Annotated in this window: 47 protein-coding genes (1 of these 47 running past the window's edge); 17 read left to right on the top strand and 30 right to left on the bottom strand. The window is 70.9% G+C overall.

All coding sequences use genetic code 11. The annotated features are described in order from the left end of the window. From RIC11_RS02160 to RIC11_RS02150, 3 genes are all read right to left on the bottom strand, one after another. On the bottom strand, positions 1-575 hold the 5' portion of the coding sequence (locus tag RIC11_RS02160; protein ID WP_350208186.1) for a hypothetical protein. Its footprint begins 2,368 nt before the window's first position; only the first 575 of its 2,943 coding nucleotides appear in the window; the start codon lies at positions 573-575; its stop codon lies off the left edge, out of view. A gap of 134 nt (positions 576-709) precedes the next feature. Beyond that, positions 710-967: a hypothetical protein gene (locus tag RIC11_RS02155; RefSeq protein WP_350208185.1), complete on the bottom strand. Its 258-nt coding sequence runs from the start codon at positions 965-967 to the stop codon at positions 710-712. Between the two features lie 84 nt (positions 968-1,051). Further along, positions 1,052-1,570, bottom strand: coding sequence for an RNA polymerase sigma factor (locus RIC11_RS02150; protein ID WP_350208184.1), 519 nt, complete (start codon positions 1,568-1,570; stop codon positions 1,052-1,054). A gap of 234 nt (positions 1,571-1,804) precedes the next feature. Between RIC11_RS02150 and RIC11_RS02145 the strand changes: the two genes are divergently transcribed. Both RIC11_RS02145 and RIC11_RS02140 read left to right on the top strand, forming a co-directional pair. After that, complete coding sequence (locus tag RIC11_RS02145) at positions 1,805-3,382, top strand: hypothetical protein (protein WP_350208183.1); 1,578 nt, start codon at positions 1,805-1,807, stop codon at positions 3,380-3,382. Between the two features lie 95 nt (positions 3,383-3,477). Further along, a complete protein-coding gene (locus RIC11_RS02140) occupies positions 3,478-4,629 on the top strand; it encodes a sulfotransferase family protein (protein ID WP_350208182.1) in 1,152 nt (383 codons plus the stop codon). 130 nt (positions 4,630-4,759) lie between these two features. Here the strand turns inward: RIC11_RS02140 and RIC11_RS02135 are convergent, their stop codons facing one another. The 4 genes from RIC11_RS02135 to kdsB form a co-directional block, all read right to left on the bottom strand. Continuing rightward, the gene (locus RIC11_RS02135; protein ID WP_350208181.1) at positions 4,760-6,430 is read right to left on the bottom strand and encodes a TolC family protein; all 1,671 of its coding nucleotides are present in this window, start codon (positions 6,428-6,430) and stop codon (positions 4,760-4,762) included. 396 nt (positions 6,431-6,826) lie between these two features. Continuing rightward, complete coding sequence (locus RIC11_RS02130; protein WP_350208180.1) at positions 6,827-8,275, bottom strand: HlyD family secretion protein; 1,449 nt, start codon at positions 8,273-8,275, stop codon at positions 6,827-6,829. After that, positions 8,272-10,419 (bottom strand): peptidase domain-containing ABC transporter, encoded by a 2,148-nt coding sequence (locus tag RIC11_RS02125; RefSeq protein ID WP_350208179.1) that lies wholly within the window; start codon positions 10,417-10,419, stop codon positions 8,272-8,274. Before RIC11_RS02125 ends, RIC11_RS02130 begins: the two co-directional genes overlap by 4 nt. Positions 10,420-10,620: 201 nt before the next feature. Continuing rightward, a complete protein-coding gene (kdsB, locus tag RIC11_RS02120; protein WP_350208178.1) occupies positions 10,621-11,388 on the bottom strand; it encodes a 3-deoxy-manno-octulosonate cytidylyltransferase in 768 nt (255 codons plus the stop codon). Between the two features lie 237 nt (positions 11,389-11,625). On the opposite strand from kdsB, the gene glmS reads away from it, so the two are divergent. The 3 genes from glmS to RIC11_RS02105 all read left to right on the top strand — a co-directional run bounded on the left by glmS (position 11,626) and on the right by RIC11_RS02105 (position 16,636). Continuing rightward, the gene (glmS, locus tag RIC11_RS02115; protein ID WP_350208177.1) at positions 11,626-13,506 is read left to right on the top strand and encodes a glutamine--fructose-6-phosphate transaminase (isomerizing); all 1,881 of its coding nucleotides are present in this window, start codon (positions 11,626-11,628) and stop codon (positions 13,504-13,506) included. Positions 13,507-13,612: 106 nt separating this feature from the next. After that, positions 13,613-14,719, top strand: coding sequence for a metalloprotease (locus RIC11_RS02110; RefSeq protein WP_350208176.1), 1,107 nt, complete (start codon positions 13,613-13,615; stop codon positions 14,717-14,719). A 255-nt stretch (positions 14,720-14,974) separates the two neighbouring features. After that, on the top strand, positions 14,975-16,636 hold the full coding sequence (locus tag RIC11_RS02105; protein ID WP_350208175.1) for an HD-GYP domain-containing protein: 1,662 nt from the start codon (positions 14,975-14,977) through the stop codon (positions 16,634-16,636). A gap of 149 nt (positions 16,637-16,785) precedes the next feature. Here RIC11_RS02105 and ygfZ read toward each other — a convergent pair whose 3' ends face one another. After that, positions 16,786-17,616, bottom strand: a complete 831-nt coding sequence (gene ygfZ, locus RIC11_RS02100; RefSeq protein ID WP_350208174.1) for a CAF17-like 4Fe-4S cluster assembly/insertion protein YgfZ — start codon at positions 17,614-17,616, stop codon at positions 16,786-16,788. Beyond that, entirely contained in the window at positions 17,613-18,863 is a 1,251-nt protein-coding gene (locus RIC11_RS02095; RefSeq protein WP_350208173.1) for a lactate racemase domain-containing protein, read from the bottom strand. Before RIC11_RS02095 ends, ygfZ begins: the two co-directional genes overlap by 4 nt. A 186-nt stretch (positions 18,864-19,049) precedes the next feature. Here RIC11_RS02095 and pgk point away from each other — a divergent pair, with 186 nt between their 5' ends. Together pgk and RIC11_RS02085 are read left to right on the top strand one after the other, a co-directional pair. Further along, positions 19,050-20,435: a phosphoglycerate kinase gene (gene pgk, locus RIC11_RS02090; protein WP_350208172.1), complete on the top strand. Its 1,386-nt coding sequence runs from the start codon at positions 19,050-19,052 to the stop codon at positions 20,433-20,435. Beyond that, the gene (locus RIC11_RS02085) at positions 20,432-21,370 is read left to right on the top strand and encodes a hypothetical protein (protein ID WP_350208171.1); all 939 of its coding nucleotides are present in this window, start codon (positions 20,432-20,434) and stop codon (positions 21,368-21,370) included. Before pgk ends, RIC11_RS02085 begins: the two co-directional genes overlap by 4 nt. Before the next feature lie 106 nt (positions 21,371-21,476). Here RIC11_RS02085 and RIC11_RS02080 read toward each other — a convergent pair whose 3' ends face one another. From RIC11_RS02080 to RIC11_RS02005, 16 genes are all read right to left on the bottom strand, one after another. Further along, a complete protein-coding gene (locus RIC11_RS02080; RefSeq protein ID WP_350208170.1) occupies positions 21,477-22,682 on the bottom strand; it encodes an NPCBM/NEW2 domain-containing protein in 1,206 nt (401 codons plus the stop codon). After that, the gene (locus tag RIC11_RS02075; protein ID WP_350208169.1) at positions 22,679-23,689 is read right to left on the bottom strand and encodes a prenyltransferase/squalene oxidase repeat-containing protein; all 1,011 of its coding nucleotides are present in this window, start codon (positions 23,687-23,689) and stop codon (positions 22,679-22,681) included. The genes RIC11_RS02080 and RIC11_RS02075 overlap by 4 nt, the downstream gene beginning before the upstream one ends. A gap of 26 nt (positions 23,690-23,715) precedes the next feature. After that, positions 23,716-24,360 carry a hypothetical protein gene (locus RIC11_RS02070; protein ID WP_350208168.1) on the bottom strand — a complete coding sequence of 215 codons (645 nt, stop codon included), beginning with the start codon at positions 24,358-24,360 and terminating at the stop codon, positions 23,716-23,718. Positions 24,361-24,577: 217 nt separating this feature from the next. Next, positions 24,578-28,120: a hypothetical protein gene (locus RIC11_RS02065; protein WP_350208167.1), complete on the bottom strand. Its 3,543-nt coding sequence runs from the start codon at positions 28,118-28,120 to the stop codon at positions 24,578-24,580. 58 nt (positions 28,121-28,178) lie between these two features. Further along, positions 28,179-30,524 (bottom strand): hypothetical protein, encoded by a 2,346-nt coding sequence (locus RIC11_RS02060; protein ID WP_350208166.1) that lies wholly within the window; start codon positions 30,522-30,524, stop codon positions 28,179-28,181. Then, positions 30,521-32,776 carry a BatA domain-containing protein gene (locus RIC11_RS02055; protein WP_350208165.1) on the bottom strand — a complete coding sequence of 752 codons (2,256 nt, stop codon included), beginning with the start codon at positions 32,774-32,776 and terminating at the stop codon, positions 30,521-30,523. The genes RIC11_RS02060 and RIC11_RS02055 overlap by 4 nt, the downstream gene beginning before the upstream one ends. Positions 32,777-32,901: 125 nt before the next feature. Further along, on the bottom strand, positions 32,902-33,870 hold the full coding sequence (locus tag RIC11_RS02050; protein WP_350208164.1) for a DUF58 domain-containing protein: 969 nt from the start codon (positions 33,868-33,870) through the stop codon (positions 32,902-32,904). A gap of 477 nt (positions 33,871-34,347) precedes the next feature. Then, complete coding sequence (locus RIC11_RS02045; protein ID WP_350208163.1) at positions 34,348-35,355, bottom strand: AAA family ATPase; 1,008 nt, start codon at positions 35,353-35,355, stop codon at positions 34,348-34,350. Further along, the gene (locus RIC11_RS02040) at positions 35,352-37,874 is read right to left on the bottom strand and encodes an outer membrane protein assembly factor BamB family protein (protein WP_350208162.1); all 2,523 of its coding nucleotides are present in this window, start codon (positions 37,872-37,874) and stop codon (positions 35,352-35,354) included. The genes RIC11_RS02045 and RIC11_RS02040 overlap by 4 nt, the downstream gene beginning before the upstream one ends. A 79-nt stretch (positions 37,875-37,953) precedes the next feature. Then, complete coding sequence (locus RIC11_RS02035; RefSeq protein WP_350208161.1) at positions 37,954-38,451, bottom strand: DUF420 domain-containing protein; 498 nt, start codon at positions 38,449-38,451, stop codon at positions 37,954-37,956. A 152-nt stretch (positions 38,452-38,603) separates the two neighbouring features. After that, on the bottom strand, positions 38,604-39,368 hold the full coding sequence (locus RIC11_RS02030; RefSeq protein WP_350208160.1) for an ABC transporter permease: 765 nt from the start codon (positions 39,366-39,368) through the stop codon (positions 38,604-38,606). A gap of 48 nt (positions 39,369-39,416) precedes the next feature. Continuing rightward, positions 39,417-40,337 (bottom strand): ABC transporter ATP-binding protein, encoded by a 921-nt coding sequence (locus tag RIC11_RS02025; protein ID WP_350208159.1) that lies wholly within the window; start codon positions 40,335-40,337, stop codon positions 39,417-39,419. Between the two features lie 52 nt (positions 40,338-40,389). Next, positions 40,390-41,298 carry a heme o synthase gene (gene cyoE / locus RIC11_RS02020; protein ID WP_350208158.1) on the bottom strand — a complete coding sequence of 303 codons (909 nt, stop codon included), beginning with the start codon at positions 41,296-41,298 and terminating at the stop codon, positions 40,390-40,392. Between the two features lie 30 nt (positions 41,299-41,328). Next, complete coding sequence (locus RIC11_RS02015; protein ID WP_350208157.1) at positions 41,329-42,390, bottom strand: COX15/CtaA family protein; 1,062 nt, start codon at positions 42,388-42,390, stop codon at positions 41,329-41,331. A 2-nt stretch (positions 42,391-42,392) separates the two neighbouring features. Beyond that, positions 42,393-43,595 (bottom strand): c-type cytochrome, encoded by a 1,203-nt coding sequence (locus tag RIC11_RS02010; RefSeq protein WP_350208156.1) that lies wholly within the window; start codon positions 43,593-43,595, stop codon positions 42,393-42,395. A 133-nt stretch (positions 43,596-43,728) separates the two neighbouring features. After that, complete coding sequence (locus RIC11_RS02005) at positions 43,729-44,505, bottom strand: carboxypeptidase regulatory-like domain-containing protein (protein ID WP_350208155.1); 777 nt, start codon at positions 44,503-44,505, stop codon at positions 43,729-43,731. Between the two features lie 87 nt (positions 44,506-44,592). Here RIC11_RS02005 and purD point away from each other — a divergent pair, with 87 nt between their 5' ends. The 5 genes from purD (at position 44,593) to RIC11_RS01980 (ending at position 49,054) form a co-directional block, all read left to right on the top strand. Further along, positions 44,593-45,897, top strand: coding sequence for a phosphoribosylamine--glycine ligase (purD, locus tag RIC11_RS02000; protein ID WP_350208154.1), 1,305 nt, complete (start codon positions 44,593-44,595; stop codon positions 45,895-45,897). Between the two features lie 40 nt (positions 45,898-45,937). Further along, positions 45,938-46,189, top strand: a complete 252-nt coding sequence (locus RIC11_RS01995; RefSeq protein WP_350208153.1) for a hypothetical protein — start codon at positions 45,938-45,940, stop codon at positions 46,187-46,189. 61 nt (positions 46,190-46,250) lie between these two features. Beyond that, positions 46,251-46,448 (top strand): hypothetical protein, encoded by a 198-nt coding sequence (locus RIC11_RS01990; RefSeq protein WP_350208152.1) that lies wholly within the window; start codon positions 46,251-46,253, stop codon positions 46,446-46,448. Between the two features lie 99 nt (positions 46,449-46,547). Continuing rightward, on the top strand, positions 46,548-47,201 hold the full coding sequence (gene pdxH, locus RIC11_RS01985; RefSeq protein WP_350208151.1) for a pyridoxamine 5'-phosphate oxidase: 654 nt from the start codon (positions 46,548-46,550) through the stop codon (positions 47,199-47,201). Positions 47,202-47,251: 50 nt separating this feature from the next. Further along, positions 47,252-49,054 carry an ATP-binding cassette domain-containing protein gene (locus RIC11_RS01980; protein ID WP_350208150.1) on the top strand — a complete coding sequence of 601 codons (1,803 nt, stop codon included), beginning with the start codon at positions 47,252-47,254 and terminating at the stop codon, positions 49,052-49,054. A gap of 51 nt (positions 49,055-49,105) precedes the next feature. Here the strand turns inward: RIC11_RS01980 and RIC11_RS01975 are convergent, their stop codons facing one another. After that, on the bottom strand, positions 49,106-49,981 hold the full coding sequence (locus RIC11_RS01975; protein ID WP_350208149.1) for a CHAD domain-containing protein: 876 nt from the start codon (positions 49,979-49,981) through the stop codon (positions 49,106-49,108). A 131-nt stretch (positions 49,982-50,112) separates the two neighbouring features. Between RIC11_RS01975 and RIC11_RS01970 the strand changes: the two genes are divergently transcribed. Continuing rightward, positions 50,113-51,069, top strand: coding sequence for an aldo/keto reductase (locus RIC11_RS01970; RefSeq protein WP_350208148.1), 957 nt, complete (start codon positions 50,113-50,115; stop codon positions 51,067-51,069). 20 nt (positions 51,070-51,089) lie between these two features. Here the strand turns inward: RIC11_RS01970 and RIC11_RS01965 are convergent, their stop codons facing one another. From RIC11_RS01965 to RIC11_RS01950, 4 genes are all read right to left on the bottom strand, one after another. After that, complete coding sequence (locus RIC11_RS01965) at positions 51,090-51,455, bottom strand: cupin domain-containing protein (RefSeq protein WP_350208147.1); 366 nt, start codon at positions 51,453-51,455, stop codon at positions 51,090-51,092. A 28-nt stretch (positions 51,456-51,483) separates the two neighbouring features. Then, positions 51,484-52,428 (bottom strand): hypothetical protein, encoded by a 945-nt coding sequence (locus tag RIC11_RS01960; RefSeq protein ID WP_350208146.1) that lies wholly within the window; start codon positions 52,426-52,428, stop codon positions 51,484-51,486. 159 nt (positions 52,429-52,587) lie between these two features. Continuing rightward, positions 52,588-53,973 (bottom strand): L-selenocysteinyl-tRNA(Sec) synthase, encoded by a 1,386-nt coding sequence (locus RIC11_RS01955; protein WP_350208145.1) that lies wholly within the window; start codon positions 53,971-53,973, stop codon positions 52,588-52,590. A gap of 104 nt (positions 53,974-54,077) precedes the next feature. After that, the gene (locus tag RIC11_RS01950) at positions 54,078-54,596 is read right to left on the bottom strand and encodes a hypothetical protein (RefSeq protein WP_350208144.1); all 519 of its coding nucleotides are present in this window, start codon (positions 54,594-54,596) and stop codon (positions 54,078-54,080) included. A 262-nt stretch (positions 54,597-54,858) separates the two neighbouring features. On the opposite strand from RIC11_RS01950, the gene proC reads away from it, so the two are divergent. The 4 genes from proC (at position 54,859) to RIC11_RS01930 (ending at position 57,325) form a co-directional block, all read left to right on the top strand. Then, a complete protein-coding gene (gene proC / locus RIC11_RS01945; protein ID WP_350208143.1) occupies positions 54,859-55,701 on the top strand; it encodes a pyrroline-5-carboxylate reductase in 843 nt (280 codons plus the stop codon). A 59-nt stretch (positions 55,702-55,760) separates the two neighbouring features. Then, the gene (locus tag RIC11_RS01940) at positions 55,761-55,997 is read left to right on the top strand and encodes a hypothetical protein (RefSeq protein ID WP_350208142.1); all 237 of its coding nucleotides are present in this window, start codon (positions 55,761-55,763) and stop codon (positions 55,995-55,997) included. A gap of 140 nt (positions 55,998-56,137) precedes the next feature. After that, positions 56,138-56,656 (top strand): hypothetical protein, encoded by a 519-nt coding sequence (locus RIC11_RS01935; protein WP_350208141.1) that lies wholly within the window; start codon positions 56,138-56,140, stop codon positions 56,654-56,656. A gap of 105 nt (positions 56,657-56,761) precedes the next feature. After that, on the top strand, positions 56,762-57,325 hold the full coding sequence (locus tag RIC11_RS01930; protein ID WP_350208140.1) for an elongation factor P: 564 nt from the start codon (positions 56,762-56,764) through the stop codon (positions 57,323-57,325). Positions 57,326-57,476 lie beyond the last annotated feature (151 nt).

Below are 57,476 nucleotides of genomic sequence, written 5' to 3'. Positions count from 1 at the left end.
CGGTGCTCCGGGCTGCCGGGCCGCGCGCCCTTGAGGCGTTCGCGGACGGCGACGATCTGGCTCTCGACGCCTTGCAGCGCGGCGCGGGCCTCTTCCAATCGGCGGCGGGCCGTCGTGCGGCGGTTTCTTTCGGCGGGCGAGCCGCTCTCTTCTCGGTTGGCCTCGATCGCTTCGCGGTGGGCCAGGTCGGCGAGCGTGACCGCCAGTCGTTCCTCGGCGTCGAGCAGAGCGCTAGCGGCGCCCTCGCTGCTTTGTGCGTAGGGCCCTAGCGCTCCGACGATCTGCTCGAGTTCGTCGCGGCGGCGCTGCGGGTCGCGGCGCTGCGACGCGGCGCCGAGGCGCGCGGCGGCCAGCCGCCAAGGAATCGCCGCCTTGAAGTCATCGGAGACCAGCGGGTCATCGGCCGCGCGCTCTAGGTAGGCCGCGACCAAGTCGGGGTGGCCCGCGTCGTCCAGCGCATCGACGAATCGCTCGGGAACGGAGTCTTGAGCCGACGCGCAGCACACGGCCACGCCGACGAGGGCGAGCGGGGCGAAGGTTCGGCGGATAGCGGCTGCGAGCGAGTGGTCCGGCACGCCCCTATTGTGAGCGACCGCGCCCGAGTCGGCCACCGTTCTGTCGGCGCCGCTGCCGGCGCGGGGAGTCCACCAGCGGGGCGCCGGCGGCAAAGCCGTCACAGGCCGCGCACGTGGCCGCCGCGGGTCGCGCGCTAGCGCCCCAAGCCGTCTACCAGGCGGCGGAGCCGCGACAGGTAGCCGGCCGGCAGCGGGACGTCGCCCAGCGACTCTTCGGGCGACGCGGCGTCGACCGCCGACGGCGGCGGCGGGGTGTACAGCTCGCGCGAGGGGAGGCTGTCGCTTCCGGCTCTGGGCTGGCATGGGGAGACGGGCTCCCCCGGGGGCGCCGCGGCGTCGTCGAGCAGGCCGCTGTCGGACGGACCGCGGGCGAAGTACGGGTCGAAAGGCATAGTCGGCGTTCAGCAAGCGGAACAGGACCGGTCGCTTCCTGCGACCGGGGAACAGGTTTGTCGTGCCGGCTGGCGGCCCGTTGATCACGGCGTGGCCGGGTCGTGGCGCTGGCAGGCCAGCAGTTCTTCGCGTAGGCGGCGGCGTCCGCGGCTCACGCGCGAGAGCACCGTCCCGAGCGGGGCGCCCAACGTGTCGGCGGCCTCTTGGTGGGTCAGCTCGCCGACGATCACCAGCAGCATCGCCTCGCGCATCTCGCTCGGGATCCGGGCGAGGGCGGCTTGCATCTGGTCGGTGTAGTCGCGTTCCAGAGGGTCGGCGTCTTCGACGGGGCACTCCAGCACGCTCTCGCCATGCACGGTCGGCGCGGTGCGGCCAAAGCGGCGCCAGCGGTCGGCCGCGCGGCGGCGCAGAATCGAAGCGAGCCACGCGCGGCGGCTGCGGCTGGAGTCGAACCGGTCGCGGCTGCTCCACGCGCTGTGCAGGGTCTCCTGGACGATCTCTTCGGCGTCGTGCGCGTCGCCGAGCAGGCGGTACGCCAGCCGGTACAGGGCCGGGCCGTGCTCGTCGACGATGGATTGGAAGTCTTCTCTGGCCAGAGCCATCCGTTCGTCTCGCCACCGTGTGTGCCCGCTCGCCGCGTCCGCACGCGCGGGACGCGGCCGCCCGGTTCCGCTTGGGTCTTCGCTGGGTGGGCTGAGGCGTATTGCACGCTCGGGCGCGAGATCTCTCTCGGGGTCGGCCCGGCCCCGGCGATGCGACCCAAAGCGTTCCGTGCGTTAGTATTAGCTAGCCTTACGCACCGATCAAAACACCAGCAGCCGGGGCCGCTTCCCGCCGTGGACTTCCGACGCCCCAAGAACGACCGGCGACGCAGCCGGCGGCCGGGTCCGCCGCCTGGCGGCCCGAGCCTGCGGCTGGCCGCTCTGTTGGCCGGATTGTTGCTCGTCCTGGGGGCAATGGCCGAGCTGCGACAGCCCGACACGCAACGAGCGATCGCCCGGGCGATCGCAGTTCCGCCGACCGACGCGGCGCCGGGCGCTAGGCTCGTCGCGGGCGACGAGCTCGACGCCGTGACAGATAACGCGCCGTTCCGAGCGGACGAGCAGGCGGCTTGGTTCGCCACGTTGCGGGCGGTCCGCGACGCGGCGACGCCCAGCGGACCGGCCGTGGGCTACACGCAGCTCAACACGCAGCCGGACGCTTACCGTGGCCGCGCGGTAGCCGTGGCCGGCGAGGTCCTGCGGGTCGAAGAGGTCGAGCCGGCCCAGAACGACGACGGCTTCGACACCCTGTGGCGGACCACGCTCGCGCCCGCCGGCGGCGATGTTTGGCCGATTACGGTCTACACGATCGAGCCGCCGCCGCCAGCGGAGCCGCCCTACAAGGCAGAAGCGACCGGCCTGTTCTTCAAGAAGCTGTCTTACCGGTGGGCCGAGGGGGTGGGGAGCACGCCGGTTATCGTCGCGCGGCGGTTGGCGACCAATCCGGCGCCGGCGGCCGCCCCCGACGGCGGGCCGGCCGCCGTGGAGCCGGCGGCGGAAGTCGAGTTCGACCCGCCGCAACAGGGGTCGCTGGGCCGGGCGTTGCTGGCGGAACTGGGAGTGCCGGTCGACCGGTTCGACACGCTCGCCGCCAAGCGGCCGTTGCTCGCTGCGGAAGCCGAGCTGTTCTATTCGATCCTCGGGGCCGTCGGGGCGACCCCGGCCGCGCAGCTGGCGCGCCTGGCGAACGCCGGCCTGGGCGACTACGCCGACCGTCACGCCTCGGTTCGGCCGGACGAATTGCAAGCCGCGCAGGTCGCTAGGGCGATCCGCTCGGCGGAAGAGGACGGCCGTTACTCGGTCGTGCCGCTGTTCCTCGGGTCCGACGCGCAACGCGGCGAGCTGGTCAGCGTCGACGCCCTCGTGCGGCGGGTGGTGCGTGTCGACGCGTCGGCCAGCGCGGCCGCGGCCGCGGCGGGGGTGAGCCACTATTACGAGCTGGAGGCCTTCACCGACGACTCGCAGAACCTGCCGCTGGTGTTCTGTTTCCGCGAACTGCCGCCTGGCATGCCGCTGGGCGAGCGGGTGGAGCAACCGGCCCGGCTGGCCGGCTTCTTTTTCAAGCGGTGGGCGTACGCCGTCCGCAAACCGGGCGACGGAGGCGGCGCCGACGCCCGGCAATTCGCGCCGCTGCTGATAGGCCGCGCGCCGATCTTGCTCGAGCCGCCCCGTGCCGCCGGCCGGCCGGGCTGGGGCGTGGGGCTCGCCGCGGCGGCGGTTCTGTTGGCCGTTGTGTTTTGGCTGTGGCGACAGAGCCGGTCGGACCGGCGGTACCAGGCGTCGACTCTCGACCGCTTCCGCGACAGCCGCTCGGTCGACCCGGCCCGGTTGGCCGAACTCGCCCGGGGGGCGCCGCCGAACGACGCGCCGTAATCCCGTGCGGCGGAGGCTCGCGCAGGCGCGGCGTCGGGCGGGCGTCTACACTCGTGGCTTCCTCGCCGCCGAAAACCGCCAGCTCCCCGCCCCGAATGCCCGACAGCTCGCAGCCCAACAAGCAAGGCTACGGCTCCGACCCGCTGCACCACTACGGCTGGATCACGCCCCGGTTCTGGCACGGCATGCTGCCGTGGGACTTCTGGCCGATGGCGCTGGACAACGGCGTGCGGGTGTCGCCCCGCGGCGCGTTGACCACGATCACGATCACCGGGATCGGCTGTTTCCACGTGGTCGGCAAAGGGGTGCAGCACCTGCTGTACGGGCGCAAGCTGGCCGGGGCCCGGCCGGACCAACCGCCGCTGTTCGTGCTCGGGCACTGGCGCAGCGGGACCACGCTGCTGCACGAGCTGCTGATCCGCGACCCGCGCCACGTGTACCCGACGACCTACGAGTGCTTCGCGCCGCATCATTTCTTGGTGACCGAGGCGTGGCTCACGCCGCTGATCGGCTGGCTGTTGCCGAAGAAGAGGCCGATGGACAACGTGGCGACCGGCTGGGACCGGCCGCAAGAGGACGAGTTCGCGCTGTGCAGCCTCGGGCTACGCACGCCGTACCGCTCGTGGTGCTTCCCGAAGCACGGCCCGGTCGACGCGGAGTGGCTGACCCTCGATGGCGTGCCCGCCGAGGAGCGCCGCCGCTGGATGGAGGCGCTCCGCCGCTTCGTCGGCGCGCTGAGCTTGAAGCGCCCCGGGCGGGTCGTGCTGAAGTCGCCGCCGCACACCGCGCGGCTACGCACGCTGCTCGAGGCGTTCCCCGACGCGCGTTTCGTGCATATCAGCCGCGACCCGCTGTCGCTGTTCCCCTCGACGGTCCGGCTATGGAAGTCGCTCTGCGATGTGCAATCGCTCCAGAAGGGCCAGCCGCAGTACGACTGGATCGAAGAAGAGGTCTTCTGCAACCTCGAGAGGATGTACACGGCCTACGGGCGCGACCGCCGGCTGATTCCCCCGGGACGGCTGGCGGAGCTGAGGTACGAGGACCTCGTGGCCGACCCGAAGGGCGCGCTGCGGGGCGTTTACGAAGAGCTCTCGCTGGGCGACTTCGCTCCGGCCGAGCCGGGCGTGGACGCTTACCTGGCGGAGGAGCGCGACTACAAGACCAACCGCTACGAGCTGCCGGCCGAGGTGCGCGAGCGTGTGCTCGAGCGTTGGGGGAGCTACGCGGAGCAGTGGGGCTACGCTTAACGCCGCGTCGGCCCGGTGGCTACCGGCTTCGGCGTGGGTCGCGTTTGATTCGGGGGGCGGCCTTCGGCCCTTTGATCGCCCGGCGCTAGGGCGGCTCAAGAGGCCGCCGGCGATCGACCCGGGGTCGGCGTCACTCGGCTTCGGGTTGGGGGGCCGGGACTTCTTCGGCGTCGGCGTCGGCTTCTAGCACGTTGTCGACTTCGGCCAATCGCCCGGCGTCGAGGCCCAGGGCGACCGCGTAGTCGGCTAGGGCGACCTCGTAGTCCAACTGGGCGGCGACACGCTCGGCGGCGGCCTCGGCGAGCTGTTGCTCGCGGATGTTTAAGCTGAAGAGCGTGCTGCCCTCGTCGCCCTTCTCGAACAGCGTGCGCTCGGCCTGGAGCATCCGGCGGGCCAGCTCGAGACCCTGGCTCGTCTGTTGGACGCGTTGCGACGCGGCGATCAGCGCGGCCCGGGCCACGCCGACTTCGGCGGCGACCTTGTCTTGTGTGAAGCGGGCCTTGGCGTTGACCTGCGCCAGCTTGCCGCGGACCTGCCGGATCTTGCCGAGCGCTTTGCGTCGCTCCAGCGGCACCGACATCGTGAGCGTGGCCTCGAGTTCGAACTCGGACTTGTCACGCTTGGAGCTCGTCGGCATGCCGACGTCTTGCGCGACGAACATGCCGGCGTCCATGTCGGGCAGGTAGTCGTTCCGCGCCTCGTCGAGCGCGATGCCGAGCTGCCGCTGCTGCGCCAACAGGTCGGCCAGCTCGGGGCGGTTGGAGACCGCCAGGGCGATGTCGCCCTCGGTGAACGCGGGGTCGAGCGGCTCGATCTCGGGGAAGGTCAACTCGCGCGCGTCGCCGGCGGGCGGCAGCGGGCGCCCGTCGGGCGTGCGGAGGTACAGCGCGAGCTTCGCGGCGGCTTGCTCGACCTTCCTCCGGGCGTCGATCGCCTTGGCGCGGCGAGAGACGATGATCCGCTGGTTGTCGACGAGGTCGATCTCGCGCGCTTGGCCGAGCTCGGCTTGCCGCTCGAAGAAGCGGATGCGGTTGAGGCCGAGTTCGAGCACCTCCTCGGCGATCCGCAGGTTTGCCCCGGCGGCGACCCACTCCCAGTAGGCGACCGCGCCGTCACGCACCGAGAAGATCACCTGCTGGCGGATGATCGCTTCGATGCGTGTCCGCTCGACCTCGGCTTGCCAGAGCGCGCTGCGGTTCTCGTCGATGAAGATGTCGCCGACGATCGGCGCGGTGAAGCCGAGGCTGAACTCGCCGCCGTCATTCGTGGAACGCTCTTGGTACCAGGGCTCGAACGTGCCGCGGCCGACCTTGTAGCCGGCGAAGGTCGATCCGCCCCAGTAGGTGTCGCGCTTCACGCCGAGCTTGCCCCAGTAGTTCTCGTAGAAGTCGAGCGGCTGGGCCTCGCCGATCAGGTCGAGCTTGTGGTCGAACGCGCCGGCCGCTTCGAGCACTTGGCCCGAGGCAATCGTGCGGCCGGCGAGGGCCTCTTGGATGAGCGGGAAGTGCTGGCGGACCGAGCGGGCGACGTCCTGCAGCTCGGGGACCGCCGTTCCGGGCGGGATGGCTTCGGGGGCGCCGGCGGTTTCGCCCTCGCGCGGTGGCAAGGGCTCGGCCGGGTTGACGAGCTCTGTCTGGTCCGGGCTTTGGCCGTCGGCTGGGGCATCGTCCGGCGACGACGGCGATTCGTCGTAGCTGACCCGCTGTAAGACCGGGTCGGTCGCCGGCGGCGCCGCGCGAAACGCGCTGCTCGCGCGGCCTTCGCCCGCCGTCCGGCACCCGGCCGAGGCGCACAGCAGCATCACTCCGACGGCGGCTATCCCTCCCCGCTGCACGATCCCGACTCTCCGAGGTGAATGGTCCCGCTCCGCCAGCGGCGGCGAGAAGCGGACGCATCGCCATCGGTACAATCGGCAGAACCCTTATGACCGATGCAACTTGATCGGCCTAATGATCGCGAAAGCCACGAGCTAGCTAGCGATCTAGAGCGCGGCGCCCACGCGGTCGCCAGCGCCGAGACACAAGCGGCGACCGCGGCGTGTGCCTATCAGACTGCAGATTTATCAGCGGGCAGCGTCGCCCCCCAGGAAGGCGGCGCCGGAACGTGGGCCGAGAGCCGACGTTTTGCGTGCCGCGAGGAGCTTGCTCCGAGCTTGGCGAGATTGAAGAACGCCAGACAGGCGTTCTTCAACAGGCTGCTAGAGCTTGAGCTTGGGGGTTTTAATCTTGTCAGGGTCGTTGCCGATCGACTGCAGCGCCGGCGGGAAGCCGTTCATGCGCCGCCAGATCTCGTAGCCGAGTGGGACGGTTTCGAGGAGCACCCAAGCGTTTGCGCGGACTCCTTGGCGGAGGTAGGGGTGGTCGGGCCAGTCGCTCTGTTCGTCGGGCCGGATCAGCACGCGGAACTTGCCCTGCCCGTTGCTGGTCGGGTTCACCAGCGCGACCTCGCCGCCGAACGTGCCGACCGCCACCGAGGGCCAGCCGCTGAACTGCACCGCGGGCCAGCCCTCGAACTGCAGCCGCGCGTGGCGGCCCGGCGAGATCAATGGCTGGTCGTTTCCATCGACCCAGACCTCCACGGCCCAGTCGTCGGTCGTCGGCACGATCATACAGAGCTGGTCGCCCGGCTTGACCGACACGCCGTCGAACACGTCGAGCTGCTGGATGTAGCCGGCGACCGGCGCTTTGACCTCTTGCGTCTGTTGAGCGGAGAACTTGCGTTCGGTATCGAGTAACTTGCTCTGTTTCTGGTTGATCTCCTGACTGGCCTTGGCGATCTCGGCCTGCGCCTTTGCGATATCACCGCGTTCTTTCTCGAGGTATCCCGTGAGGCTGCGGATCTTTGCGTCCCACTCGCTGCGTTTGGACTCGCGCTCGCGTTTCTTGGCTTCGACACCGGCCACCGCGGTTTCGACCTCGCGGTTCGCGACATCCACGTAAGCGTCCGCTTCCTTGTACTTTTGTTCGGTCTGCTGCAGCTTCAGCTCCGAGGCGAGTCCGTCTTCGAAGAGTTCGGACTGCCGTTTGTAATCGCGTTCCTCCAGCGCCTTCTTCGCCTCGGCGGCCTCGAGTTTGTGCCGCTCGGCAGCCAGCTTTTTCTCTGCCTGCTTCACATACTCGTCCTGTGCGGCCATGGCTTCTTTCTGAGCCGTCATCGACAGGTCGATCTCTTCCTGCCGGACCTCGACGATTTGCTTAGCAAAATCCAGACCCCGACGGGCTTGCTCGAGGTTGCTCTCGGCGAGTTCCAGGTCCTTTCGGGCGTTCTCGACTTGCAGCCGGAGTCGCTCTAGATAATTCGGGTCCTGGTCTTGGATCCGGAACAAGAGCTGCCCCTTTTCGACGTAGGCGTTCTCAAAAACCCCGTCGCCGCGTTCGGCGATCAGGCCCTTGATCAAGGCCTGCACGGGCTGGGGCCGCTCGTAGGGGTCGAAGGCGATGACGTTCCCCTCGCCGCGTATGGACTGCTGCCAGGGGGCGAAGAGGGCCGCCAGCGACGCGAACAGCAGCACCCACAGCAGCAGGCGGCCCAAGCGGCGCGCGGAGCGGGAGGAGCGCGTCAGGTGCAGCGAGGGGAACTGCTGCTCGAGCTGCTCGAGGTCGGCTGCGCGGTCGAAGCTGGGGCTGCGGGGGGGCAGGGTGGTCATGCCGTCTCTCCGCTGGCGATGGGGACGACCGCCGGCGGCGGGTCGTCGGCTTCTAGTTTCAGGATGCGGTCGAAGCGCTCCGCGACCGCGCGGTGGCCGGTCGCAACGACGACGGTCCACGGTTGGTCGCTGCTGGTGATCAGCTCGATCAACCCGTTGCGTGGCTCGTCGGGGAGCGTGTCGAGCATCCCGTCGATCAATAATAGGCGCGGCTGCCCCGCCAGGGCACGCGCGAGGGTCAGCAGGCGGCGTTGGCTAAGACTGAGCGGGCGCCCGGACGCGTTGATCTTCGTGTCGAGCCCGTCCGGCAGCGAGAGGACCACATCCAGCAGGCCCACCGCGTCGACCGCGCTGCGGATGTCGGTCGCGCTGATGCCGGGGCGGCCGACCTCGATGTTCTCGGCGATCGTGCCTTCGAACAGCTCCGGCTCGCCCGCCAGCGCGACGTGCTCTCGGAGCACGTCAGGGCGGAGGTCGCGGGGGTCGTTCTTCTCGATCTCCACGTGCCCCGACGCCGGCGTGCGGCCGCCGAAGAGCATCTGCATGAGCGTCGTCTTGCCCGAGCCCGGCGGGCCGAGCACCGCCACCTTCTCGCCCGACGCGACCGCCAGCGACAACCCCTTCGCGAGCGTGCGGCCACCGTACGGGTGACTGACTCTTGTCAGCCGGATGTTGAGCCCCTCCCCGTCGGGGAGCGCGAGCACGCCGTCGAGCCGCTCGATGGGCAAGTCGAAGAGGATGCCGAGCTTGTCGACGGCCGCGACGACGTCGTAGAAGCCCTCCAGGTGTTTGCCGAGCTTCGCTAAGGAGGCCAGGATCATCGCGACGATCAGCTCCGCCGCGACCAGCTGCCCGAGGGTCAGGCGGTTGTCGATCACCAGCCAGCCGCCCACCCCGAGCAAGACCGTGCCGGCAATCGCTTGCAGCGCCAGGATGAACAGGATCTGCCCGAACAGCACGCCGAAGTGTTGGCGGCGGTAATTGAGGTAGCCGGTCGCGATCTCGTTGGCGCGGTCGTTGGCGAAGTCGGCGCCGCCGTGGGTCTTGAAGCCCGACGGGCACCGCATGACGTCTTCCAGCCAGGCGGTTAGGCGGTACTTGTACTTCGATTCGACGATGCCCGTCGGGATCGCCCCCCTGCCGAGGACAAACAGGCCGGCTACGACGGTGAGCAGCAAAAGCACGTCGAAACCGAGAAGCCACGGGTGGTAAAAACCCAACACCGTCATGCCGACAAGCGCCGCGAGGACGACGCTGATGCCGTCGGTCAGCAGGGTGGCGGAGACCTTCTGCAGCGTCGCCACGTCGAGGAAGCGGTTCACCAGCTCCGGGCCGAACGCGTCGGTGATCGATTGGTGGTCGACCCGCGGGAGCCGGTAAGCCAAGTCGGCGGAAACGCGGGCGAACATCCGCCGCTGGATGATCTCGACGACGTACACCTGCAGCGCCCGCATGACCGCCGCGAACGCGAGGAAGCCGAACAGCAGCGCGGCCAGGACGACGACCGGCTGCAGGAGGCTGCCGAAGGCGACGGTCGTGACGAGCGCCTCGACGGCGATCGGCGTGGCGAGCGACAGCGACCCGGCGAAGAACGCGAAGACGATCACGATCCAGATGTCGGACCACTCGGCGCGCAGCAGGCGGCCGTAGCGGCGGACCGGGCTGTGCGACAGGTGGCGCGCCTCGTCGGCGTCGCAGAGTTGGGGGTGATCGATGATGACCCAGCGGATCGGTTGAGCCGGGTCGGCGTCGTCGAAAAGCTCCTTCAGCTCGGGGTAGGAGACCCGCTGTTTGGTGTCAATTTCCCCCGTAGCGAGATAGGAACGGCCGCGGTCGTCGCCCAGCAGCAGCACGACCTCGTCGGCGCCGTTGACCGCACCGGCGAGCATCGCCCCGTCGGCGGCCGCTCGGAGGGCGTCGCGGGGGGTGAGATCGGCAATCCGGCACCGAAGCGACGCCGAAGCGGCCGCCTCTCTTAGCCACTTGTCCCACCGCTGGCGCTCCTTGCCGGGCCACGCGGATTGGGCGTCGCGCAGGAGCTGTTCGGCCCGCACACGCTCTAGCTCGACCCCGCCCTCACGAGCGACGCGTACCAGGGCGGCGGGGAGGCCAAGCGTGGCCTCACGGGATACGGCGGTCGACATCGGCGGGTCGGTGTCGGAGGGGAAATCGGCCCGTCGGACTGCGAAAACGTTCAATCCGTGCTTACGCAGCACCATAGGGCCCGGATCGCGGAAAACCAATCGCAACTCGGGACCGCAAACGGCCTTCTGGGGCTAAAAGTCCGCTGGCGCCTCATCCAACGCGGTATCGGCCGGCCAGGCGGTCAGAGCGGGCACGGGGGCTCAGGCAGCGGTGCGGCGGCTCGATCGGCGGACAAAGGCCGCGTAGTCGGTCGCGGTGTCGATGCCCGCCGCGGCTTGCGGGATCACGCCGACGCGGATGGTCGCCCCCGCCTGCAAGAAGCGGAGCTGCTCCAGGTTTTCGGCCCGCTCCAGCGGCGATTGCGGCAGCCCGGACAGCCTCAGCAGGAATTCGCGCCGGTACGCGTACAGCCCCACGTGGTGGTGGAACAGGGCCGGCTCGTCCGGCCCCGACGCGGACAACGCGTCGCGGACGAACGGGATCGGGCTGCGGCTGAAGTAGAGGGCGCGGCCGCTGTGATCGAACACGACCTTCACGTTGGCGGGGTCGCGAAGCCGCTCCGGGTCGCGCAGCGGAGCGGCGAGCGTCGCGACCTCGGCGCTGTGGTCTGTGGCCAGCTGCTCGATCACGGTGTCGATCGCGGCCGGGTCGATCTCCGGCTCGTCGCCCTGCAGATTGACGAACAGGTCGAAGCCGGGCGTGCGGCGGGCCACCTCGGCGACGCGGTCGGCGCCGCTGCGGTGGTCTTCGCGGGTCATCACCGCCGTGCCGCCGAAGCGGCGCACCTCGGCGGCGATATCCTCGTGATCGGTCGCCACCACCACGGCGCTGGGCAACCGCGCCCCGAGGGCCGCCGCGTGCGTGTGCTCGATCAGGGTTCGGCCTGTTTCCCGCAGCAACATCTTGCCCGGCAGCCGAGTCGAGTTCAGGCGGGCGGGGATGACGACACAGGTGCGGGGGGCTGGCATGGCGTAGGCTTCGTCGGGCAGGGCTCGGGGGGCCGCGACGCGTGGCCCGTTTTCGGGAACGCGCAGCGGAACTTGTAGCGTCTGACCGACAGGGACCGACAGGCCGATTTTTTCCGTCTCGTTTCGGCGTCGGCGTTCGCCTTCCTTGCGGCGTTGGATTCCCCTTAAACTCCCTCGGCCCACGGCGCGGCCCGCCCGCTCCTTCCTTCGCCTGCGAACCGATCGGATAGGTTGCCTATGTGCGGAATCGTCGGCTACATCGGCCCGAACCGAGCGAGCGACTACCTCCTGGAGGGGCTGCGGCGGCTGGAGTACCGCGGCTACGACAGCTCGGGGATCGTCACCTTCGAGGAAGGGGGCGGCCTAGCTATCACGAAGACCACTGGCAGAATCGACCGCCTCGCCGCGGCGCTACAAGCCACCCCGCACGAGGGCACACTGGGGATCGGCCACACCCGGTGGGCGACCCACGGGCCCGCGACCGACAACAACGCCCACCCGCACATCGGCGGCGACCGGGTGCTCGCTCTGGTCCACAACGGCGTGATCGAGAACTACGAGGCCCTGCGTGCTGCGCTGAGCGAACGCGGCTATCGGTTCACCACGGACACCGACTCCGAGGCGGTCGCCCACCTGATCGCAGCCGAACTCGAGACGCTCACCGAGTCGGGCGACTACGACACGTCGTCCGCCGCCGACCCGCACGCGTTGTTGATCGACGCGGTCCGGGCGGCTACCGCTCAGCTGCGTGGCACGTACGGGCTAGCGATCGTGTTCCGCGACTGGCCCGAGGCGATCATCGCGGCGCGGCTGGGCAGCCCGCTGGTGATCGGCGTCGGCGACGGCGAGCACTTCATCGCGAGCGACGGCTCGCCCTTGGCCGGCCACACGAACCGCATCGTCTACTTGGCGGACCACGAGGTGGCCGTCGTCACCGCCCAGTCGATCCGCGTGCTCGGGCGCGACGCGGCGTTGGTCAAGCACAGCGTCGAGAAGCTCGAGATCGACGCCAGCCAAGTCGAGCTCGACGGCTTTCCCCACTACATGCTCAAGGAGATCTTTGAGCAGCCCGAAACGATCCGCAACGCGATGCGCGGCCGCCTGGACAGCGACCAGGCGACCGCCGTGTTCGGCGGCCTCAACCTGTCGCCGCGGCAGCTACGCGGCGTCGACCGGATGATCCTGACGGCTTGCGGGACCAGCTGGCACGCGGCGATGGTCGGCGAGTACATGATCGAGGAGTTCGCGCGGCTCCCGGTCGAGGTCGAGTACGCGAGCGAGCTGCGGTATCGCAACCCGCCGATGTCCTCACAAACGCTGCTGCTGGCTATCACCCAGAGCGGCGAAACGATCGACACCCTGGCTGCGCTGCGCGAGATGAAACGCAAAGGCCACCGGTCGCTGGCGATCTGCAACGTGGTCGGCAGCACCATCGCCCGCGAGGCCGACGGCGGCGTCTACCTGCACGCCGGGCCGGAGATCGGCGTGGCTTCGACCAAGGCCTTCACCTCGCAGTGCGTCGTGCTCGCGATGATCGCTCTGCACCTGGGCCGGTTGCGGCACCTGAGCTACGAGGCGGGCCTGCGGATCGTCGACGAGCTGCAGCGCCTGCCCGACGCGGTCGAGAAGGCGCTAGAGACCAACGACATCGCCCGGCAGGTCGCTGGCCGCTACAGCGGCTGCAACAACTTCTTGTACCTGGGGCGGCAGTACAACTTCCCCACGGCGCTCGAGGGGGCGTTGAAGCTCAAGGAGATCAGCTACATCCACGCTGAGGGCTACCCGGCCGCCGAGATGAAGCACGGCCCGATCGCGTTGGTCGACGAGAACACGCCGAGCGTGTTCATCGTGCCGCAGGGCGCCGTGTACGAGAAAGTGCTAGCGAACATGGAAGAGATCCGCGCGCGGGGCGGGCCGGTCATTGCGATCGTCGACGAGGCGGACGAGCGGGCCGGGCGGATCGCCGACGAGCTGATCCGCGTCCCCGCGGTGGCCGATTACCTCCAGCCGATCGTCACGGCGGTGCCGCTGCAGCTGCTCGCGTACCACATCGCGAACCTGCGGGGCTGCGACGTCGACAAGCCGCGCAATCTGGCCAAGAGCGTCACGGTAGAGTGAGGCGCCCCCCGACGGCGCGGGGTGCTCGGCTATTTGTTGCTGCGCGGGCGGCGGAAGGATACGATCGAGCGAGCGTCCCGACGCCCCCGTTCTCAGCCGCTGCGCCATGGCCCGAATCGGCCAGTACGACGAACCGCTCGCCTCGCCGGCCGACCCGCTCGGGGCGCCGTCGGGGTGGTCGATGCCCTTGGGCGTGCTGCCGATAGGTCGCTGGTCCCCCTTTGGGGGCTCGTCCGGCGTGCCGGTGCGGCTGCACGTGACGCTGGCGGTCGCGTTGTCGGTCGCGATCGTTGGGTGCCTCGACATCGGCACTTACGCCGCCTGGATGGCCCTGGCCGTGTACGCCGGGAGCCTGGTTTTCCACGAACTCGCCCACCTGGCCGCGGCCCGCAACCTCCGCCCCGCCGTGCCGCCGGGCGCCGACCCGGTCGTGCTCGGGCCGATCGGCGGCCTGCGGGTCGCCCGCGCCCCCAGCGACCCTCGCGAGCGCGTGTTCGTGGCGATGGCCGGGCCAATGGCGAGCCTGGCGCTGGCGCTGATCGGGTTCGCCAGCCTGGCCGTGAGCCAGCTCCCCCACGGCGAGGCCCTCGTGGTTGGCGGCGCCGCGGAGCTGTATGGCCTCCTCCTGCACGGGGCCGACCCTGGCACGCCGGTCTCCGCGACGCTCGCCCAATTGCTCATCGCGATCAACCTCCCGCTGTTCCTGCTGAACCTCGCGCCGGCCACGCCATTCGATGGCGGGCTGGCGTTGCGGGCGTGGTTGACGGTTTGGGTCGGCCCGCGCGCCGCCCGCGAGGCGGCCTTCTTCGTGGCGTTGCTGCTGGGGGCTAGCCTGCTCGGAGCGGGTTGGGCCGTGGTGCTGTCGTCGGGCGTGTCGCCGCTGGTCGGCGTCGGGCTGGCGGTGATCGCGGTGATCATCGGCTTCGGGGCCTGGTTCGACGCTTCGCTCGGCCGGCTCTTCCCCGGCGGAGGCGACGATCAGCACGTCGGCCTCGCCGAGTCGGCCGACGACCTCCTCTTGCGGCAGCTACTCGACCGGCCTGAGGCCGCCGCGGCGACCGATGCCCCCGAGACCGACGACGCCTGGGACGACGACTGCGTGGACGACATCCTCGCGAAGGTCCACCAGGGGGGGCTGACCGTGTTGACGGCAAACGAGCGTGCGATTCTGGAGCGCGCCAGCCAGCGTTACCGCCAACGGCGGTCTTGCTAGGCCGGCCCGCTCGGCCGGCTCAACGGCTTCGTAGAGGTCTCGGCGTCCCACTGGGGGGCACGCGCCGACAGACCGTCGCCGCCCGCACGATCAGTCCAACCGGCGCCGAGGCGCCGCCGGCGAGGGGCCTTTTGTCGCAGGTAGCCGAAGCTGCGGATTGCCGCGGCTGGATGCGTTCTACGCTTAGCTGATCCGCCAAGCGTCCCCGGTCGGAGAAACTCCGGCCGTGAAGCTCCCACCGCTGTGATTCCGAAAGTGCCCGTCGCCCCACTCGAACTCGATGGCCGTCAGCCGGCCGGCGAAAAGCCCGACCACGAAGCCGAGCTGCTCGCACGCCTGGAGTCGGCGTTCCGGCAGGTCTTCGCCGTGGTCGAGCCCGAAGCCGGCGTGCTAGAGCGGGTGACGCCCGACTGGCCGCGGGTCGACGTGTTCCAATGGTTGGGCGTGTGCGAGGAAGTCGCCCGCCGCGGCCGCGCCGAGGTGATCTGGGAACACTCGCCGCTGATGCTGCTGGCCGTTTCGCTGTCGGGCGCCGAGTCGGACAAGCGTCGCGTGGCGGTCGCGGTGCTGCTGACCGACCCGGCGCCTTCGCGCGAGGCGATCGACTCGGCCGCTTCGGCCTTCGGCGTCGACCCGGAGTTCCTGCGTCGGTGGTGCGCGGGGCGGCGCAGCTGGCCGCCGCACGCGGCGCTGCCGCTCGCGGAGGCCCTCGTCGAGGCCTGCTCCGCCAAGCACACCGCCACGGTGAGCAAACGCCACCTTTCGGACGTTTCGGCCCACCTGCTCGCCACGTTCGAAGAGCTACATTTGCTGCACCAGCTGACCGAAGGGTTGTGGCTCGGCCGCAGCGAGCACGAGCTGGCCGAGCAGGCCGTCCGACGGCTGGCCGACATCGTGCCGGCCGACTGCATCGTCGCGCGGCTGGCGGCCGACGACACGCCGGAGGTGCTGATGGCCGGCCGCCGTTTGCCGCTGGAGGAAGAGTCGCTCGACGAGTTCTTCCGAGGCCTCGGCCCGCAAGTGAACCGACGGGCCGTCGTGCTCAACCGCAACCGCACAACCTCCCCCACCTGGGGCTTCCCCGAGGTCCGCGAGGTGGTCGCGGCGCCGCTGATCGCGGCCGGGCGAGTCGTCGGCCACTTGGCCGCGGTGAACTACCGGCCCGACCACCGCCACGACGAGGGTGGTTTCGGATCGGTCGAAGCGAGCCTGCTGTCGAGCGTGGCCACGCTGATCGGCGTGCACGCGAGCAACCGCGGGCTCTTCAAGGAGAAGTACGAGCTGTTCAAGAGCTCCGTCCACGCGCTCACCTCGGCGATCGACGCGAAAGACCCTTACACGTGCGGCCACAGCGACCGCGTCGCGCGGATCTCCGTGCGGATCGCCCGCGAGCTGGGCTGCACCGACGACCAACTGAACACGCTCTACCTGGGCGGCCTGCTCCACGACGTCGGCAAGATCGGCATCGACGACCGGGTGCTCGGCAAGCCCGAGCACCTCACCGACGAAGAGTTCGAGCACATCAAGCAGCACCCGGTGCTGGGCGAACGCATCCTGGCCGGCGTGCCGCAACTCGCGCACGTGCTGCCGATCGTCCGCTCGCACCACGAGTGCTGGGACGGCAGCGGCTACCCGGACGGGCTGGTCGCCGACGAGTGCCCCTTGGTTGCGCGGATCGCCGCGGTGGCCGACGCGATCGACGCGATGGGCAGCGACCGCCCCTACCGCCACGGCATGCCGATCGAAGAGGTCGAGAACGTGCTGCGAGAAGGCGCCGGCAGGCAGTGGGACCGGCGCGTCGTCGACGCGTACTTCGCCGCCCGCGACGACATCATGGCGATTAGCCGCGTCGAGCGCGAGCCGCTCGACCTCGACGTCGGACGCTGGCAGCCGAGCGACGCGTTCGCGTTCGTCTAGCAGGCTGTTGATTTATCAGCGGCCTGCGTCGCCCCCAGGAGGGCGGCGTCAAAACGTCGGCCGAGAACCGACGTTTTGCGAGCCGCGAGGAGCTTGCTCCGAGCTTGGCGAGGTTGAAAAACGCGAGGAAGGCGTTTTTCAACCGCCTGCTAGGCCCCGAGCGGAAGCACGCGGATGGCCGCGTCGCACGAGCCGACCTTCGCCGCGGTCTCGCCCGACGCGTGCTCGCGCCGCACGTAAGCCAGCGCGATCGATCCGGAGTCGGTCCCCACGGCCGACGTGACCCGCCCCCCCGGCTTGCCGCCGACGGTGACCTCGGCGCCCCGATCGGGGGCGGGCCCGTCCACGGCGAGCCCTCGGAGCAGCCAATTCACGCGGCCCAGGGCGTCGATCCGGGCGACAGGCTCCTGGCCCAGGTAACAGCCCTTCGTGAAGGAGATCGCCCTGTCGTTGCGGTCCACTTCCTGGGGCAGGTTGCGGGAATCGACGTCGATCCCGTCGAGCGGCACGCCGAGCGTGATGCGGAGCCGCTCGAACTGCTCGCCCGACAGCAGCTGCTGCTCTTCGGCCAGCCGCCCTCGTGTCGCGACCACGCGGTCGCCGAAGGCCGAGAGGGCCACCGCGCCGCCGATGGGCTCGCCGTGTCCGTGCGACAGGGTCCAGGGGCCGGGGGGCACGACCGCTAGCTCGACCTGCTCACGGATCAGGTACTTGTCCAGGTGCTCGTGCAGACTCTCCGCCCGCGGCGACGACAGCAGCGCCACGTAGCCCTGGTCGGCGATCCGCGCGACCCATGCGTAGGCGATCACGTGGGCCTTCACATCGGTGAACATCGCCTCGCACGACTCGCCCTCCGCCAAAGCGGCGACGTCGTTCGTGCAGAAGTTGTTCAGGAATTTGCACGCGTCGCGGCCGGTCGCCTCCACGGCGGACCAGTCGTCGACGACGACGCTTGTTTCCGGCGGCAGGGAGGGCGTCATTCCGGCTCCTCGGCGGCGATGGGGAAGCGGACGTGCTGCGCGTCCTCGAGCAACACGCAGTCGCCGAAGCGGCCCGCCATCCGCAGCATCTGCTCTTCGCTCTCGACCGGCGCGATGCCCAGCGGCTCCACGGCGTCCGGCGAAAGTCGGCTGCGCAGGAACACCGGGCCGCGTTCGACCGCCTGCATCACCCGCCACGCGGCGAGCGCCGCGGGGCCCGACTCGGCCGACAGGTCGGAGGCGACCGACACGGGGTCGTCGGCCTCGGCCAAGCGGGCGAGCTCGGGCCCGATCGGTTCTTCGAGCTCGCTCCACACGGCGATCACGCCGCCCGACCTCACCAAGCGCTCGGCCGACTCTAGCGCGCGGCCGACCGCCTCCCAGGTCTGCTGGTCGGGGCCGCCGGTCACGACCGCGAGGACCACGTCGGCCGGCTCCGCGAGCGGCGTGCGCCAGGCGCGGCTCGCCGCGTCGTTCGCGTGGCGCCCGACCTGGTCGGCCTCGCCGGCGACGACCGCCGCCACGCCGCCGCCGGGTCCCGGCACGACGCGGACCACGAACGGCGCGCCGATGATCCAGCCCGCTTGGTCGGCTTCGGCGCGGCGGGCCGCGAGCCGGCGGCCGCCGCCGAGGTCGGCGTCGTGCACGGTGCGGACCTTGCGGAACCGGTCAATCGTCGACTGGTCGAAGAAATCGGGGAACAGCCCGTCGTACGCGCCGCCGGCCGTGTCGGCCAAGCCGCCGCTGTCGCCGGTGGTCGGTTCGGCAGAGACCGGCAGCACGAGGTCGGCTTCGAAAAGCGTCCGGTTCACCAGCAGCGGCCGGTCTCCCTTCGCCAAGCCGGCGAAGCAAAGGGCCTCCTCATTGGCCGGGTCGTGGGCCTCGACACGCACCCCCGCGGCGGCCGCGTCGGCGAGCGCCTCGGCCAGCGGCTTGGAGTCGCCTGCGTTGGCCGCGACGACGTGGATCCGCGACCGGTCGATCCCCGCCGCCGCGAGCGACGCGATCACGCCGGCCACCAGCGGCGCCGCCGCCGGCGTGCCGTGGCCCACGGCGATCGCCACGCGGTCGTCGGGGGTGACGCACCGCGCGAGCGGCGGCAGGCCGAGCGGGTCGGCCAGCGCGTCGACCGCCAGCCTGGCGACCCGCTCCGGGTCGATCGGATCGGCCGCGCAACGCAACCGGTCGGCGGTAAGCCGGTCGGAGGTCTCGGGCGGCGCGCCGCAGCGCAGGAAAGTGACAGACATACAGGGCCGGTGGTGGTGCTCCGCGGGACGGGCGATTTTATCGGCGGCGCCCCGGCCCGGCCATGGCTGGCGCGGCCCGGGGCGTGCGGGTCGGGGGGGCTCCGCCGCTGGCCGGTGCGGCGCCATAATCGGGGCGACAAACACAAAGGACCGCCCACCGCCCCCCTTTACCGAAGAGCGCCGGATATGCCCGTCACCGATCAACAGATGCAGGCCTTTTGCGAGACCGTCGTGCGTGGTCGCGAGGCGGCGCCCGACCTGACGCTCAACGACTACTTGGCCGACGTGCCGCGGCTCGATTCGCTAGCCGACGTGACCAGCGGCACGCCGGTGCTCGTCCGCGGCGACGTCGACGCGAAGCCGGGCGCCGAGGTCGGCCAGGGCGACATCCGGCTGAGGTCGATGGTCGACACGCTGAAGTTCGGACGGGACAAGGGCTGGAAGCAGGTCGTTTTCGGGCACATCGGCCGCGAGCCAGAGAAGTCGCTCGACAAGGTCGCAAAACGATTGGGCGAGCTGCTCGGCTGCGACGTGCCGCTGGTCGGCGACTGGCTCGACGAGTCGTCGATGACCATCAAGCCGGAAGCCGCCGAGGCGGTCGCGTCGGCCGAGCCCGGCGCGGTGATCGTGCTGGAAAACACACGCAAGTACGACATCGAGCGGGCCCTCTGGAAGGCCAAGCCGGAAGACCTGCCCGGCCTCGCGCCGAAGCTCGCGAAATACGCCAACGAGCTGGCCGAGAAGATCGCCACGGTTTATGTGCACGAGGCCTTCAGCGCGGGGTCGCTCGACGCGTCGAGCGTGGCCGCGCCGGCGGCGATGGAGCGGGTCGCGCTGGGCGAGTACGCGGCGGGCGAGTTCGACGGCCCCATGCAGAAGTGCCTCAAGGCGGACCTGGCCGTGTTCAGCGGCATCAAGATCGACAAGCTCGACGACATGCAGGCCATGATCGCGCGGGGCACCATCAAGCAGATCTTCGCGTCCGGCTCGATCGCGATGGCCATCCGCAAGGCGATCGGCGAGCTCGACGGCGAGCCGGTCTGCCTCGGCGCCGCCGAGGACCCGGCCAACAAGAGCCAGCCGTGGTACATCCCCGCCGAACGCGTGCGCCAAGCCAAAGGGATCGTCACCGACGGCCGGCAGAAGGGCATCACGTTCACCGCGCCGTGCGACTCGGTCGTCGAGGACGGGACCGTCAAGGACGAGCTGTCGCCCAACGACCAGCAGCTCGACATCGGGCCGAAGTCGATCGAGAAGTTCCACGAGGCGGTCGGCGCCTTCATCGAGCGTACCGGCGGCCGCGCGGTCGCCTTCCACAACGGCGTGTTCGGCGTGTTCGAGGACCCCAAGTTCGAGAACGGCACCAAGGCCTGGATCCCCGAGCTGAAGCGTATGAAGGACGCCGGCGTCGAGGTCTACGTGGGCGGCGGCGAGGGGGGCAAGGCGCTCGAGAAGTACGGCGAAGAAGACTGGGTCACCCACTGCTTCACCGCCGGCGGCACGGTGCTCAACGCGCTGGGCAGCGAGCCCGTGCCGTACCTGGTCGCGCTGCGCCTGGCGGCAAAGGGGTGAGCGAGCAAGACAAGGGCGGTGCACTGGAAAGCCGCATCACAGTCCGCCGCCTGCTGTCGATCACGGCTGCCGTTTCTGTCGTGCTGCTGGTGGTTGCATGGGCCGGCCGTGACCGGGTCGGAGCAGCATTCGGGGCGTTGCCCCGAATAGCCCTAATAGGCAGCCTGCTCTATTTCCCCTTCCTGGCGCTCCTTCACTTCTGCATGGTGCTCACGGATCGGCTTGGGGGACACTGCCCCGGGCGTCGAGCTGAGCTGAACCCTCTCGCCTCACTCGCCGTTTGGCGGAGCCCGCCAGCGAGTTGGCCCCGTGCTATCCGCGTCGCTGTCGGCACGCCGTTGCTCCTCGCTGCCTTTTGGTGGGCGATCCGAGAAACGGGATCGGGTCTTTCCATGTTGCCCCAACGCCCGGCGCTCGGTGCACGACTCCTCTCCGACTTGCTCTCTGATGGGGCCGACCTCCGAACTGTTACTAGGCTATTCAACTGGGAGCTACACTCGTTCACACGGTGGTGGCTCTTCTTCGGACTCCTGACGGCGGGGTGGATCACCGCACTGAGGCTTCTAGGAGATGCCCACAGCCGAGGGAGATCCAACTCCGAGTTGATACGAAGGGCGTTGCTCTTCAGCCCCTGGATTGCAGCGTTAGAGGTTGCCATGCTCGCCGGCGCCTACGGCGGCGGCACGGTGCCAGAGCCTTCTACGCTCTTCGTCGAAGGAATCTTCTCGTGGGACCGCTGGCACTGGGACTGCTGGCGAGGCGTCGTATGGGTCTTTCGCGGGTTCATCCCTGTCCTGGCGACGGCGACTGTGTTCTTCCGAGCCGTATTCGGTTGGCCGATCCCGGTGAGCCTCGCTGCGGCCGCATTAAGCGTTCCAGCGGCCCTTACTCTCTCCGTAGCATGGGAAGTCCTCTATATGACTATCCGTCAATGAGGCTTCCTTCAGGCTCTCTGGCGCGAGGTCGACACCGCCGACTCACCTAGAGAGAACCCCAAGAAACGCGAGGGTCGGTGTGGTTGTCCCCTGCAGCCGCGCGGCGCTACTCAGCCATCACCAACCGCGCGTCGAGCCACAAGGCCTCGTCCCCCGCGTCGCCGTTGTCGGCGTAGTCGACGACCAGCGCCAGCGCGGCCGCGCCGGTGAGGTCCACGTCGACCGGCAACGCCGCGTCGCCCGCCCGCACGACGCCGCTGTCGTACGCCAGCGCGAACGCGCCTTCCCTCACCAGGTAGACGCGGAACACGACGCTCCCCTCGGCAGACGACTCCGGCGGTGGGTCGGCGACGGCCACGTCGCAACGGAAACGCTGGGCTTCCGGCCCGAGCTTGTAGACCAACCTCGCCGCGCTGTGCATCGCGAGCCCCTTCGCCGCGCGGCGACCGCCCCCCTCAAGAGGACCGCCGAGCAGCCCCTCGTCGCGCGCGTAGGGCCACGCCAGGTCGAGGTACGGCGTGTGGCGGTAATCGACCGGCTCGGTGTCCGACAGGTACCGCACCGGCCCGCCGAGCGGCTGAACGAACACAACCGACGCGGCGTCCGACTCGATCTGGACGCCGTCGGGCGTGGTGGCGGTGGCCTTGTCGCCGTCGATCGCGATGGCCGACGCGCGGACAAGCGAGCCGTCGCCGTAGCCGATCAGGCCGCTCGCCGGCGAGGCCTCGCGTGGGCCGCCGAGCCGCACAGCGGCGACTTCTTCTAACGGGACCTGGATCGCCTCGCCGGCGACTTCGACGTTGGCCGTCTCGGCCGTGAGGGCCACGACCCGGCCGGCGACCCGGTCGCCGCTCGCGAGCAGCACCAAGTCGGAATCCTCCGGGAACTCTTCGCCCTCCACGCGGTCGATCGCCGAAAGGTCCGGCGCGACCCAGCGGACGGCCGACCTGGGGGCGCTGACCCAGCCGCTGCCGCGTCGGACGCCGACCGTGTCGTCGCGGATCTGGACCAAGCCGGTCGGCGACCAGCCGCGGTCGGCGAGCAGCAGCGAGCCATCGCCGAGCACGATCGCCGGACGCCGGGAGGGAGCGGCGGGCTCGCCGAAGCGGACCAACCGGTCGGTCTGGTGCGTTTGGCCGTCGGCCTCGAGCGTGGCGGTGCGGGCGGTCGCGTCGAACCGACAGCCGGTCAACTGGGCGTCGGCGAGCGACCGGCCATCGGCGAGAACGGCCTCGGCGCCGACGGCGGCGGACGCGAGCGCACCGCTCAGCCACAGGGCGCCGGCCGTGATAAAGGGAGCCGCGCGTGTCATCGCTGGAAGATCGGCACCACGTTGTTGGGCGTCTGCAGGATCACGCACGCCATCGCGGTAGCGTACGCGGGGCCGTTGCCGTCTTGCCACGAGCCGTCGATGCCCTGGCTGCGGACCAGGAGGTCGCGGATGGCCGGATACCAGGTCGCCCACCGCCCGCCGCCGGCCTGCCACATCGCCTGAACCGCGTAGTAGTGGCCGTAATAGAAGTGGCCGCCGCGGTTCGCGCGGGCGCCGACGGGCAGTTGCCGGTCGAGGTAAGCGAGGCCCGCGTCGAGCGCGTCGCCCTCGTACACGCCGGCGCTGTACAGCGCGACCACGCCGGCCGCCGAGCGGGGGAACTGGCTCCGCTTGTCTTGCGTGGTGTAGCCGAATCCGCCGTCGGCGGTCTGGCAACGCTTCACGTAGTCGATGCAGCGCTCGACGGTGGCCGACGGCACGTGGATGCCCGCGTTGCGCGCCGCGCGTAGGGCCATGATTTGGCAGATCGTCACGCTGATGTCGGCGTCGGTCGGCGTCGGCTGGTAGCGCCAGCCCCCCTCGGGGTTCTGGGCGGCGACGATCAGCTGCACGGCCGACGTGAGCTTGTCTCGCAGGTCGTCGCGCGGCGACATGCCGTAGGCCTCGGCCAGGAACAGCGTGGCAAACCCGTGGCCGTACATCGGGCCGTGACTGGTCGCGCCGTCGACCGCGATGAACCCGCTCGGCAAGGTGTGCTCGCAGAGGAAGTCGACGCAGCGCTCGATGTTCTCGCCGTAGGGCCCGCGGTCGGGCGTGCTGCCGCTGGCGAGGAACGCCATGCCGCCCAGCGCGACGATCGCCGGGTTGCGCCCCATCCGCCGGCCGCGGTCGCCGAAGCTGCCGTCGGCGAGCTGGATCTCCGCAAGGTACTCGAGCCCCTTGGCGATCGCCGGATCGGCCGGCGCGATCAGCGCAGCGGCGGCCTCTTCGGGGGTCTGGCCAACCGTTAGGCCAGCAGACAGATTCGTCGCGAGGGCCAAGGCCATCGCAAGCGTGCACCGCAACAGGGGGGTCAACGTTCCCCCCCGGCGCCGCGTTCGGCCAGCCGCCGGTAGTACTCGCGTAGCTCTTCGCGGTAGGCGGGCAAGAACTCGCTGTCGGCGCCTTGCAGCATCTGCTCACGCACCCGCTCGGGCAGGTGTCCCCACGCTTCTTTCACGAGTGCTTGCTGGGCCTCGGGCGAGTCCGCGTCCGGCGCGCCGGAGAGGGAGGTCGTCCCCGATTGGTTCGGCTTTGCGCCAAGCTTCATCGCTTGCTGGCCCGGCTTTTCTACCTCGCCCGGCTTGTCGCACTGGCCGGGCTTCGTCTCGGTGCGCTTGGAGGCCTGCTTCTCGCTGTCTTTGGGCTTCTGGCCGCTCTTGTTGCAGGAGTTGCACTGCTTCTCCATCTGAGCGATCAGCCGCTCTAGGTGCGCGACGACCTCCTTCTGCACCGGCACGGCCAAGCGGTCGTCGGCCTCGTCGTAGATGAGCGCTTCGGCGCGGCGCATCCCGTCGACGACGGGCTGCAGCGGCGAGCCGCCCTGGCCGACGTCCTCCCCCTCGCCCTGGCCGAGCATCCGGTCGAGCTGCTTCGGTCCGGGCAGCAGGGGCTCGGCCGCCGCGCGTGGCTGCGAGGGAGCAGGCGTTTCCGGCTGTGCCGAGAGCGCGCGAGCCAAGTCCTCGTCTAGCAGGCCTTCCCCAAGGTTGCCCAAGCCAGCGGAGCCACCCAGCCCAGCGGAGGCGCCCGGCCCAGCCGTCGAAGGCGCCGGCGCCCCCAGGGCGGGAACGCACAAAGCGACCGCGATCGTTAGGCTAGCGAGCGACTGCAGGTTCCTCACAGCGTCCTCGTGGGCTAAAGCGGTCGGGCGAGCGAAGCTCAGGGCGACTGACGCGTCAGGGCGACCCGGCCTCGGGGTCATTATCACGCTCCGCAAGCTCCAAGGCTAGCTCGGCGAGCCGCTTCTGGCGGACGGCCAGCTCGGCGCCCTGTTCGCCCCACCCCTCGGGCAGGGGGGATTCCGTGCGGCGGGCCGTGGCCGTGTCGGCTTCGTACTCGTCGGTTTCTGTGAGCACTTCCATCTGCATCATCCGGAGCATCTTCAGCTCCGCGACGTCGATCGGCGATGGCGGCCGCTCGCCCCCCTGCCCTCCTTGGCCGCCGCCCTGCTGCTGTTGCTGCGGCTCTTCGGGCAGCTGCGGCGTTTGCTCGAGCACTTCTTTAATTTGCTCCAACCGTGCCAGGGCGGCCGCCTCGCGTCGTTGGGTCGGCTTGCCGACGCGTGCTTCGTCGAGCCGCCGCGCGGCTTCGGCGCCCTGCTGCTGCGCGCCGCCCAAGGCGAGTTCGAACACCGCCCGCTTCGCCAGCTTGGTCGCGAATTCGCCCAGCTCCTGGGCCAACTCGCTCTGGTCGCGGCCGACCGTCTGGGCCGCCTGCTCCACGCCGGCGTCGGGGCTCGCCGCGTTGCGGCGGTTGTCGAGCTCGATGGTCTCGTCGAGCACGGCCTCTTGCCGCTGGATATAGCCATCGATCCGCTCGGCGAGCTGCTGCAGCACCCGCTGCGTCTGCTGATCCTCGAGCTCGTCGATCCGCTGGTCGATCTCTTGCTGCGCCTGATCGAACGATTGCTGGGCTTGCTGCAACTGGTTCTTCTTGTCGCCAGACTGGGGGTTTTGCTGACCGCTGTTCTGCTGACCGCTGCTCGACTGGGGCGGCTGCCCGGCCGTTTGCTGCGCGCCTTGCTGCGTGCTCGCGGCGGCTTGAGAGGCCGTAAGCCGCTCCAAGCGGCGGCCTTGGCGGGCGGCGCGGTCGGCCGCTTGTTGGCGGGCCGCGTCGGTCTGACGGGAATCCGGCCTCTCGGCTAAGCGACCGACCTGCTCCTGCAGATCCTCCAGCCGCTGCTTCTCTTGCTCGAGCCGCGCGATGAGCTCCTCCGGGTCGGTCGTGGTCCGCTCGCGGAGCGCCTCGACCATCGACTTGAGCCCCTCGGCCGCTCGGCTCTGGTTCTGGGCCGCGGCGCCGGCGCGGTTGCGGGCGATGTCGCGGGCCGCGTCGCGCATGCGGCTCGCGACGGCGGCCTCTTCGGCTTCAGCGAGGGCGTCGCCGACGGCGTCGGCCCCGGCGGTCGGCTGCGCGCCCTCGGGCTGGTTGTCGAGGAGCCGCTGCATGGCGCTGCGGAGCTTCTCGAAGCGGCGCGACGCCTCGGCCTGGCGGGTGAGCAATTTCTCTTGCTCGGCCGCGGGCGGCGCGAGCCGGCCGGCGGTCGCGGCAGCGGCGGCTTGTTGCTGCGACTCGGCCGACAGCTCGCGCTGCAGCTCCTCGAGGGCGGCCGCTTCGGTCGCGAACCGCTGGTAGTCGGCCCAACTCGTTAGCAGGTCGGCCACCCGCTCGAGCCGGTCGACCGCCTCGCCTTGCAGTGTGAGACCGGCGGCGAGCCGCTGCTTGAAATCCTCCGCGGCGCCCTGATCCCCTTCGCTGGCGCGGCGTCCGGCCCGCCGCGCGTCGGCCAACTCGCCGCGCGCCGAGGGCATCGTCTGGTCGGCCAGGCTGCGGAGCCCTTCGCTCGCCGCGGTGAGCTGTTTTCGCAGGTCGGCCGCTTCGACGCGGCTGCGGTCGAGCTCCTCAAGCAGCCGCTGGGCCGTCTCGGCCGCGCCGCGCGAGGGATCGGCCACCGTGGCGGTCGCCTCGCGCTGCTGAAACTCGGTTGCCGTCAGCCGGTCCAGCGCAGCGCGGTCGATCAATGCCGCTTCGCGCGTGTCGGCCTCCAGCGCCCGCGACGACGAGGCGGCTTCGCGTTGCGTCGCCAGGGCTTGTTGCACCTGCCCCAGCAGCCGCGACTGCTCAGCGGCCAGATCGGCCAAGAACTCCTCGTCCGACACGATCTGCAGCCGGCGCGGCGAGGGGGTGCGGCCCTCGGCGCCGCGGTAGTCGGTCGCGGCGAGCCAGAGCGACAGCTCGGCGCCTTCCTCGAGCGCCAACTCCGAGAGGTCCCAGACGTAATCGACGGGCGTCTGGTCGCCCTCGTCGAGCGAGCGCCGCGCGGGAGGTGTCGGGCCGTTGTCGGTGATGGTCAAGCGCTCGGGATCGGCTTGCTCATCGGCGTCGGTGGGCGCCCAGAGCAGTTCGATTTTGGCGATCGCCAGGTTGTCGGACGCCGTGCCGACGACCGGCACGAGCGCCTCGGCGGTGACACGCTCGCCGTCGCTCGAGGCCCAAGCCGCCTCGGGCGGTGTGTCGGGCGCGATCGCCCACGGGTGCGGACCGACCACGCCCGAGATCCCCGACGCGCCGGCCAGCCGCACCTGGTACTCGCCCTTAACGGGGCGTCCGTCGGGCGCGAGGGCGACGTGCGACTCCCCTGGGCCGGCGAAGCGGACGGTCCCCTGGTCTTCGCTGACAGCCAACGCGATCTCGTCCCCCGAGGGGAGCACGACCGCGGCCGCTTCGATCGGCTTGTCGACGGTCCCGCTGAACCCCAGCCGGCTCCCTTCGAGCGCCGGCACCGGGCCGGCCGATTGGCCTTCGGGCAGTCCGCTGTAGCTGGGGGGCGTGATCGTCACCGAATAGGACTTGGCCGCGGGCGGGTCGAGCACTCGCAGTCGGATCCACTCCATGGTGTCGTCGTCGCCGCCGACAAAGCGGTAGGCGAACGAGCGTCGCACCTCGTCGCGCGTGGCCACGGCCTGGTCGCCCACGAGCTGGGCGGGGCCGGTGTCGGTCCGGGCCGCCGAATCTTCGCCGGCCGCGAAGCGGTACTCGATGCGGACGTCGTCCGGCAGCGGGCCCCGGTCGTTGACGGCGACCGCCTCGAACGCGTCGCCGCGGGCGAGCAGGGTCGGCGCCTCTACGACGCGCAACGCGACTTCCCGCGGCCACGGCGCGTGCGACCACGGCGCCGCCAAACGCCACAGGCCGCGGCTCAACGCCGACGAGTCGGCCGCCGCGAGCAAAGCGATCAACGCGACCGCGCCCGCCAGCCACCTCAGGCCGTGGCGCAGTGGCGTCCTGTCGACGACGGCGTCGTAGCGGAGCGTGACGGACTCGCGGGTGGCGTCGAGCACCACCGCACGGCGGAGCTCGGCCGACCCCGCGCCGCGGTCGGCGGGGTCGCTCGCGGCGAACTCCACGGCGCTCGCCAAACGGCTGCCCAGCCCCGGCGTGATCTGCTGCAAGCGTTCGGCGACGCCCAGCCGCGAAGCCCCGCGCGGCCGCAGCCGGCGCCACGCGTAGGAGCCCGCCGCGGCGGTTGCCAGCACGAGCACCGCCGAGAACAGCCAACGCAAGCCCGGGTCGTTGAACCGGCCGAGCCAGTCGACCAGCGCCAGCGTGCCCGCCAGCGTGAGGGCCGCCGCCAGGGTCCACACGACGACCGACCACCTGGCGACCGCACGGAGCCGCGCGGCGGTCTCGTCGAGCCGTTTCAGCAGGGAGGTCGACACTTGTCGCGGAGTCCTTCGTGGTTTGAGCAGACACTTGCGGTACGAGTGTACCGCGGGCCTAGAGCATCGCCTTGCGTTTGCGGAGCACCCACTCCGCGGTGAGGCACAGCGTGATCGCCGCCAGGATCGGCCAGCGGTTCCACAGCTCGATCGGGGGGAGCGTCTCGAGAGCGGTGGGGCGCCCGGGGGGGATGATCTCTGCTAAGCGTCCCGACTGGTCGATCGTGACGAACTCGCCGCGCGAGCGCTCGGCGGCCGCTTCGAGCGCGGCGCGGTTCATCTCGGGGCGGGCGTCCTCGCCGAGCGGGGCGACCACCTTGAATTCGGCGGCCGCCGGGTTCTCGCCCGCGTCGACCAGCACGGCCCGGTAGTCGCCCGGCGGCAGGTCGCGGAGCGTGGTCTCGAAGCGTCCGCTCCCGGCGCCGGGCGCCAGCTCGACGCGGCGTTCGGCGCGTCCCTCGGCCTGGAGCACGACGGTCGGCCCCCCTTCGCGGCTGGCGCCGGGCCGCTCGTCGCGTAGCCGCAGCCGGACCGCTTCGCCCGGCTCGTAGACCGGCTTGGTGGCGGCCAGCTCGAGCGTGGCGGAGGCCTCGCTCCGTTTGTTCCTCGCCAGCGAGCGGATCGTCTGCACCCAGTAGCGCGCAAAGAAGACGTCGCCCACGCGGTACCGCCATCGGTACGTGCTGTCCATCGCGTGCAGCAACACACGGCCGGCGCCGTAGTAGTGCTCGGCGATCAGCGGCGCGGGCGCCCCCGAGTCGAGCCGCGCCGACGGGTGGGCCGCGAGCACCTGAGCGGCCGGCTTGGGCGGCCCCACGTCGGCCCGCCAGTACAACTCCGGCAGCGCGCGCCACAGCCGCTCGCTCTCGTCCGGCGTGTCGCCCAGCTCCATCGCGGTCGACTGCAGGCCGAGGGGCGTCGGCGTGACCGCGTAGCCGCCGCGCTCGTTGTACCCGCCCGGCTGCGCCTGGTTGATCTGGGTCGGCGCGAGCGCGACGAACGACGACCGGCTGCTGTACGCGGACGGCAGGCTGCGGGGCCCGGCCACGAGCACGAGCCCGCCGCCCCGCTCGCTGACGAACCGCCCCAGCTCGTCCCAGACCGAACGCGGCAGGAGCGTCGGGTCGAGGTCGATCAACACCACGACGTCGTACTCGGCCAGCGCATCGAGGCGGAGCGGCATCCGTGGCAGGGCCGTCAGGTCGGCCTCGGCGTACTGCGGGTCGGCCGATTGCAGGTAGTTGGCGACACGGATCGTCTCGTCGCGCTCCAGCAGGTGCTTCAGGTAGCGGAACTCGTAGTTCGGGTACCCCGCGGCGAGCAACACGCGGACGACTTCGTCGCGGACCGTGAGCGTGTGCGAGAGCTCGCTCGGCTGGGCCACCCGGTCCGCGGCGCCGGGCTCGGGCGTCGCCCGGAGGGTGTAGCGATACGTGCCCTCTTCGGTCGGGCGGTCAACCAGCCGCACCGGCGTGGTCGCGTCGGCGGAGCCGGGCGTGATCGTCTCGGAAGCGACCGGCTCGCTCCGCCCGGAGCGGAACAGCTCGACGCGGATCGGCTTGCCGGCGAGTTCTTGCGTGGAGAGCGTCGCGGTGAACGCGACCAGGTCGTTGACGAACGCCGTGTCGTCGGCGGCCAGGTCGGCCAGGCGCGCCGCGGGGGGCGGCCGGTCGTCGCCCACGCCGACCACGTACAGCGGGGCGCCGGCCCGGCGGGCCGCGTCGGCCGCGTCGGCGAGAGAGCGACCGGCGGTGACCTGCCCGTCGGAAATGACCAGCACGCCCTGCAGCGGCGCGGCGGGCGTGGCGTCGAGTTGCCCGGCGATCGCGTCGCCGAGCCGCGTTGCGGTGCGGTCGCGCTCGCCGTCGGCGCCCGGCGCCGGCTCGGCCGCCCCGCCGCTGTCGGAGAGCAGGGCGAGGATCTCGTCTCGGCCCTGGGCGACCCGGTCGGACGCCGCGTCGACCACCGCGAGCTCGAGCGTGTAACCCTCCTGCAGCGACTGGAGCAGGCGGGCGTCGTCGCGCGTCAGCAGCCGCTCGGCGGCCGCGAGGCGTGATTGGGGCGGGCCGTCGTCGCCGACGTCTTCGCGGTCCATGCTCGCGGAGCGGTCCAGCAGGATCGCCAGGCGCGGCTTTCCGTTGCGGCTGCCAGAGAAGACGGCCTCGCTGAGCATCAGCAGGATCAGCGCCACGGTCGTGAGCCGGAGCAACGCGAGCGCGGCCCGATAGAAGTGGCTGGCTGGGGTGGTCTCGTAGCGGTAGCACGCGATCACGGCGGCAACCGCGGCCGCGGCGAACAACGCGGTCACCCACGGCGCCCAGGTCCACTGCGTCTGCAGGCGCCAGACCTCGTCGGTCGCTTGGGCCAAAGGCGTAGCGGCCAGCGTGCAGCTTGTCCCGATCATCCGCTCCCCCTCCCGAACCAGCACGCCATGGCCGGTTCGATCAGGGCGAGGCCGAGCGCCGCGTAGAGCAGCCAGCGGTGCAGCGGGGTGGGCGTAGCGGCCGCGGCGTCGGAACGCGCGTCGCCCACGCTGCGGCGCACGCGGAGCGCGTCGGGCAGCCGGTCGGTGGAAACCGTTTCGGGATCCGACTCGGCCGCGTCGGTGTTGACGGCGACCGCGCCGGTCGGCGCTTCGCCCGCCGGCCCGAACAAGTACACGCCGGCGCGGTCGGTCGTCGTGTAGGTCCATCTCCCCTGGTCGTCGGGCGCGACGCGCCCCGGCTCGGCGTCGGCGGGCGGGACGACGACCACCTCGCTGGTCCCCGGCGAAGCCACACCGGTGATCGCTTGGCCAATGGCGAGCCCCCGGCCGGCGCCTTCGCCTTGGACCAGGTAGCGTGTCAGCTCGCGCACGATCGGGAGAAAGCTGGGCCACGCCGGGAGCGCGGTCCATGCCTGTCCCGTCGTCGGGTCGGTCGAATCGAGCGTCGCGGCGGTGGTGAGCACCGCGACGCGGCCCCGCCCGAGCGGCGCGGTAACGAGCAGCGGGTCGCCGTTCTCCAGCGCGAGCACTACCTCTGCTTGGCCGGGCGCGGGCGTGAACGGGAAATGGCGATAGACCGGCGTGGTGAGCAGCCCCGCGCGTTCCCACCCGCGGAACGGCTGCACGATCGGGTGCTCGTACCCCAGCGGGTCGACCCGGTACGACGGCGCCGCCACCGACGCCGAGAGCCATCCAGGCGCCAGGCCGCCCGCGCCGGCGTTGTCGGCGAGCGCGGCCCCTTGGTCGGCCCGGCCCTCTTCAGCAACGCGGCGGAGCGCCGCGCCTGAGGGCGTGTGAACGCTGAGGGCGTCGGGCGGCGCCTGGCGAGGCGGGGCGAGGGTGTCGTTGTAGCGCGCCGCGTCGACGCGGTCGCCGAGGAACAGCGCGACGCCGCCGCCGGTCGCCACGTAGCGGGTGAGCCGCTCGGCTTCCGACTCGGAGAGTTCCCGAACATTCGAGAGGAACACGCACGCGTAGTCCGTAAGGTCGACCGTCGGCAGGTCGGCGTCGGACACGACGACCGGTTCGTAGACGCCCTCGCCCGTCGGGTCGAGCGCGTCGGCCAGGTAGTCGGCCGCGCCGGGCGCCCCGGCGACGCACAGCACACGGACGCGCGGCGAGAGAGTCATCGCCAGGTTCCGCTGGTCGTCGTCGCGGAGCCGATCGTCCGACGAGCCAGCGATCCGCAGCCCGACCCGCTTCGGCCCCGGCGTAGCGAAGCGGTGCGTGAACCCGACGGCGGCCGGCGAACCGACCGCAAGCCGCACTCTGCGTTGAGCGACCACCGCGTCGTCAACGACCAGCGACACGTTCCGCTCGCCGGGGTCGCCCGCGAAGAGCCGGACTTCCCCCACGAACTCGACCGGCGCGGCGAGGCTCGGCAAACCCTCGGCGACCCCCAGCGAGGTCACGGCGACCGCGTCGAGCGACGAGCCGCCGACGTCGATCACCGACACTTCGGCCGCTTCCGCGACCGAATCGAAGAGCGCAGCGGCTTGGCGTTCCCCGTCTGCGTCGGCGATCGCCGCCCAGGTGTTGGCGCCCAGGTCGCTCAGGAAGATGACCTCTTGCCGATGCCCCGAGGTGGAATCACGGGAAGCCTCGATCAACGACTTGGCGCTCGCCAGAGCGGCGCCCAAGTCACCGACGGCCTGCGTCGGCGCGACCGCCTCGACCGCACGCCGGGCCGCGCCCGAGTCGGACGTCGGCCGGCCGAGCGGCGCGCTCGCCTGGGGGCCCATCACGACGAGCGAGTACGCATCGCCGGCGCGGGCGGCGTCGACGAGGGAACTCGCGACTTGCTTGGCTTTCTCCAGCGCGGTGCGCCCCTCGGCGTCGAGCGACTTCATCGACAACGACGCGTCGATCACCAGCACGCGGTGCGTCGGCGCCCCCGCGCCGAGCAGCCCGCTGTCGAGCAGCGGCTTAGCGGCCGCCAGCGCGAGCAAGATGAGCAACAGCGTGCGGGTGGCCAGCAGGACCCAGTGCTGCAGCCGCAGCTTGCGGGCCTGCTTCTCGAGCGCCGCGCGCAAGAAACGCACCGCCGCCCACGCGGTCTCCCGGTGGGTCTGCCGCATCCACAGGTGGATCAGGATCGGCGCAGCGGCCGCCGCCAACCAGCCAAGCATGGCGAGGTTTGCGAAGCCGAAGGCGAGCGGAACGATTGGCAAAGGCGATCTGGTGGGAGTAAAGCCGGACGCGGATTAATACGGACAGAGCGGATCAGCACGGCCTGTCGGTACTTATCCGCTGAATCAGCGTCCGTCCGCGTCCTCTAACGGCCGAGGCGGCGGTCTTAGCGCAGTCGAGCCTGCCGGTGGTGGAGGTACGCGGTCAGGGCGGCCTCGAGCGGGCGATCGGTGCGCAGCAGCACGTAGTCCGCGCCCTGCGCGCGGCAACCGGCGGCCACCTCGTTGCGGAATTTGTCGAACTCTTCTTTGTACGCCTTGCGGAGCCGCATCGGGTCGACGAGCAACTCGCCGAGCCGCTCGAGGCCCTTGAACAGCGTGGGCTGCTGGAACGGGAACTCCAGCTCCGCCGGGTCGAGCACGTGCATCACGATCACGTCGTGCCGGCGGTGGCGGAAGTGCTTGAGCCCGGCCAGCAGCGGCTCGGGGTCGTCGAACAGGTCGCTGAGGATCATCACCACGCCGCGCCGGCTGAGCCGTTCGGCCAGCTCGTGAAAGATCGGCCCGGCGGAGGTCTTCTCCCGCTCGCCCCCTTTGGCAATCTCGGTGAGGACCGGCGTGAGCTGCGAGGGGCTGCCGCTGGGCTTCAGCAGCGTGCGGACGCGGTCGTCGAACGTGGCGAGGCCGACGGCGTCCTGCTGTTTGAGGATCAGGTACGCCAGCGCCGCCGCGGCGGTTTGCGCGTACTCGAGCTTGGACATCGGCTCGGCCTCTTCGGGCGGATGCCCGAGGCTCCGGCTGGCCTTCTTGGGGCCCGCCGGCGTCTGTCGATCGCTCTGGTAGTTCATGCTCTCCGACACGTCGAGCACGAGGTAGCCGATCAGGTTGGTCTCTTCTTCGAACCGCTTGAGGTAAACCCGGTCGCTCTTGCCGAACGCGCGCCAGTCGACGTACCGCAGGTCGTCGCCCGGCACGTACTCGCGGTGCTCGGCGAACTCGTTCGAGAAGCCTTGGTAGGGCGACCGGTGCAACCCGCTGACGAACCCCTCGACGATCCGCTCCGCCCGCAGGCGCAGCCCCTTGAGCCGCGCGAGGATCGCGGGGTTGAGCAGGCGTTCGGGGGTTTGGGCTGGCATCGCTTAAGGATCACCGCGGAGACGCGGAGGACGCGGAGTGGAGAGTCATTCAACAATACCGCAGCGCTCGTAGGCACAGTCTGAACAAAAGGCTATTCCCTTCACAGCAGGCTGATTGCAATTTGCCCACCTGCATTCTCTGTCGCTCAGGCCTCCGCGGTTACCTATCAAGAACTGTTTTCGAGCATGAAGGTCCTGGGCCGGTGTCCAAGAACACGAATCCTTGACTCGAATCGCGAGGAGTAGTTGCGGCCGAGCCAGCTCGTTGTGATAACTTCGCGGTTCATCAATTTGCCAAAGGCTACTACAGGCCCGACAACGAACTATTGTCTTGCCCTCTTTCAAACGGCGAACTTTCTCGAACGCAGCCGCACAACGCATCCACTCAGACACCCTCACGGCATCAATCAGATTCGAGCATTTGCAAGGCGAAGATGATCTCCGCGACCTCCGCGTCTCCGCGGTGAGACAGTCTGGTCAGGCCGCCGCCTCGGCCGGCGTGTTGTCTAGCAGGCGTTGGACCACGTCGTCCGGCGTGACGCCGTCTGCTTCGGCGTTGAAGTTCGTGACGATCCGGTGCCGCAGCACGGGCTTGGCCGCGGCGCGGAGGTCTTCCATCTCTACGCAGTGCCGCCCGTTCAGCGCCGCGCGGGCCTTCGCGGCTAGCACCAGGAACTGGCTGGCCCGCGGCCCGGCGCCCCAGCTCAGGTAGCGGTCGACGATTTCGCTCGTCTGCTCGCTGCGTACGCGGGTCTGTCGCACCAGGCGGATCGCGTACTGAGCCAGGTGGTCGGCCACCGGCACGCGGCGGACCAGGTCGGCCATGCCGGAGAGGACCTCGCCGTCGAGCTGCGGCGTCAGCTCGGTCTTGATGTCGGCGGTCGTCTGCTTGACGATCGCCAGCTCCTCGGCCTCGGTCGGGTAGTCGACCTTGACCATGAACATGAAGCGGTCGAGCTGCGCCTCGGGGAGCGGGTAGGTGCCTTCCTGCTCGATCGGGTTCTGCGTGGCGAGCACGAAGAACGGCGCGGGCAGCCGGTGCCGCTCGCCGCCGACGGTGACCTGCCGCTCTTGCATCGCTTCGAGCAAAGCGGCCTGGGTCTTCGGCGGCGTGCGGTTGATCTCGTCCGCCAGCACGATGTTCGCGAAGACCGGGCCGGGCAAGAAGCGGAACTCCCGGTGGCCGGTCGCCTTGTCCTCCTGGATCACCTCGGTGCCGGTGATGTCGGCCGGCATCAGGTCGGGCGTGAACTGCACACGGCTGAACTTCAGCGACAACGCGTCGGCCAGCGTGTGGATGAGCAGCGTCTTCGCGAGCCCCGGCACGCCCTCCAGCACGCAGTGGCCGCGCGCGAACAACGCGATCAGCAGCTGCTCGATCACGTCTTGCTGGCCCACGATCACCTTGCCGAGCTCGGCCGTGAGTCGGCGGTACGCGTCGCCGAGTTGCTGGATCGCGTCGAGGTCGGATTCGGGAAGCGTCATCGGCTCGTTTCGGTTGTCAGTGCGACTTGGGGGACTCCGGCGGTGGACTCCGCGAGCGCCGCGGTGGGCCGGGAGTTTAAACGCGCCGCTGTCGGATCGGGTTCCGCCGCAACGGGCGAGAGCAGTCGGAACCGGTCCACGCCGGCGACCAGCAGCCCGGCGGGCGTCGGGCTGATGCTCGCTCCGGCGGCGCCCAGCGGTCGCAGGTCGATCGGCGAACGCGTCAGCTCGCCGGTCGATGGGTCCAGCGTGTAGAGCGTTTCGCGGGTCGGCCAGAAGAGCTCGCCTTCGTGCAGGGCGGCAACCCCTAGCCCGCGTAAACCGGACCGACGGCTCTGAGGCCACACGAACCGGGCCTCGCCGGTCAGCGAGTCGTAGGCCGCGACCTGGCGGCCCGCAACGACCACCGACTGGCGACCGTCCCCGGCCGACGAGAGCCCTACGATAGCGGCCCCGGGGTCGCTCCGCGTCACGGTCCACACCGGTCGCCCCGTGCCGGCGTCGTACGCGATGACCGAGTCGGAGTCCGCGGGGGCGACGATCACCCGGTCCCCGGCTAGCCACGGCCGCGGCGTGGCGGCGGCCTGTTGATCGGCGACCCGCCGCGGGTAGCAAGCGAGCCACCGCAGCCCGCCCGACGCCGCGTCGAGCGCGGCCAACGCTCCGGAGTTGGTCGACACGTACAGCGTGTCGCCAGCCAGCAGGATTGGCCCCGGCGCGGTCTCGAGATCGCCCTGCTGGCTCGCTTCGCCCGATCCGATCGGCGTCCGCCAGAGGGCGCGGCCGGTGTGCGAATCGTAGCAGGCCGCCTCGAAGTCGGTCCGCAGACTGGATCGGACGAGGACCACGTAGAGGCGGTCGCCGCGGACCTCCGGCGGCCCCGCCAGGGACAGCGCCGCTTCGTCGGTCAGGTCGGGCCCGCCGGCCGGCGCCGGCGGCTTCACCTCGACGACAATCCGGGCCTCGTCGTCGAGGTCCAGGCCGATCAGCCGGCTTGACTCGGCCTGCGGCGCTCGGCCGCGTCGGTCGAGGAAGGTTTGCTTTGTGATCCGTGCGTAGAGCACCCCGTCGTGCAGGCTCAGGCCGGGCTCGACACGCTCCCGCGACGACTGCGCTAGCCTTCGGGCGGCGCCGCGCTGCGGCAATTGGATCACCCGGCCGTTAACAATCAGCCGGCCACCGCCGAACACGTTGATCTGCGCCGGCGCGAGCCGCCGGCCCTGGGCGAGGTCGCCGAGACCGGGCTGGTCGTTCTCCTCAGGAGGCGCCGTTTCGAGGCCGGGGACCTCGACGCTGCTCGTTCCCCCGCCAGCCAAGTCGACCCGCATCAACGCCCCGTCGGCCACGTAGTACCCGTACCGCTCCGTGGCGACGAACTGTGTGTCCGGCACAGGCGAGGCGGGCGTCTGGGCCCGCAGGGCCGCTGGCCAGCCCCCTCGGATGATGATCTGCTGCCGCAGCGCCTGGTTGCGGGCGACGGCGGCTGCCTCGGGCGCCGGCTCGGGGAGCTCGGCGGCCGCGTCCCATGCCCAGTGCAGCCTCTGGCTGGCCGTCGCCCCCATGGAAGTCGCCTTGAGCTCGCTCTGTGCTAGCGTGCGGAGGGCCGGCGCGAGCGGCTGGCGGCGGCCGGCGAGCCGGCCTTCGGCCTCGGGCGCGAGGGCTTCGAGCAGCAGGGTCTCGGCCTCCGCCCTCGCTGGGTCCCCTTCGCGGATCGCGACCAACGCCAGCCGGGCGATCGCGTCGGCGACCAGGGCAGAAGCTTCGTCCCCCGAGGGGGACACGGTGGGCAACCCCCGCGGCCGCTCGGCCTCGCGCCAAGCAGCAGCGAGCCGCTGCGGATCGACGTCCGGATCGATCTGCGACATCGCCACGCCCGCCGGGCGGCCGTGCGGTCCCCAAGCGAAAGGAGTGAGTCGGTTGTAGGCCCGGCGGGCCGCGCACGTGTCGCCGCGCTCGAGGGCCAGCTCCCCCAGGGCGAGCAGCGCGTCGTGACAGGCGGGGGTGGCGAAGAACTCGCGCACGGCGAGTTCGAGCCGCACCGCGTCGAGCCGGGCGATCGCCTCGTCGACGCGTCGCCGGGCGGTGGCGCCCACGCGCTGCAGGTACGCGTCCCGGCCTTCGGGCGGCAGGTCGGCGAGCAGCTGTTGGCAACGCTGGTGCAGCGGCACAAAACGGCTGTGGCCCTCGAAGGGCGGCGCGGCGCCGCCGGCCGGTGGCTCTTCCTCGGCCGCGGCCAGCTCTTCGCCGTGCTCGGCCTGCAGGGCCTCGACCAGTTCGATCGCGTCGTCCCAGGCCGCATCGGCTACGAGGGCCTCGTACCGCAGCAAAGCACGCCGCAGCTGCGATGACACGCTGGCCGGCTGGAAATCCGGCCCGGCCGATGCGGCCTGCGTCCGCTGCGGGGGGTCCCCCAACCAGCGGGGCTCTCCTATTTCCCCTTGCGCAAGCCCCGTCGACACGATAGCGGCCGCCACGGCGCACGCGGTCAGCGGCAAACAGCGGCGGGTCGGGGGCGGCATCCGTGTCTCGGGCCGGGGGGGCGGGTGGCTCAACTCCAGTCTACCGCCGTGGCGCCCCGCGGGGAAACGAAGCGTCGCCCTACGTCGGCGGGAACCACCAGTACAGCATGAAATAGACCAGCACGCCGGTCACCGACACGTACAGCCAAATCGGAAACGCCCAGCGGACGACGCGGCGGTGCCGCTGGCGGAAATCCGTCGACGGGGTCGCCGCGCCGGCCTCGCCCGAGACCGATCCGGCGGCCCGCGGCTGAGCGAGGGCGCGCGTCCCGAGCCAAGCCGCCCAGAGCGCCAGGAAGGGCACCGTCATCGCCAGCAGCACGTGGCTCGCGAGCAACGCGTAGTAGAAGTAGCGAACCGGGCCGGGGTGCGTGAACTTCACGGTCAGGTTGATCGCGAAGTGGTAGTAGAGGTAGCAGCCGAGGAACGCGGCCGACACCACGAGCGCGGCGACCATCGCGTTGCGGTGCGCGACCTCATTGCGGCGGCGGATCAGCACGTAACCGATCACCAACAGGACGGTCGCCAGGGTGTTGAGCGCCGCATTGACGTGGACGATCGGATGAGCAGCAAGCATCAACATACAGGCAGCGCAATAAAGAGATCCGAACCCGAATTAGTACGACCCGAACGCGAAGCCATCAGCACGCAAGAATGGCTTCTCGGGCTCCACCCACTACCGTGACTCCGCTCCGCCGGGTTCCCCCCACGTCCCGCTTCCCGCGTCCCTCACCCCTTCCGCCCCGCAACCCACCAACTGGCGCCAAGCATCGCCGCGGCGAACGCGGCCGTGACGGCCCAGCAGATCGGCTCGGCGGGCAAACCGCTGGTGTCGCCCGCTTCCAGTCGCCACCGCAAGGCCGCGACACCGTAGGTCAGCGGGTTGGCGGCGACCACGCCGCCGAGCCAGCCCTCGGCGCCCCGCCGAAAGAAAGCGCCTGACAACAGCCACATCGGCAGCAGGAACACGCTCATGATGGCGTGGAAACCCTGCGTCGAGTCCATCCGCCACGCGATCACGAATCCCAAACCGGTCAGCGCCACGGCCACCAGCGCCATCGCCGTGAGGACCAGCACCGCGTCGACCGGGCCGCTCAGCGTCGCGGCGCCGGTCGCCAACCCGAGCGCCAGAAAGAGCACGCCCTGGAGCATCGCGATCGCCGCGCCCCCCAAGACCTTGCCCAGCGCGATCGCGAACCGAGGAGTCGGCGCCACCAGCACGCCTTGCAGGAAGCCCTCGTTGCGGTCTTCGATCACGCTGATCGTCGCGAAGATGGCGGTGAACAGCAGGATCATCACCAGCGTGCCGGGGAAGAAGTGGGCGTACCCCAGCTCGTTCTGCTTGAGCCCCTCGCTGAAGAGCAGCCAGAACAACACCGGCTGCACCAGCCCGCCGATCACCCGGTTGCGTTGCCGGAAGAACCGAACCAACTCGCGCCAAGCCAGAGCGAGTACGGCGCCCGTGGGCGGGGCGTGGTTGGCTGGGCTGGGCATCGCGGCAGGGGTGAGTTGTTTGTGTTCGGCGCGGGGCGCCGCCGGGCGTCAGTCGAAGCGTTCGCCCGTGCGGGCGACGAACACGTCTTCCAGCGTGGGCCGGCCGATCGAGAGCTCGTCGATCTGGTCGCGGAACCGGCTGTACAGCCGCGCGGCGAGGTCGGCCCCGGTCGACCCGTTCGATTCGACCCTGACCGCCGCGTCGAGCGGCGTGGCCGCGAGCCCCAGCTCGGCGCCGATGGCCTCGGCCAAGGCGGCCGGCCGGTCGGTGCGGAGGGTGATCGTGTCGCCGCCGACGGCCGACTGCAACGCGGCGGGTGTGTCGAGCGCGGCGAGGCGGCCCTCGTGCAGGATCGCCAAGCGGTCGGCGCGCTCCGCTTCTTCGAGCAGGTGCGTGGTCGCCACGACCGTGACCCCCTCGGCTCGCGCCGCCGCGAGCGAGCGCCACAGCTCGGCGCGGGCGGACGGGTCGAGGCCGGTCGAGGGCTCGTCGAGCAACAGCACCTGCGGCCGCGGCATCAGGCACTTCGCCAGCTCGACCCGGCGTTGCAGGCCGCCGGAGAGTTGCTCCACGAAATCGCGTCGGCGGTCCGTCAAGCCGAACCGCTCGAGCCCCTCGTCGACACGCTGTCGCAGCGTGGCGCCGCGGAGGCCGTACAACCGCCCGTGGCAGTACAGGTTCTCATCGACGCGCAGTTTCTTGTCGAGGCTCGGCGACTGGAACACCACGCCCAACAACGCGCGGACGGCGGCCGGGTCTTTCTTGAGCTCCCGCCCGCCGACCCAGATCGCCCCCGACTCGAGCGGCATCAGGGTCGACAACAAGCGGAAGAGGGTGGTCTTGCCGCTGCCGTTGGGGCCGAGCAACGCGAAGACCTCGCCCTCTTGGACCTCGAAAGACACGCCGCGTAGCGCTTCGCGCTCGGCGTATCGGTGGCGGACGTCGTGGATCGTGATCGCGGCGGGCATGCTCGGCTGGGCGGGGGGCGGCTCCGGCTTGCGTGAGAGTCGGCGCGAGCGGTCAAACGCCGCAGAGCCACAGCGCGATGATCCAGACCGGCACGTACAGCAAGCTCACCCGCATCAGCCGACGCGCGGTCCGGCGGTTGCGATCCGCCAAGAAGTACGCCGAAGCGGCCAGCATCGCGGCGCCGGCCACCGCCACCGTGAGGGCGTAAGCGAACGCGTGTGGCGTCTGGGTGTAGAAGGCCGGCGCGATGCTCACCGGCAGCAGCACCGCCGAACCGACCACCGCCTGCACGCCGGCCCACCAACCGGACGGGTCGAGGTTGGTCGACATCCGGTAGCCGGCCAGGTCGTAGTCGTCTCGGCAGAGCCACGCGATCGCCATGAAGTGCGGGAACTGCCACACGTACATGATCGCCACGAGCGACAACGCGATCGGGTCGCCCAGCGAGCCGCCGCCGGCGGTCCAGCCGATCCACAGCGGCGTGGCGCCGCTGACCGCTCCGACGGCCGTGTTGAGCCAGGTGCGGGTCTTGAGCGGCGTGTAGATCGCCACGTAGACGACCCACGTGCCCAGCGCCACCGCGGCCGGCGCGACGCCGCCGGTCGTCCACAGCATCGACACGCCCACGGCCAGCGTCACCAGGCCGAACCAGAGGGCCTCCTCCGGCGCCAGCCGCCCCGAGGGCAGCGGCCGGCCCTGCGTGCGTGGCATGACGGCGTCGCGCTCGCGTTCGATCCACTGGTTGATCGCGTTGGCGCTGCCCGCGACCAAGCTCGCGCCGACCGCCACCCCCAGCAGCAGGGCCGCCGACCAGCGAGAGCCCGGCGCGCCGTAGCCGGTCGCCACGTGCAGCGTGATGGCGATCGCGACGAGTTCGAGCGCCACGATCCGCGGCTTGGTCAGCTCGAGGTAGTCGCCGAGCTTGGCGAGAACGCCGCGTCGATCGACCGGGGCGGTCAAGGCGCCGGCTCCTGGATTCATTCGTTCGCTCTAGTGCGTAGAGCCTGGCGGCTCGTGGAGAAATTGAGACTCTTTTGGCTGGGCTGTCGCCCCGGTCGCTTCGCCGAGCGAGCGGCGCCGGGAAGCCGCGAGGACGGCCCACGCGGTCACGAGCGCCAGCAGCAGCGCGCCGTTGGCGGTGTGGGCGGTGACGGTGAGCGTCTCGCCCCAGCCGCCGGCCGTCGACGGACCGATCGTACCTGGACCGATCGCCGCCTCCCAGCCGGCAGCGACCAAACCGTCGCCATCGACCGCCTGCTGGGCCCACCCGGGCAAGCGGTACTTGGCCACCCAGGCGCCGACGCCGAGCAGCAGTTGCACAACCACGCACAGCCCACCGGCGGCGGCCAGCAAACGCTCCGCTCGCGGCGCAGGGCGGCGCCAAGCAGCAAGAAGCATCGCGGCGACCGCCGCGGTCACGATCCCCGCCTGCCACAAGTGCGCTTGCACGTGCTGGGCGAACGTCCAAAACGATCCGTCCTCGGGCACGTGCCGCAGGGCGGCGCCGAGCGTGACCTGGACCCAGACCAGCGCCGGCATCAGCCACGGCATCCCGCCCGCCAGGGCCGGCTCGCCCGGCGCGGGCCGCCGCGTCGCGGCGACGAGCGCCGCCGTGTAGGCGAAAAAAACCGGCCCGATCGACCCGTGCAGCATGGCCAGCAGGCGCTCGTTGAGGATGACCCGCAGGCCCCCCAGCACGCCCTGCCCGATCACTAGCACCAGCGCCCCGGCGGTCATCCACCGCAGCCACGAGCGCGGCTCGCTTCGCCAAGCGACCGCCACCGCCGCGATCGTGATCAGCCCCACGCCCGACGCGAACAACCGGTGGCCGTGCTCGACGAACAGGTCCCAAGGCCCGAAGAACCAGGTGCTCCACGGGTAGAGGAACAGGTTGTAGCCGTACGTGCCGGGCCAATCGGGCACGGCCATGCCGGCGTCGGTCGTCGTGATCAGGCCGCCGATCCAAACCAGCGGCCACGTCGCGCAGCACAGGAACCACGCCCAAGCGTGCAGCCATCGCGAACGGTCGGTGGTGGCTTGGGGCGAAGGCACGGCTAGAGGGGCCTCGACCGGTTGGAGGCGCTCGCTGAACGGGATGGGCCGTCGCCCTTGTGCGGACTGCGGGTGGCCATCAGCGACTGGGCGTAGGCCGTGATGGCCGCGATCTCTCGGTCGGTCAGCGGCCCGGCTTCGCCGGGCCTGAGGGCGCCGACGGCGGGCATCGGCGTACCGGCCACGCCTTGGTGGACGCGCCGATAGAGCGACTCGTGATCCGCTCCGCCGTGCGGAGTTTCCGCGGTCAGCTCGCGCGGCCGCGACGCTCGGACCGGCAGGTCGTTGCGAGAGAGCTCCGCGAAGCGGCCGGACCGGCGGCCGGCCAACCGCGCGGCGTTCCAGAGGTCGTAGTCCGGCGGCTCGCCGGCCTGCGCCGCTGCGCCGCCCTGCCCTTCCGGGCCGTGGCACTTGTAGCAACCGGCCCGCTCGCTGTGGTAGAGCTCGCGTCCGAGGGCGACCGCGTCTGCCGACGGCGCCGGGGGCGCCGGCAGCGAGTTCTGAGCCGCGTCGGCCCAGGCGTCGACAATCGGCCCTATCCATCCGGCGAAGAGCTCGTCCCGCAGGGCGTCGTCGACGACCAGCGGCTGGCCGGGGGCCCATTCGTCAGCAACGAACTCCTGCAGCACACGCTCCGCTTCGCCGCGGACGGCCAAGTACACGACGTACTGCCGGAGCGTCTCACGCTCGTCGTCGGTCAACAAAGCGAACGAGGGCATCGCGGTCCCCGGCACGCCGCGGAGGAGCACTTGGTGCAAATCGTCGGCGGTGGGCTTCGCGTCGCGGTAGGTGCTCTTCCACTTGAAAACACCGTAGCGGAAGTCCCGCGGGTACGGCGCCTGGTACAGCGCCGTCGGCCCGCGGCCATCGCCGGAGACCCCGTGGCACCGCGCGCAGTGGCGGCGGTACAGGCCGTGAGTCACGCCGGGCGTGTGGCTCTCGACGCGCCCCGCGGCTTGCTCCAAGCGGCCCGCGTCGAGCAGCTCCGCCAGCCGCGGCAGACGCTCCGGCAAGCGCGGTGCGTCCGGCGTGCCGAACCATTCGACGAGCACCCCTTCGATCGAGCCAACCTGCTCCGCGCTCAGCCCGAGCGAAGCCGCCGACGTAATATTCGGCTCGAACTCGACTTCGGAACTCTGACAGCCGGCCAGCGCAGCCGCGAGCGCCGCGAGCGGCAGCGCAGCGATCCGGGATACACGGGACAAAACAGTCCGAGGGCGCGGGCGGGGATGGCGAGCGGAGGGCTTCGGGCAGACGCCCTATCTTATCGGACCGCCCACCCGCCAGAAGCCGTAACACCGCGGCGCGGTGTGCGGCGTTTTAGCGCAGTCCCTCGGCTTAGCGCAGTCCCTCGGCGGCGACCGCGATCTCGCCCAAGTCCGCCGCGCCGCTCTCGGGGACCTCGACGAGGACCTCGCCGCGGGCGTCGGTCTGGCCGTCGGCGACCCGAAGGCCCACCATCGGCGCCCCCTCGCGCCAGAACCGCAGCCTCCACGATCCGGCCGGCAGCTCGGGCAGTTCGAACGCGCCGTCAGCGTCGGTCACCGCCGCCCACGGGTCGTCCCGCACCAGGAGCCACCCCTGCATGAAGCGGTGCACGTTGCAGCTGACCGACACGGGCCGGCGCTCGGGCCGCTCGAGCGGAACCCGCCGCCGCCCGTCGGGCGCGACCACCACGTTCACCGGGCCGTTGCGGGCCATCGCGATGCTCACGTTGTGCATCGTCGGGTCGTCGTTCGCCAGCACGAGCGGCTGACCCACCCGGGCGATCAGCACCCGGGGTCGGAATGCGCAGTCGCGGTTCGTGAGGACGGCCGGTTCGGCGGGCGCCGCCGCGCGGTCGGGGAGCGGCGGCTCGCCGCGGCGCGGCTCGACCGACACCACCGCGTTGGCCAACCCGCCCTCTTCGCCCACCACCACCGACTCGTCGACCGGCGCGGCGCGCTGGCAGCAGGCGTCGCGGCCGGGCTCCAGCGGCGAGGGGGTTGGCGCGTCGCCGTCGACGACCAAGCGGCCGACGACGACCCCGGCGGGGCACGCTCCGACCGGCAGCAGCAACACCGCGAGCGCGGCCCGCGCCGGCCGCACGAATCGATTCGCCTTTGGGATTTGCATTCTCCCACCCTGCCACGACGCGTACCGTCGCACAACCAGTTGCGATAGAATGCCGCACCTGCCCTCACCCTCAGCGAGCTGAAGCGGATGTCCGACAAAATGAAAGTCCTCGTCGTCGGCGGCGGCGGGCGCGAGCACGCGCTCGCCTGGCGGCTCGCGCAGAGCCCCCGCGCCGAGGTCGTTTTCTGCGCGCCGGGCAACGCCGGCACGGCGGGCGAGACCTCGCTGCCGATCGAGAACGTCGACCTACCCGCGTCGGACACCGAGCGGCTGGTCGCCTTCGCGCGGGACAACGCGATCGGGCTGACGGTCGTCGGCCCCGAGGCGCCGCTCGTGGCGGGGCTGGTCGACGCGCTGCAGGACGCCGGGCTGCGGGCGTTCGGCCCGAGCAAGGCAGCCGCCGAGCTGGAAGGCTCGAAGGTCTTCTGCAAAGAGCTGCTGCGCCACGGCGACATCCCTACCGGCGAGTTCCACGTGTTCCGCGCCGCCGAGGAAGCGATCCTCTTCCTCAACGAGCGCGAGAGCCAGCCGCTTGTCGTCAAGGCCGACGGGCTCGCCGCCGGCAAGGGGGTGGTCGTCTGCGACGACCGGGAACAAGCGGTCGAGGCGGTCCAGCGGATCGCCGGCGCGAAGGAGTTCGGCGCGGCGGGCGATCGGCTGCTGATCGAGGAGCGGCTGCACGGCGAGGAAGCCTCGATCCTGGCCATCACCGACGGCCGATCGATCGTCACCCTGCCCGCCGCGCAAGACCACAAGCCCGCTTACGACGGCGACCGCGGCCCCAACACCGGCGGGATGGGCGCGTACTGCCCGACGCCGCTGGTCGACGACGCGCTGATGCGGCGCATCGAGGAAGAGATCCTCGTGCCGACCGTGCACCACATGAAGCGCAAGCGGCGCCCCTTCTGCGGCGTGCTGTACGCGGGCCTGATGCTCACCAAGGGGGGCCCGAAGGTGCTCGAGTACAACGTGCGGCTGGGCGACCCCGAATGCCAGCCGGTGCTGATGCGGCTCAAGAGCGACTTGCTGACGCTCCTGGAGTGCGCGGCCGATGGCCGGCTCGACGAGGCGCCCCCGTTAACTTGGGACCCCCGGCCGGCGGTTTGTGTCGTGATGGCGAGCGAGGGCTACCCGGGCCCCTACGAGAAGGGCTTCACGATCACCGGCCTCGACAAAGCGGCCGACACGCCCAACACGAAGGTCTTCCACGCGGGCACCGCCAGCATCAACGGCGACATCGTCAACGTGGGCGGCCGCGTGCTCGGCGTGACCGCCCTGGGCGACACGGTGCCCGCCGCGAAGCTGGCCGCGTACACCGCCGTGAAGGCGATCCGCTGGCGCGGCGCGTGGTGCCGCAAGGACATCGCGGACAAGGCGATCCGCGTGCGTTGAGGAAACGCAGCATGTTAAACTAGCGAGAGGGAGACACAGCATGCTGGAACTGACGCCCGATCAACAGCGCTTCGTCGAGTCGGAGGTCGCCGCGGGCGGGTTCTCTGACGCCAGCGCCGTGGTGCAGGCCGCGGTCGAGCTGTACAGGCGAGCCAAACCCGCGTCCGCAGACCGCTACCAAGAGACCGTGCTAGAGCTGCACGCCGCGATTCCCGATATCGAAGCGGCCCGGGGGCGGCCCATCGGCGAAGTCTACACGGCTATCGCCGACAAGCTGCACGTGGTGGGCTGAGAACCGTTCCGTCGAACACGCGGAGCGATGGCTGAGTGGATTCTCACAGGCAATCGGCGATTTGGCGTCGACGCATGCGAGCCAGCCATTGGCCCGGGAGAACGCAGACTTCCCCTTCGAACTCCGCGAACTACGGTTCGGCCTCGGCGCTCGCCCGACGCATCGAGCCCTGTTCGTCGTTCGCCCCGAATGCGTGTATGTCGTCATGATCCGCAGCCTGGTGCAAGACGATATCACCTGGGAGGATGTAATCGCGTGACGCTCGCCTGTTCCCTGTCGCTATCTCGTTGATAGCCGGCATGGACGAATCGCACTGGTTTCCAGACTAGCGTTGCTTCAAGTCCCGCATCCCCGCTCTATGTCCGACCACCCAATCCACGCGCTGCGGCGCAGCTACGAGTCGGCCGCCCTGCGGGAGTCCGAGGCTGGCGACGACCCTATTGCGCTGTTCGACCATTGGTTCAAAGAAGCGGCCCAGGCGTCGCCGGGCGAGTGGCTGGAGGTCAACGCGATGACGCTCGCCACCGCGTCGGCCGACGGCGAGGTCACTGCCCGGGTCGTGCTGCTCAAGGGCTTCTCCGCCGACGGCTTTTGCTTCTACACCAACTACAAGTCGCACAAGGGCCAGCAGCTGGCGGCCAACCCGCAAGCGGCGCTGGTCTTCTTCTGGCCGCACGTGGAGCGGCAGGTGCGCGTGTCGGGCCCCGTGCGGCGACTGGCGCGGGAGGATGCGGCCGCTTACTTCGCCACCCGGCCGAGGGCGAGCCAGCTCGGCGCGGCGGCCTCGGACCAGTCGAGCGTGATCGCCAGCCGCGAAGCGCTCGCCGAGCGGTTCCGCGAGGTCGACTCCCGGCACGCCGGTAAGGAGATCCCGATGCCCCCCGACTGGGGCGGCTACGCCGTGCGGCCGCAAGCGATCGAGTTCTGGCAGGGCCGCCCCGGGCGGCTGCACGACCGGCTCCGGTACGTGCGGACCGCCGACGGCTGGGACCGCACGCGGTTGTGCCCGTAGACTAGTCGGCCTCCCGCCCCCCCTGCCCTCCCGACCGCCCCGCTGGCGCTATGCCGCTCGTTTCGCTCGAAAACCTCTCGATCGCCTTCCGCGGCCCGCCGCTGCTCGACGACGTGTCGGCCGTCATCGAGCCCGGCCAAAAAATCGGCCTGCTCGGCCGCAACGGCGCCGGCAAGAGCACGCTCATGCGGATCGTCGCCGGCGTGCAAGCGCCCGACTCGGGTTGCTGCGTGTTGGCCGCGGGCGCGAGCGTCGCGCGGCTCGAGCAAGAGGTGCCCGGCGAGGTCGCCGGCGAAACGGTCGAGGGGGTCATCCGCTCCGGCTGGACCTCCAGCGACGAGCACGACGATTGGCGCTACGAGAGAGAGCGCGACAAGCTGTTGGAGGCCACGCGGCTCGACCCGGCGGCCCGGTTCGCCGAGCTGTCGGCCGGGCTGAAGCGCCGCACGCTGCTCGCCCGTGCGGTCGTCGGCGGGCCGGACCTGCTGCTGCTCGACGAGCCGACGAACCACCTCGACCTGCCGGCGATCCAGTGGCTCGAGACCTTCCTCAGCGGCTGGCCCGGCGCGCTGCTGTTCGTGACCCACGACCGGGAGTTCCTCCGCCGCGTCGCGACCCGCATCATCGAGATCGAGCGCGGGCGGCTCTTCGACTGGTCCTGCGACTACGACACGTTCCTCGAGCGCAAGGAGCAGTTCCTCCAGGCCGAGGAAAAGCAGGACGCGCTGTTCGACAAGCGCCTGGCCGAAGAAGAGAAGTGGATCCGCCAGGGGATCAAGGCCCGCCGCACGCGGAACGAGGGCCGCGTGCGGGCCCTCAAGACGATGCGCGACGAGCGCGCCAGCCGCCGCGATCGGGAGGGCAAGGCGAAGCTCGCTATCCAAGAGGCCGACCGCAGCGGCGCGCTGGTCGCCCGCGCTACGGGGGCCTCGTTCCGCTACCCCGGCGCAGCCGAGCCCGCGTTCGAGGGGCTCACCACCACGCTCATGCGGGGCGACAAGGTCGGGATCATCGGCCCCAACGGCGCCGGCAAGACCACCCTGCTGCGGGTGCTGCTCGGCGAGCTGCCGCCGACCGAAGGCTCGGTCCGGCTTGGGACAAACCTCGAGATCGCTTACTTCGACCAGCTCCGCGGCCAGCTGGCCGACGAACAGACGGCAGAGCAAGCGGTCGCCGACGGCTACGACACGGTCCAGGTCGCCGGCTCCACGCGGCACGTGATCGGCTACCTGCGCGACTTCCTCTTCACCCCCGACCGCGCCCGCACGCCGATCGCGCGGCTCTCCGGCGGCGAGCGGAACCGGTTGCTGTTGGCCAAGCTGTTCGCGAAGCCGGCGAACCTGATCGTGCTCGACGAGCCGACCAACGACCTCGACTCCGAAACGCTCGAGCTGCTCGAAGAGCGACTCATCGAATTCGACGGCACGCTGCTGATCGTCAGCCACGACCGGGCGTTCCTCAACAACGTGGTCACGAGCACGCTGGTCTTCGAACCCACCGGCGTGAAGGAGTACGACGGCGGCTACGACGACTGGGTCCGCCAACGCGGCAGGCGCGCCACCGGCGACAGCGCGGCGCCGGCGGCCCCCCCCGCTGCGGCGCCGCCGAAGGGGAAGCCGGAGCCGGCTCGCAAGCTGGCCTACAAGGAGAAGCGGGAGCTCGAGTCGCTGCCACGGGAGATCGAGCGGTTGGAGAGCGAGCTGGAGGGGCTGCACGCGAAGATGGCCGACGGCGATTTCTACCAGCGTCCGCCGGCCGAGATCGCCGCCGCGCAGAACGACGCTACCGACCTGCAAGACCGCCTCGAGGCGGCCTACGCCCGATGGGAAGAACTCGAGTTGCTTGCCGGCTGACGCGCGTCGAAGCGGACTCGGCCGAAGCAGCCGGCCCCGGGAACGCTCACCTCAGTCGAAGAAGCCCAGCACCAGCGCCCCCACCGCGCGCGGCGGGCAGCGGTACGTCTCGCGCCCCAGGTCGCTGGCCGCTTCTCGCAGGGCCGCGCGGGTGAGCGACGCGGCCCGTGCCGTGGCGGCGCGGGTCGGCTGGTCGAGGTCGAGTTGCTCAAGAATCGCTAGCAGCACGCTGAGGTCGTGCTCGTCGCCGAGCGTTTGGCCGAGCGTGTCGAAGGGTTGGTAGTACGCCGGCGCGGCCGGGTGCATCGCCATGAACAACCGCGCGTGGTAGCCGTGGTACTTGGCTTGCTTGCGCCAATCGTGCCAAGGCTCGGCGGGCCCTTCCGTGCGGCAACGGACCAGCGCGCGGCGCCCGTCGCCGTACACGCGCCGCGCCCCCTCGGCCACGGCTCGCTTCGGCCGAGAGACCTCCCACTTGCCGACCCGCTCGCGGATCTCCGCCAACCGGGCCGCCGATTCGGACAGTGCCGCGGCGATCTCGGCCGCCGGGGCGTCGCCGGCGCTGCGCTGGAGTAACTTCCTCGTGGCGCGGACGGCCTGCCGGGTGACGCCCTGCTGAGCGTCTTCGAGCTTGCGGCACGTGTCGCACAGCACCCGCGCGTCGCGGAAGTGAGCGAGCCCCGCCGCCGCGTCGCGCGCGGCGGCGTTCTCGCGGCGGTAGGTGGCCTCGAAGCCGGGGCGGAACAAGCGAACGAGCGCGCGCAGCCGCTTGCAAGCCTTGCGCACCTCGTGCACCGCGCGGTCGGCCCCTTCGGCGTCCGAGGGCCCGACGGACCGCGCCAGCGCGATCGCCTCGTCGAGCGTCTCCGCGGCGATGCGCCGCAGCTCGCCCGCGGGCCGCTCGCCTGGATCAAAGGTGTAGGTCATCGGCAAACGCGCGCCCGGAGAGGTGTGCCCGACAGCGTAACCTATCCCGCCGGCGGTTCTCTACGGGCGACGCCGCGGGGTAGACTGCTATCCCGATGGCCTGTCCACAAACCCACCGGCGAGGACCGACGATGACCGACTTCGACCGCCGACGATTCATCGGCGCCTCGGCAGCGATGGGGGCGGGCGCCTGGGCCGCCTCGGCCGAGGGCAAGCCCACCGCCGCGGCGAGCCGGCCGTCCGGCCCTACCGCCGAGCCGTCGGGCGCCGCCGACGCGCCCCCGCCCCCGCCGGTGGTCGACCTCGGCAAGACCGGCATCCGCACCAGCCGCCTGGCCCAAGGCACGGGCGTCCACGGCGGCAACCGCCAGTCGGACCAAACCCGCATGGGGTTCGCCGACTTGGTGGGTCTGTTCCAGCACGCGTACGACCGGGGCGTGCGGTTCTTTGACCTGGCGGACCTGTACGGCACGCACGTCTACTTCCGCGAGGCGCTGCGGTCGATCCCGCGCGACGAGGTGGCGATCCTCACCAAAGTCTGGTGGCCCTACGACGGCCCGCGCAGCGAGACCGGCGTGCCCCACCGCGCCCAGGACGTCCGCAGCACGCTCGAGCGGTTCTGCCACGAGCTGACCACCGACCACCTCGACGTGGTGCTGCTGCACTGCCTCACCGACGCGCGCTGGCCGGACAAGATGGAGCCGTACATGCAGGCGCTCGACGAGGCGAAGCAGAAGGGTCAGGTGCGCGCGGTGGGCTGCTCGTGCCACGACCTGGGGGCGTTGAAAACGGCGGCGGTCACCCCTTGGGTCGACGTGATCCTGTCGCGCACCAATCCCGAGGGCGTGAAGATGGACGGCCCGCCCGCCGAAGTCGAGGCCGTGCTGCGGCAGGCGAAAGCCAACGGCAAGGCGATCATCGGCATGAAGATCTTCGGCGAGGGCGCCTTGGCCGACAGCCGCGAGCGCTGCATGGCTTACGCCCAGGCGCACGACTTCCTCGACGCGATGACCATCGGCTTCGAGAAGCCCGAGCAGATCGACGACGTGCTGCGGCTCATGGCGAAGCACCCCGCGGCCGCTGCGTGAATTGCGCGTCGGCGGCGCGATCAGTCGAAGTGCTCGTCCGCCGGGTCGAACGCCGGGACCGGCACGTTGAGCACGCGCAGCGGCCGCGATCGGTCCGCCGGGTACGCGCGGTGGCGGCAACCCGGCTTGATCATCACCGCGACGCCCGGCGCCAGCGGGAAGGTGTCGCCGTCCAGTTCGATCCGACCCTCGCCCTCCAGCACGTAGTACATCTCGGTGAGCCGCCGGTGGTAGTGCGTGCGTGAATCGGCCGTGATTTCCACCACGTGCATCGACGCGGTCTGCTCCGGCTCGTCGACGAAGGCGCGCCGCGCCGTGCCGCAGGGGCACGCGGCCGGCGGGAGGTCCGCCAGCCGCGTGAGCCGGTACCGCGCGGTGTCGTTCATCCTCTTCCCATCGGGTTTGGCGCCGCGGTCACTCCGGCTCGCCGCGGCGGAGCATCCGCAGCAGCTGGCGGGGGCGTATCTCGATCTCGACCGACGGGCCCCGCTCGCCGTCGGCCCGGTAGGCGAGGGTCTCGTCCGGGTCGCGGCCCCACTCGACCAGCTCGGTCACGGCCCACCGCGCCCGCGTGCCGGCCGCGTCGGTCGCGTTGAGCGTCTCGTGGACGAGGCCGCCCGGCGCCTGGGTCGTGTACACGCCGAGGGTCTCGGACCGCGCGCCGCTCGTCTGCTCGATCGTCTCGGTGGTTTGCCACGACTCGACCAGCGACTCCCCCATTAGCAGCGGTTGCCCGCGACGCACCACCGCGTACACCCGGAGTGTGGCCGGCGAGTCGTCGACGATCGACTGCTGCTCGCGCCGCAGCACGAGGGGGGGCCCGTCGAGGCTGGTATAGAGGGTCTCGACCTCGAGGCCAGCGGGCGTGTGTTGTTCCAGCTCCCACGCCTGGCTGGGCACGGCCACGCCGCCGAGGCTGATCGACGTGCGGTCCCCGCGTGTCACCTTGAGCGGGCCCGCGTCGGCCCCCAAGTCGTTCCACAACGAGAGCCGCCGGGTCTCGATCGGCCGCCGGGTGCTGCGACCGGCTAGCGTCACGACCCGCTCGGTTTGGATCGTGTAGCTCTGTGAGTCGATCGACACGAGCCGGTCGGTCTGCTCGGCCAGGCTGCCGCCCACTACCTGCCCGCGTTCGTCGAACGCCTCGGACACGATGCGCACCTTCCGCCAAGCCCCCGGCTCGAACCGCGCCCAAGGGTGCTCTTCGCGCAGACGCTCGGCGAGCTGCTCGGCCGCTTCGCGCGGCGGCGGCGGGATCGACTCGCCCGATGCCTCGATCGGCTCCGCGGCCAGCGTTGGGGCCGGCGTTGGGGCCGGCGGCGTGGAGCGTTCGCCACGGTCCACCAACGGGGCGACCACCTTTTGCGCTTCGGTCAGAGGGGGCGGCTGGAACGGCGGCGCCTCGGTCAGGGGCTCCTCGGCTCGTACAGGTCCGCTGCACGAGACAGCGCAGGCGGCGGCGACAATCAACGCAGCGCAAAGCGGGGACCGGGTGCTGGCTAACTCCATGCCGCCACCTTAGCTGCCGGCGACCGCTGCGCCTTCGGCGGCGCCGCTGCTGGATTCCGGCGCGACGGCCGCGACCAGCGGCGAGTCTTCGCGGGGCGGCACGGCGCGGAGGTCGAGCCAGAGCGCTCCCCCGCCGACTCGGGCGTGCACGGCCGCGTCGTGTTTGCGGAGCCTTCCGGCGAGCGCCTCGGGGGTTGTGCCGGCGGGGACCACCCGCACCGCCCAGCTGGGCGATTCGCACATGGCCGGGCAAACCGAAGCGACCTGCTGCGCCTCGGCCGACTCGATCCGCTCGCTGGCGGCCAACCGGCCGGCGATCCGCTCGGCGCGTGTTTGTAGGTTTTCGACGGGCGTGTCGAGCAACTGGTAGAGGGGGTGCACGAAGCGGAGCGTCGCGGGTTGGCGGAACAGGCCGATCGTGGCCGCGAGGGCCGCGTCGGCGAGCGAAGCGACCTGGTCGCCCCGCGACACGAGCCGCTCGTGGACCGCCTCGATCGCCGCGGTCTTGCCCGCGACCACGCCCGCCACCGGACCGCCCATCAGCCCGGCCGCGTCGAGGATCACCGCGTCGGCGCCCTTGGCAGCCAGCCCGCCGGCCGAAGCGGCGCCTTCGGTGTAGCTCGGCGTGTCGTCCAATGGGCGCAGCCACGCCGCGTCGACCACCAGACGCAAGCCCCGTTCGCGGGCGAGGCCCGCCAGCTCCTCCACGGCCACGCCCACCTGGCCGGCCGTGGCGCGTCGCAGCACGAGCGGGGCCGGGCCACCCGCGGCCGACTCCTCGTCGATCGCCCGGCGGTAATCGTCCAGGTCGGCCGAGTCGGTCGCGCCAACTTCCCGCAGCCGCACGCCCGCGCGGCGGCAGATCTCGTCGAGCCGCACGCCGGGGGCGAGCTGCGACATCTCGCTCCGCGCGACGAGGCACGCGCCGCCGCCGGCCAGGGCCTCGAGCGTGGCGGAGACCGCCGCAACGTGCGAACTGGCGACGCAAGCCCGCTCGACCCGCAGCAGCCCGGCGGCCGCTTCCGCCGCCGCGTGCGGACGCCCGAACCGGAACGATTCGGCGTCGGCCGACGCGGCCTCGATCGCCACCGAAGCGAGCGGCGGGCCGCTCCACTCGTCGCCGATGAGCCAGCCGCTGGCGTTGATCACCCGCGTCGGCAGCGCCGACCGCGGCTGCTCGAGCTGCCGGATGATCCGCTCCAGCAGCTCCGTGGGCGCCAGATTCTGCAGGCTTTCGGCGCGGCGCGAGACTTCGGCGCTGAGGGTCGTCACCGCGCTGCGCACCCGCGCGGCGGCCGTCGTGCGGCTCCAGCGGTCGACCGCCGCCTTGATCCGCGGGTTATCGAGCAGCTCGTCGATCGACGGGAGCTGCGACAGGAATTCGGGGCCTTGCATACCCCGTTTGTAAGCCCCCGCACGGGCCCAGCCTAGCGCTCGCCGCCAATTCTCCACCAGACCCAGATCGCCCGGCGGCGCGGTCCGGGCCCCGCCGAAAATCCTCAGCGGGTCGTGCCCGGCCGGTCCTGGGCAAGGAATTCGGTCGTCGTGCGCGGCCCCACGGGTTCTTCCGGCGCGAGCAAACGAGACCAGAAGCCGGGCTCCTTTTGAGCCGTCTGAGCCTCCCCACCGCCGGGCGTGAGGGCGTCGATCGCCGAGCCCCAGGCGCTGCGCACCTTGTCGGCCGCGTTGCGGGAACCGGTCGCCATTCTGTCCAGCGCCCGCGAAACCGGGTTCTCACCCGTACCGGCCGGCGCCTCGTCGGCGCCGCCGAAGCCGGGCTTCCAGTTGATCTTTGGCAGCTCGACCTTCGGCCAACCGACCTGGAAGAACGGCGACTCCAGCAGCGGTTGGTCGCCGGTCTCGGCCGGGGCTTCGGCCGTGTCGGCCTCGGCCTTGTCGCTCGGCCACAGGCTGGGCCACTCCGCCGCGGCGGGCGGAACAGACGAAACGCTCACAAGGAAGGCCACAACGGCGGCGGCGACCAAGGCGGGACGCTGCGTGACGGTCAGGCAACGCATGGCGGGATCGACTCCGATATATGCAGGGTTGGCACGCGTGGCGCCGCGCCGTCGAACTCCGACGCGAACGGCGAACCACTCCGGGGAGGCTTCCCAAATCGCCGAGGCGCCGTCCAGAGCAATCGCCGGCCGACCGCCTGGCCCGCTAGCGTCTGCTAAACTCGCAACGCTCCGATGCGATTGAGGCGACGGCCCGGGCGCCCTAGCATCGGCGGTAGCGGCGCCCCACCCCTTCGCGATCCCCCCCAGCGCGGCTTTTCCCTTGGCAGACAGCGACTCTATCGACCGAGCTATCGGCTTCCTCGGCGCCGGGCGGATGGCCCAGGCGCTGGCCGGGGGCTTCGTGTCGGCCGGGCTGTCGTCGGCCGATCGGATCGCCGCGTCCGACCCGAGCCCCGCCGCCCGAGAGGCGTTCCTGGCCGCTGTCGGGCGGGGCGCCACCGCCAGCGAGCCGCCCTCCGCGGCGGTCGCGGGCGCCGACCTCGTGCTGCTTGCGGTGAAGCCCGCCTACGTGCGCGAAGCGGTCGCGCCGATCGCCGAGCGTTGGGACGCCCAGAAGCAACTGCTGGTCTCGGTCGCCGCGGGGGTGACGATCCCGTCGCTCGAGGCCCTGCTGCCCAGCGGCGCAGCCGTGGTGCGCGTGATGCCCAACACCCCTTGCCTGATCGGCCAGGGCGCCAGCTGCTACGCCCGCGGCCGACACGCCACGCCGGAACAAGGCGCCCTTGTCGGCCGCTTGCTGGGCGCGGTCGGCTACGCGCGGGAGACGCCCGAGTCGCTGCTCGACGCGGTGACGGGCCTCTCCGGGTCGGGGCCGGCTTTTGTGTATACGATCATCGAGGCGCTAGCCGACGGCGGCGTCCGGGCGGGCCTGCCGCGTGATTTGGCCGCCGAGCTCGCTGCGCAGACCGTCGCCGGCGCGGCGGCGATGGTCCAGTCGAGCGGTTCCCACCCGGCCGAGCTACGCGACGCCGTGGCGAGCCCCGCGGGCACGACGATCGCCGGCCTCGCGACGCTCGAGCGGCTCGGCGTGCGAGCGGCGCTCATCGAGGCCGTGTGGGCCGCGACCCAGCGGTCGGTCGAGCTGGGCAAGGCCAAGGACTGAGCCAGCCCGCCCCCCCCGGCGGGGCCCCAAGGGGCCCCCTGTCCCCGACGGAGCTAATCATGTCGATTCTGTGCCGCATCGAAGACAAGCACGTGCCGCTCTACCGCATAATGTGGGTGGCGGCCACGCCCCACTTCTGCGGCGAGGAAGACTGCCTGCGCGAGGGCCAGTACGAGGTGCGGCTCGAGCAAGAGGAGGTGGTCTGGGCGAGCGAACAAGAGCACGAGGAATTGCTAAAGCAACTCGAAACATGGCAAGGGGGCCTCGGCCCCAGCGACGGGGTCGACTGGGAGTGAACGGGAAGGTGGGAGGCCGAAGGCGGGGAAGGCGGATAGCCGAAGGCCGCCAGCAGGTGTAGGCACAGTGGTGTAGGCACAGTGTTGGCGGCGATCGACGCCGCAGCGGTTAACTCATGGCACGCGACCCGAGCAATCCAATGGACGACTCCTACGACGCCCCCCACGACCCGAGCGGCGACCTCGTGTGGCGCGAGACTTATGTCGTGCTGCTCGAGTCGAGCGACCGGCCCACGCTCAATCAGGTCGAGGGCGCCATCGCCGACTCCGGCAAGCGCCTGTCGATCGAGAACCTCCGCGCCAACGACGACGGGCTCTTCAGCTCGGTCCTCGTGCAAGCGCCCGAGGACAACGCCGCTCTGGACATCCGCTACGAGTCGGGGGAGCCGATCCGCGAGCGGGCGATCACGCTGAGCCAGCAGCTGCGGGGCGAGCTCAAGGGCGAGCGGCTGGCGAAGCTGCTCAGCTGCGACGCGTGGCTGGAGGTCATGCACTTCGAGAAGATGGCCCCCGCCGACGAGTGGGCCGACGACGAGCCCGACGACCTGCTCGGCCCGGAAGGCCTCGACCCGGCCACGCTGATCACCGTGGTCGAAGCGCTCGCCCACCTGACCGACGGCCTCCCCATCGACCCAACGGCCGGCGCGCTGCTCTCGTAAAGCCCCAGGCGGTAAGGCGGGCGAGGCGGGCGCCTTGCGCCCTACCTCCCACCCCAACGCCCGAACGCCCTTTCCCCGTCCGCCCTCCCCCTTGTTTCTCGCCCCGTGCTCGCCAAAGAAATCAAACCCGGCGCGATGGTCGTCCACAACGGCGCGCCTTGCCTCATCGAGTCGGTCACCGTGCAGAGCCCTTCGGCCCGCGGCGGCGCGACGCTCTACAAGTTCCGCGCGCGGAACGTCGTGACGAAGGCCAAGGTCGACATTACCCTGAAGGGAACCGAGGGCCTCGACGGGGCCGACTTCCGCAAGCGAGACGTCAGCATCATGTACGCCGACCAAGAGTCGGTGCACCTGATGGACAGCGAGACCTACGAGCAGTATGAAGCGGCTCTGGAAGACGTGGCCGACGAGATGAAGTGGGTCGCCGAGGGCGCCGAGGGCGTGGTCGCGATGATCTACAACGACGAGTGCGTGGGCATCCAGGTGCCGGCCACCGTCGCGCTGAAGATCGCGCAGTGCGAGCCGGGCGTGAAGGGCAACAGCGCGACCGGCCGCACCAAGCCGCTCACCCTCGAGACCGGCGCCATCGTCCACGGGCCCGAGTACCTGGCCGAGGGGGAGGTCATCAAGGTCGACACCCGGACCGGCGAGTTCCTAGGCCGGGCGTAGGTTTGGAGGCTTAAGAAGCTCTGACAAAACCGCATTGTAAGGGTCAAGCGAGGGCGTGCTTGTCGCGTGCGACGCCGAAGCAGATGACGGCGATCGCGAGGGTGTTCCAGGCGTCTTGGATCGTGGCCGAGCGGTCGTAGCGGACACGCAT

The sequence above is a fragment of the Botrimarina sp. genome (assembly GCF_040219535.1).
Lineage (GTDB): Bacteria > Planctomycetota > Planctomycetia > Pirellulales > Lacipirellulaceae > Botrimarina.
Note: the sequence above shows the minus strand (reverse complement) of the source record. Positions and strands in the feature narration are given on the sequence as shown.

Excerpts from the sequence above, each read along its gene's own strand:
- RIC11_RS02155 (WP_350208185.1), bottom strand. The coding sequence starts at position 967 with ATGCCTTTCGACCCGTACTTCGCCCGCGGTCCGTCCGACAGCGGCCTG.
- RIC11_RS02150 (WP_350208184.1), bottom strand. The coding sequence starts at position 1,570 with ATGGCTCTGGCCAGAGAAGACTTCCAATCCATCGTCGACGAGCACGGC.
- RIC11_RS02140 (WP_350208182.1), top strand. The coding sequence starts at position 3,478 with ATGCCCGACAGCTCGCAGCCCAACAAGCAAGGCTACGGCTCCGACCCG.
- RIC11_RS02135 (WP_350208181.1), bottom strand. The coding sequence starts at position 6,430 with ATGCTGCTGTGCGCCTCGGCCGGGTGCCGGACGGCGGGCGAAGGCCGC.
- RIC11_RS02130 (WP_350208180.1), bottom strand. The coding sequence starts at position 8,275 with ATGACCACCCTGCCCCCCCGCAGCCCCAGCTTCGACCGCGCAGCCGAC.
- RIC11_RS02125 (WP_350208179.1), bottom strand. The coding sequence starts at position 10,419 with ATGTCGACCGCCGTATCCCGTGAGGCCACGCTTGGCCTCCCCGCCGCC.
- kdsB (WP_350208178.1), bottom strand. The coding sequence starts at position 11,388 with ATGCCAGCCCCCCGCACCTGTGTCGTCATCCCCGCCCGCCTGAACTCG.
- glmS (WP_350208177.1), top strand. The coding sequence starts at position 11,626 with ATGTGCGGAATCGTCGGCTACATCGGCCCGAACCGAGCGAGCGACTAC.
- RIC11_RS02110 (WP_350208176.1), top strand. The coding sequence starts at position 13,613 with ATGGCCCGAATCGGCCAGTACGACGAACCGCTCGCCTCGCCGGCCGAC.
- ygfZ (WP_350208174.1), bottom strand. The coding sequence starts at position 17,616 with ATGACGCCCTCCCTGCCGCCGGAAACAAGCGTCGTCGTCGACGACTGG.
- RIC11_RS02095 (WP_350208173.1), bottom strand. The coding sequence starts at position 18,863 with ATGTCTGTCACTTTCCTGCGCTGCGGCGCGCCGCCCGAGACCTCCGAC.
- pgk (WP_350208172.1), top strand. The coding sequence starts at position 19,050 with ATGCCCGTCACCGATCAACAGATGCAGGCCTTTTGCGAGACCGTCGTG.
- RIC11_RS02080 (WP_350208170.1), bottom strand. The coding sequence starts at position 22,682 with ATGACACGCGCGGCTCCCTTTATCACGGCCGGCGCCCTGTGGCTGAGC.
- RIC11_RS02075 (WP_350208169.1), bottom strand. The coding sequence starts at position 23,689 with ATGGCCTTGGCCCTCGCGACGAATCTGTCTGCTGGCCTAACGGTTGGC.
- RIC11_RS02060 (WP_350208166.1), bottom strand. The coding sequence starts at position 30,524 with ATGATCGGGACAAGCTGCACGCTGGCCGCTACGCCTTTGGCCCAAGCG.
- RIC11_RS02050 (WP_350208164.1), bottom strand. The coding sequence starts at position 33,870 with ATGCCAGCCCAAACCCCCGAACGCCTGCTCAACCCCGCGATCCTCGCG.
- RIC11_RS02045 (WP_350208163.1), bottom strand. The coding sequence starts at position 35,355 with ATGACGCTTCCCGAATCCGACCTCGACGCGATCCAGCAACTCGGCGAC.
- RIC11_RS02040 (WP_350208162.1), bottom strand. The coding sequence starts at position 37,874 with ATGCCGCCCCCGACCCGCCGCTGTTTGCCGCTGACCGCGTGCGCCGTG.
- RIC11_RS02035 (WP_350208161.1), bottom strand. The coding sequence starts at position 38,451 with ATGCTTGCTGCTCATCCGATCGTCCACGTCAATGCGGCGCTCAACACC.
- RIC11_RS02030 (WP_350208160.1), bottom strand. The coding sequence starts at position 39,368 with ATGCCCAGCCCAGCCAACCACGCCCCGCCCACGGGCGCCGTACTCGCT.
- RIC11_RS02025 (WP_350208159.1), bottom strand. The coding sequence starts at position 40,337 with ATGCCCGCCGCGATCACGATCCACGACGTCCGCCACCGATACGCCGAG.
- RIC11_RS02005 (WP_350208155.1), bottom strand. The coding sequence starts at position 44,505 with ATGCAAATCCCAAAGGCGAATCGATTCGTGCGGCCGGCGCGGGCCGCG.
- purD (WP_350208154.1), top strand. The coding sequence starts at position 44,593 with ATGTCCGACAAAATGAAAGTCCTCGTCGTCGGCGGCGGCGGGCGCGAG.
- RIC11_RS01995 (WP_350208153.1), top strand. The coding sequence starts at position 45,938 with ATGCTGGAACTGACGCCCGATCAACAGCGCTTCGTCGAGTCGGAGGTC.
- pdxH (WP_350208151.1), top strand. The coding sequence starts at position 46,548 with ATGTCCGACCACCCAATCCACGCGCTGCGGCGCAGCTACGAGTCGGCC.
- RIC11_RS01980 (WP_350208150.1), top strand. The coding sequence starts at position 47,252 with ATGCCGCTCGTTTCGCTCGAAAACCTCTCGATCGCCTTCCGCGGCCCG.
- RIC11_RS01975 (WP_350208149.1), bottom strand. The coding sequence starts at position 49,981 with ATGACCTACACCTTTGATCCAGGCGAGCGGCCCGCGGGCGAGCTGCGG.
- RIC11_RS01970 (WP_350208148.1), top strand. The coding sequence starts at position 50,113 with ATGACCGACTTCGACCGCCGACGATTCATCGGCGCCTCGGCAGCGATG.
- RIC11_RS01965 (WP_350208147.1), bottom strand. The coding sequence starts at position 51,455 with ATGAACGACACCGCGCGGTACCGGCTCACGCGGCTGGCGGACCTCCCG.
- RIC11_RS01955 (WP_350208145.1), bottom strand. The coding sequence starts at position 53,973 with ATGCAAGGCCCCGAATTCCTGTCGCAGCTCCCGTCGATCGACGAGCTG.
- RIC11_RS01950 (WP_350208144.1), bottom strand. The coding sequence starts at position 54,596 with ATGCGTTGCCTGACCGTCACGCAGCGTCCCGCCTTGGTCGCCGCCGCC.
- RIC11_RS01940 (WP_350208142.1), top strand. The coding sequence starts at position 55,761 with ATGTCGATTCTGTGCCGCATCGAAGACAAGCACGTGCCGCTCTACCGC.
- RIC11_RS01935 (WP_350208141.1), top strand. The coding sequence starts at position 56,138 with ATGGACGACTCCTACGACGCCCCCCACGACCCGAGCGGCGACCTCGTG.